This is a genomic window from Acinetobacter sp. BWR-L5 (assembly GCF_039655985.1).
GTDB lineage: Bacteria > Pseudomonadota > Gammaproteobacteria > Pseudomonadales > Moraxellaceae > Acinetobacter > Acinetobacter johnsonii.
The window spans coordinates 112,014-169,519 of record NZ_JAGFEV010000001.1 but is presented as its reverse complement, the minus strand read 5'-3'; the positions used below and the strand labels follow the sequence as shown (position 1 = coordinate 169,519).

Annotated in this window: 59 protein-coding genes (1 of these 59 only partly in view); 24 read left to right on the top strand and 35 right to left on the bottom strand. The window is 41.4% G+C overall.

What is annotated here, in order from left to right; all coding sequences use genetic code 11:
- Positions 1-1,148 carry the 3' portion of a DNA internalization-related competence protein ComEC/Rec2 gene (locus JZ787_RS00920; RefSeq protein ID WP_346311432.1) on the top strand. 1,138 nt of this gene lie to the left of the window's left edge, so 1,148 of the gene's 2,286 nt are visible here — the last part of the coding sequence; its start codon lies beyond the left edge, outside the window; the stop codon is at positions 1,146-1,148.
- Here JZ787_RS00920 and JZ787_RS00915 read toward each other — a convergent pair.
- A complete protein-coding gene (locus JZ787_RS00915; protein WP_218287932.1) occupies positions 1,048-2,037 on the bottom strand; it encodes a lysophospholipid acyltransferase family protein in 990 nt (329 codons plus the stop codon). The genes JZ787_RS00920 and JZ787_RS00915 overlap by 101 nt on opposite strands.
- A 127-nt stretch (positions 2,038-2,164) precedes the next feature.
- Here JZ787_RS00915 and sppA point away from each other — a divergent pair, with 127 nt between their 5' ends.
- Entirely contained in the window at positions 2,165-3,184 is a 1,020-nt protein-coding gene (gene sppA / locus JZ787_RS00910; protein WP_346311431.1) for a signal peptide peptidase SppA, read from the top strand.
- Positions 3,181-3,981, top strand: a complete 801-nt coding sequence (locus JZ787_RS00905) for an alpha/beta hydrolase (RefSeq protein WP_346311430.1) — start codon at positions 3,181-3,183, stop codon at positions 3,979-3,981. Before sppA ends, JZ787_RS00905 begins: the two co-directional genes overlap by 4 nt.
- A 53-nt stretch (positions 3,982-4,034) precedes the next feature.
- On the opposite strand, the gene purN is transcribed toward JZ787_RS00905, so the two are convergent.
- Positions 4,035-4,664 carry a phosphoribosylglycinamide formyltransferase gene (gene purN / locus JZ787_RS00900; RefSeq protein ID WP_346311429.1) on the bottom strand — a complete coding sequence of 210 codons (630 nt, stop codon included), beginning with the start codon at positions 4,662-4,664 and terminating at the stop codon, positions 4,035-4,037.
- Positions 4,665-4,669: 5 nt separating this feature from the next.
- Positions 4,670-5,740 carry a phosphoribosylformylglycinamidine cyclo-ligase gene (gene purM / locus JZ787_RS00895; RefSeq protein ID WP_058869323.1) on the bottom strand — a complete coding sequence of 357 codons (1,071 nt, stop codon included), beginning with the start codon at positions 5,738-5,740 and terminating at the stop codon, positions 4,670-4,672.
- A 132-nt stretch (positions 5,741-5,872) separates the two neighbouring features.
- On the opposite strand from purM, the gene cxpE reads away from it, so the two are divergent.
- The 4 genes from cxpE to JZ787_RS00875 all read left to right on the top strand — a co-directional run bounded on the left by cxpE (position 5,873) and on the right by JZ787_RS00875 (position 12,178).
- On the top strand, positions 5,873-7,093 hold the full coding sequence (gene cxpE, locus JZ787_RS00890; RefSeq protein WP_218287930.1) for a chloramphenicol efflux transporter CxpE: 1,221 nt from the start codon (positions 5,873-5,875) through the stop codon (positions 7,091-7,093).
- Positions 7,094-7,108: 15 nt separating this feature from the next.
- Complete coding sequence (gene hda, locus JZ787_RS00885) at positions 7,109-7,813, top strand: DnaA regulatory inactivator Hda (RefSeq protein ID WP_346311428.1); 705 nt, start codon at positions 7,109-7,111, stop codon at positions 7,811-7,813.
- 122 nt (positions 7,814-7,935) lie between these two features.
- A complete protein-coding gene (gene rbtA / locus JZ787_RS00880) occupies positions 7,936-9,741 on the top strand; it encodes a rhombotarget A (RefSeq protein ID WP_346311427.1) in 1,806 nt (601 codons plus the stop codon).
- A 16-nt stretch (positions 9,742-9,757) separates the two neighbouring features.
- Positions 9,758-12,178, top strand: a complete 2,421-nt coding sequence (locus JZ787_RS00875; RefSeq protein ID WP_346311426.1) for a CSLREA domain-containing protein — start codon at positions 9,758-9,760, stop codon at positions 12,176-12,178.
- 77 nt (positions 12,179-12,255) lie between these two features.
- On the opposite strand, the gene JZ787_RS00870 is transcribed toward JZ787_RS00875, so the two are convergent.
- From JZ787_RS00870 to JZ787_RS00850, 5 genes are all read right to left on the bottom strand, one after another.
- Complete coding sequence (locus JZ787_RS00870) at positions 12,256-12,660, bottom strand: DUF3106 domain-containing protein (RefSeq protein ID WP_058869328.1); 405 nt, start codon at positions 12,658-12,660, stop codon at positions 12,256-12,258.
- Positions 12,650-12,967, bottom strand: coding sequence for a hypothetical protein (locus JZ787_RS00865; RefSeq protein WP_010326405.1), 318 nt, complete (start codon positions 12,965-12,967; stop codon positions 12,650-12,652). Before JZ787_RS00865 ends, JZ787_RS00870 begins: the two co-directional genes overlap by 11 nt.
- The gene (locus tag JZ787_RS00860) at positions 12,964-13,578 is read right to left on the bottom strand and encodes an RNA polymerase sigma factor (RefSeq protein WP_346311679.1); all 615 of its coding nucleotides are present in this window, start codon (positions 13,576-13,578) and stop codon (positions 12,964-12,966) included. The genes JZ787_RS00865 and JZ787_RS00860 overlap by 4 nt, the downstream gene beginning before the upstream one ends.
- Before the next feature lie 161 nt (positions 13,579-13,739).
- Complete coding sequence (locus JZ787_RS00855; RefSeq protein ID WP_004693884.1) at positions 13,740-14,516, bottom strand: RNA methyltransferase; 777 nt, start codon at positions 14,514-14,516, stop codon at positions 13,740-13,742.
- Positions 14,517-14,567: 51 nt separating this feature from the next.
- Positions 14,568-15,542, bottom strand: coding sequence for a class 1 fructose-bisphosphatase (locus tag JZ787_RS00850; RefSeq protein ID WP_004980616.1), 975 nt, complete (start codon positions 15,540-15,542; stop codon positions 14,568-14,570).
- A gap of 181 nt (positions 15,543-15,723) precedes the next feature.
- On the opposite strand from JZ787_RS00850, the gene JZ787_RS00845 reads away from it, so the two are divergent.
- Positions 15,724-15,924 carry an NF038105 family protein gene (locus JZ787_RS00845; protein WP_004980614.1) on the top strand — a complete coding sequence of 67 codons (201 nt, stop codon included), beginning with the start codon at positions 15,724-15,726 and terminating at the stop codon, positions 15,922-15,924.
- 59 nt (positions 15,925-15,983) lie between these two features.
- On the opposite strand, the gene pal is transcribed toward JZ787_RS00845, so the two are convergent.
- The 6 genes from pal to ybgC form a co-directional block, all read right to left on the bottom strand.
- A complete protein-coding gene (pal, locus tag JZ787_RS00840) occupies positions 15,984-16,553 on the bottom strand; it encodes a peptidoglycan-associated lipoprotein Pal (protein ID WP_346311425.1) in 570 nt (189 codons plus the stop codon).
- A gap of 52 nt (positions 16,554-16,605) precedes the next feature.
- Entirely contained in the window at positions 16,606-17,889 is a 1,284-nt protein-coding gene (gene tolB, locus JZ787_RS00835; protein ID WP_171522876.1) for a Tol-Pal system beta propeller repeat protein TolB, read from the bottom strand.
- A gap of 360 nt (positions 17,890-18,249) precedes the next feature.
- Entirely contained in the window at positions 18,250-19,506 is a 1,257-nt protein-coding gene (tolA, locus tag JZ787_RS00830; RefSeq protein WP_346311424.1) for a cell envelope integrity protein TolA, read from the bottom strand.
- Between the two features lie 3 nt (positions 19,507-19,509).
- A complete protein-coding gene (gene tolR, locus JZ787_RS00825; protein WP_004693872.1) occupies positions 19,510-19,962 on the bottom strand; it encodes a protein TolR in 453 nt (150 codons plus the stop codon).
- Positions 19,962-20,660, bottom strand: coding sequence for a protein TolQ (gene tolQ, locus JZ787_RS00820; protein ID WP_004693871.1), 699 nt, complete (start codon positions 20,658-20,660; stop codon positions 19,962-19,964). Before tolQ ends, tolR begins: the two co-directional genes overlap by 1 nt.
- Before the next feature lie 26 nt (positions 20,661-20,686).
- Positions 20,687-21,094: a tol-pal system-associated acyl-CoA thioesterase gene (ybgC, locus tag JZ787_RS00815; protein WP_004693869.1), complete on the bottom strand. Its 408-nt coding sequence runs from the start codon at positions 21,092-21,094 to the stop codon at positions 20,687-20,689.
- A 221-nt stretch (positions 21,095-21,315) separates the two neighbouring features.
- On the opposite strand from ybgC, the gene JZ787_RS00810 reads away from it, so the two are divergent.
- Positions 21,316-21,897: a hypothetical protein gene (locus JZ787_RS00810; RefSeq protein ID WP_279735607.1), complete on the top strand. Its 582-nt coding sequence runs from the start codon at positions 21,316-21,318 to the stop codon at positions 21,895-21,897.
- A gap of 217 nt (positions 21,898-22,114) precedes the next feature.
- Positions 22,115-23,347, top strand: a complete 1,233-nt coding sequence (locus JZ787_RS00805) for an acetamidase/formamidase family protein (protein WP_346311423.1) — start codon at positions 22,115-22,117, stop codon at positions 23,345-23,347.
- A 54-nt stretch (positions 23,348-23,401) separates the two neighbouring features.
- On the opposite strand, the gene ruvB is transcribed toward JZ787_RS00805, so the two are convergent.
- The 3 genes from ruvB to JZ787_RS00790 form a co-directional block, all read right to left on the bottom strand.
- A complete protein-coding gene (gene ruvB, locus JZ787_RS00800; protein ID WP_005399718.1) occupies positions 23,402-24,412 on the bottom strand; it encodes a Holliday junction branch migration DNA helicase RuvB in 1,011 nt (336 codons plus the stop codon).
- A 285-nt stretch (positions 24,413-24,697) separates the two neighbouring features.
- Positions 24,698-25,300, bottom strand: a complete 603-nt coding sequence (gene ruvA / locus JZ787_RS00795; RefSeq protein ID WP_010326413.1) for a Holliday junction branch migration protein RuvA — start codon at positions 25,298-25,300, stop codon at positions 24,698-24,700.
- Positions 25,301-25,426: 126 nt separating this feature from the next.
- The gene (locus JZ787_RS00790) at positions 25,427-26,767 is read right to left on the bottom strand and encodes a deoxyguanosinetriphosphate triphosphohydrolase (protein ID WP_058869335.1); all 1,341 of its coding nucleotides are present in this window, start codon (positions 26,765-26,767) and stop codon (positions 25,427-25,429) included.
- A 533-nt stretch (positions 26,768-27,300) separates the two neighbouring features.
- Between JZ787_RS00790 and JZ787_RS00785 the strand changes: the two genes are divergently transcribed.
- The 3 genes from JZ787_RS00785 to JZ787_RS00775 all read left to right on the top strand — a co-directional run bounded on the left by JZ787_RS00785 (position 27,301) and on the right by JZ787_RS00775 (position 32,399).
- Entirely contained in the window at positions 27,301-28,026 is a 726-nt protein-coding gene (locus tag JZ787_RS00785; protein ID WP_183175303.1) for a hypothetical protein, read from the top strand.
- Between the two features lie 185 nt (positions 28,027-28,211).
- Positions 28,212-32,048, top strand: a complete 3,837-nt coding sequence (purL, locus tag JZ787_RS00780; RefSeq protein WP_346311422.1) for a phosphoribosylformylglycinamidine synthase — start codon at positions 28,212-28,214, stop codon at positions 32,046-32,048.
- Positions 32,049-32,270: 222 nt separating this feature from the next.
- Positions 32,271-32,399, top strand: coding sequence for a KGW motif small protein (locus tag JZ787_RS00775; RefSeq protein ID WP_004693854.1), 129 nt, complete (start codon positions 32,271-32,273; stop codon positions 32,397-32,399).
- A gap of 163 nt (positions 32,400-32,562) precedes the next feature.
- On the opposite strand, the gene JZ787_RS00770 is transcribed toward JZ787_RS00775, so the two are convergent.
- Positions 32,563-33,195 (bottom strand): hypothetical protein, encoded by a 633-nt coding sequence (locus tag JZ787_RS00770; RefSeq protein ID WP_087010812.1) that lies wholly within the window; start codon positions 33,193-33,195, stop codon positions 32,563-32,565.
- A gap of 57 nt (positions 33,196-33,252) precedes the next feature.
- Here JZ787_RS00770 and JZ787_RS00765 point away from each other — a divergent pair, with 57 nt between their 5' ends.
- Positions 33,253-33,567, top strand: coding sequence for an NGG1p interacting factor NIF3 (locus JZ787_RS00765; RefSeq protein WP_346311421.1), 315 nt, complete (start codon positions 33,253-33,255; stop codon positions 33,565-33,567).
- 231 nt (positions 33,568-33,798) lie between these two features.
- Here JZ787_RS00765 and JZ787_RS00760 read toward each other — a convergent pair whose 3' ends face one another.
- Both JZ787_RS00760 and JZ787_RS00755 read right to left on the bottom strand, forming a co-directional pair.
- The gene (locus JZ787_RS00760; RefSeq protein WP_279735612.1) at positions 33,799-34,554 is read right to left on the bottom strand and encodes a nitroreductase family protein; all 756 of its coding nucleotides are present in this window, start codon (positions 34,552-34,554) and stop codon (positions 33,799-33,801) included.
- A 104-nt stretch (positions 34,555-34,658) separates the two neighbouring features.
- Positions 34,659-35,459, bottom strand: a complete 801-nt coding sequence (locus tag JZ787_RS00755) for an enoyl-CoA hydratase-related protein (RefSeq protein WP_004693847.1) — start codon at positions 35,457-35,459, stop codon at positions 34,659-34,661.
- A 104-nt stretch (positions 35,460-35,563) separates the two neighbouring features.
- Between JZ787_RS00755 and JZ787_RS00750 the strand changes: the two genes are divergently transcribed.
- Entirely contained in the window at positions 35,564-36,133 is a 570-nt protein-coding gene (locus JZ787_RS00750; RefSeq protein ID WP_346311420.1) for a nicotinate-nicotinamide nucleotide adenylyltransferase, read from the top strand.
- A gap of 43 nt (positions 36,134-36,176) precedes the next feature.
- The gene (locus JZ787_RS00745; protein ID WP_346311419.1) at positions 36,177-36,773 is read left to right on the top strand and encodes a YceI family protein; all 597 of its coding nucleotides are present in this window, start codon (positions 36,177-36,179) and stop codon (positions 36,771-36,773) included.
- A gap of 38 nt (positions 36,774-36,811) precedes the next feature.
- Here JZ787_RS00745 and JZ787_RS00740 read toward each other — a convergent pair whose 3' ends face one another.
- Positions 36,812-37,702 (bottom strand): LysR family transcriptional regulator ArgP, encoded by an 891-nt coding sequence (locus JZ787_RS00740; protein WP_346311418.1) that lies wholly within the window; start codon positions 37,700-37,702, stop codon positions 36,812-36,814.
- 118 nt (positions 37,703-37,820) lie between these two features.
- On the opposite strand from JZ787_RS00740, the gene JZ787_RS00735 reads away from it, so the two are divergent.
- Positions 37,821-38,420: a LysE/ArgO family amino acid transporter gene (locus JZ787_RS00735; RefSeq protein WP_010326424.1), complete on the top strand. Its 600-nt coding sequence runs from the start codon at positions 37,821-37,823 to the stop codon at positions 38,418-38,420.
- A gap of 74 nt (positions 38,421-38,494) precedes the next feature.
- Here the strand turns inward: JZ787_RS00735 and JZ787_RS00730 are convergent, their stop codons facing one another.
- From JZ787_RS00730 to dapD, 6 genes are all read right to left on the bottom strand, one after another.
- Complete coding sequence (locus JZ787_RS00730) at positions 38,495-38,953, bottom strand: peroxiredoxin (RefSeq protein ID WP_058869344.1); 459 nt, start codon at positions 38,951-38,953, stop codon at positions 38,495-38,497.
- 9 nt (positions 38,954-38,962) lie between these two features.
- Positions 38,963-39,655: a diphthine--ammonia ligase gene (locus JZ787_RS00725; RefSeq protein WP_346311417.1), complete on the bottom strand. Its 693-nt coding sequence runs from the start codon at positions 39,653-39,655 to the stop codon at positions 38,963-38,965.
- 72 nt (positions 39,656-39,727) lie between these two features.
- Positions 39,728-40,135, bottom strand: a complete 408-nt coding sequence (locus tag JZ787_RS00720; protein ID WP_004980581.1) for a hypothetical protein — start codon at positions 40,133-40,135, stop codon at positions 39,728-39,730.
- 16 nt (positions 40,136-40,151) lie between these two features.
- Positions 40,152-40,820, bottom strand: a complete 669-nt coding sequence (gene queC / locus JZ787_RS00715; RefSeq protein WP_005399706.1) for a 7-cyano-7-deazaguanine synthase QueC — start codon at positions 40,818-40,820, stop codon at positions 40,152-40,154.
- Between the two features lie 43 nt (positions 40,821-40,863).
- On the bottom strand, positions 40,864-41,574 hold the full coding sequence (gene queE, locus JZ787_RS00710; protein WP_005399705.1) for a 7-carboxy-7-deazaguanine synthase QueE: 711 nt from the start codon (positions 41,572-41,574) through the stop codon (positions 40,864-40,866).
- Positions 41,575-41,669: 95 nt separating this feature from the next.
- A complete protein-coding gene (gene dapD, locus JZ787_RS00705) occupies positions 41,670-42,491 on the bottom strand; it encodes a 2,3,4,5-tetrahydropyridine-2,6-dicarboxylate N-succinyltransferase (protein ID WP_004693827.1) in 822 nt (273 codons plus the stop codon).
- 301 nt (positions 42,492-42,792) lie between these two features.
- Between dapD and carO the strand changes: the two genes are divergently transcribed.
- Entirely contained in the window at positions 42,793-43,542 is a 750-nt protein-coding gene (carO, locus tag JZ787_RS00700; RefSeq protein ID WP_168159051.1) for an ornithine uptake porin CarO, read from the top strand.
- Positions 43,543-43,601: 59 nt separating this feature from the next.
- On the opposite strand, the gene JZ787_RS00695 is transcribed toward carO, so the two are convergent.
- The 7 genes from JZ787_RS00695 to JZ787_RS00665 all read right to left on the bottom strand — a co-directional run bounded on the left by JZ787_RS00695 (position 43,602) and on the right by JZ787_RS00665 (position 50,436).
- Positions 43,602-44,810, bottom strand: a complete 1,209-nt coding sequence (locus JZ787_RS00695) for an outer membrane protein transport protein (RefSeq protein WP_346311416.1) — start codon at positions 44,808-44,810, stop codon at positions 43,602-43,604.
- 120 nt (positions 44,811-44,930) lie between these two features.
- Complete coding sequence (locus JZ787_RS00690; protein ID WP_087010831.1) at positions 44,931-45,854, bottom strand: CysB family HTH-type transcriptional regulator; 924 nt, start codon at positions 45,852-45,854, stop codon at positions 44,931-44,933.
- Positions 45,855-45,911: 57 nt separating this feature from the next.
- Positions 45,912-46,973 (bottom strand): sulfate ABC transporter ATP-binding protein, encoded by a 1,062-nt coding sequence (locus tag JZ787_RS00685; protein WP_004693820.1) that lies wholly within the window; start codon positions 46,971-46,973, stop codon positions 45,912-45,914.
- 12 nt (positions 46,974-46,985) lie between these two features.
- Positions 46,986-47,867, bottom strand: coding sequence for a sulfate ABC transporter permease subunit CysW (gene cysW / locus JZ787_RS00680; RefSeq protein WP_004693818.1), 882 nt, complete (start codon positions 47,865-47,867; stop codon positions 46,986-46,988).
- Positions 47,864-48,697, bottom strand: a complete 834-nt coding sequence (cysT, locus tag JZ787_RS00675) for a sulfate ABC transporter permease subunit CysT (protein WP_004693816.1) — start codon at positions 48,695-48,697, stop codon at positions 47,864-47,866. The genes cysW and cysT overlap by 4 nt, the downstream gene beginning before the upstream one ends.
- An 85-nt stretch (positions 48,698-48,782) precedes the next feature.
- Positions 48,783-49,388 carry an alpha/beta hydrolase gene (locus JZ787_RS00670; protein WP_346311415.1) on the bottom strand — a complete coding sequence of 202 codons (606 nt, stop codon included), beginning with the start codon at positions 49,386-49,388 and terminating at the stop codon, positions 48,783-48,785.
- 37 nt (positions 49,389-49,425) lie between these two features.
- Positions 49,426-50,436, bottom strand: a complete 1,011-nt coding sequence (locus JZ787_RS00665) for a sulfate ABC transporter substrate-binding protein (protein ID WP_114837094.1) — start codon at positions 50,434-50,436, stop codon at positions 49,426-49,428.
- 164 nt (positions 50,437-50,600) lie between these two features.
- On the opposite strand from JZ787_RS00665, the gene pabC reads away from it, so the two are divergent.
- From pabC to JZ787_RS00645, 4 genes are all read left to right on the top strand, one after another.
- Positions 50,601-51,413 carry an aminodeoxychorismate lyase gene (gene pabC / locus JZ787_RS00660; protein WP_346311414.1) on the top strand — a complete coding sequence of 271 codons (813 nt, stop codon included), beginning with the start codon at positions 50,601-50,603 and terminating at the stop codon, positions 51,411-51,413.
- Between the two features lies 1 nt (position 51,414).
- Positions 51,415-52,470 carry an endolytic transglycosylase MltG gene (gene mltG, locus JZ787_RS00655; RefSeq protein WP_346311413.1) on the top strand — a complete coding sequence of 352 codons (1,056 nt, stop codon included), beginning with the start codon at positions 51,415-51,417 and terminating at the stop codon, positions 52,468-52,470.
- Positions 52,471-53,070 (top strand): dTMP kinase, encoded by a 600-nt coding sequence (tmk, locus tag JZ787_RS00650; RefSeq protein WP_346311412.1) that lies wholly within the window; start codon positions 52,471-52,473, stop codon positions 53,068-53,070. It abuts the gene before it with no gap.
- Positions 53,071-53,157: 87 nt separating this feature from the next.
- Entirely contained in the window at positions 53,158-53,574 is a 417-nt protein-coding gene (locus JZ787_RS00645) for a PaaI family thioesterase (protein ID WP_336955152.1), read from the top strand.
- A gap of 46 nt (positions 53,575-53,620) precedes the next feature.
- On the opposite strand, the gene nadB is transcribed toward JZ787_RS00645, so the two are convergent.
- Positions 53,621-55,255: an L-aspartate oxidase gene (nadB, locus tag JZ787_RS00640; protein WP_346311411.1), complete on the bottom strand. Its 1,635-nt coding sequence runs from the start codon at positions 55,253-55,255 to the stop codon at positions 53,621-53,623.
- A 229-nt stretch (positions 55,256-55,484) separates the two neighbouring features.
- On the opposite strand from nadB, the gene JZ787_RS00635 reads away from it, so the two are divergent.
- On the top strand, positions 55,485-56,864 hold the full coding sequence (locus JZ787_RS00635) for a Do family serine endopeptidase (protein WP_279746613.1): 1,380 nt from the start codon (positions 55,485-55,487) through the stop codon (positions 56,862-56,864).
- Between the two features lie 111 nt (positions 56,865-56,975).
- Positions 56,976-57,452, top strand: coding sequence for a thioesterase family protein (locus tag JZ787_RS00630; RefSeq protein ID WP_346311410.1), 477 nt, complete (start codon positions 56,976-56,978; stop codon positions 57,450-57,452).
- Positions 57,453-57,506: the final 54 nt, after the last annotated feature.

Sequence of the window (57,506 nt, the reverse complement as noted above, 5' to 3'; positions counted from 1 at the left end):
TTCCATTGATCAGTTTGTTGGTTGTGCCACTGGAGGTTTTGGCAGCATTTACTTTTTATTTTTTTGAACCGCTAAGCAGCTTTTTGTTTCAGATGGCGGACTGGGTGCTGGTATTTTTATTGGGCATACTCAATGTACTGGATGCGCTACTACCGATTAAGTTATACCCGATTGCTCTCAATACTTGGCAAGTCATTTTACTGATTGTGCTTTTAATCATTGTTTTTATGCCCAAACCGAGCCTACCAAAATCATGGCTGGTACTAGGTTTGATTCCTTTGTTGGGGTTTAGCAGCCAAAACCATCCTTTTGAGTTGGTCGTACTGGATGTCGGTCAGGGACAAGCGGTGTATATGCAACATGGGCAACAGCATGCCATGATTGATGTTGGGGGCTCCTATGATGAATCGAAGTTTAGCGTTGCTAAGCAGATTATTCAGCCATTTTTATCGAAGCAAGGCGTGAGCCAATTAGATCAGCTGATACTTACACATTTGGATCAAGATCATAGTGGAAGCTATGCCACATTAAAAAATGAGTTGTCGATCAATCAAGTTTACTCTAATCAGCAATTGGATGTGGCAACGATGTCAAACTTTAACTATTGCCAACAAGGTCAGATCTGGCGCTGGTCTGAACAAGTAGAAATCAAAATTTTGTCGCCGAAAGCCAATCAATTGGCACAAGTGCCGTATCAGCAAAATGAGTTATCTTGTGTGGTCTATATACAGGTGAAGCATGTACAGCCTTATCAATATTTTCTGCTTATGGGAGATGCAGGCTGGCAAACCGAGTTTCAATTATTACAGGATTATCCAAACTTAAAAGTTGATGTATTGATCTTGGGTCATCATGGCAGTCGACATAGTTCAGCCTATGCGTTTTTAAAACATTATCAACCGAAATTAGCAATTGCCTCAGCAGGGTTCAATAACCGTTATGGACATCCAAGTACAGTAACGCAAACTCGTTTGAAAGCTTTAAATATCCCACTCTTAACAACAGTAGAGCAAGGTAGTATCGGTTTTATTGTGCAGCCTACAGGGATTATTGAACTGACGACACAACGTCAGACTCGACAGTGGTTGCAGTCGACTGAATCTGTTGTTCCATACGCAGTTGCTCTAAACGCGTCACAGCCTCATTAAAGGGAAGGTTATACAGTGCTCGAAGTTTGGGATTGGCTTTAAAGCGCTTATAGGTCCAATGATAATGCTCTGGGTGACGACGAATCAGGTCTTCAATGGCTTGGTGAATGACGAAGGTGCCATCATTGGCTGTACCTTGATAAATACTTTCACTGATTTCTTCAATGTACATATCAAAGCCATCGTCATTACGAATAGCATAGAGCAGTAAAGCCTTGGCTTTGGTTTTTTGAATCAGTTTGGCGCTCAGGTTACTTGAAGCCAAAGGAAAGCCAAAATAAGGAATCATTTCCCCGCCTTGTTTTGGGGTATGATCGGGTAGAATTACAGTCGTCCCCCCTTGTTTGAGTGCCTTAAAAATTTGGCGCACCCCTGATTCATCGGTCGGGACAAGATGAGCGCCTTCACGGCTGCGTGCCTCACGAACAAATAAGTCAGCGCCAGGATCCTTAACTGGCTTGTACATAATGGTCATTTCAGTAAATTGGGCGACATAACTATTCATAATTTCCCAAGTCCCAAAATGAGGTACGATTAAGACTAAACCTTTTTTAGCAGCAAGCGCCTCATGTAGTAAATGTTCGCCATGTATTTTTTGGACGCGTTCAATATTTTTCTGATTGCTTGAACCCCAAATACTAAAAAACTCAAAATAGGTGGTCAGTTCATTACGTACTGCTTGCTTCGCAATCACTTCGCGTCGCTCATCACTCAGCTCAGGCAGCGCAATTTTTAAGTTGAGTCTGAGAGCATCATTGTTTTTACTGATTTTTAAAAGATTGACTAAGCCTGCTAAACCTTTAGCAAAAAAACGTGCAAATTTAATAGGTTGTTTGCTTACAAAACGCAGTAAACGATAAGTCGAGTTTTGCTCTTGTGCTTTAGTCATTCTTTAGAGTCAATGGTACATGTGGATAAAAACATAAAATATTATAGGCTAAAATAAACGGTTTCGACAGTTTTCTACAAATCAGTGTATATAATGAGGGCAATTTTATTCAAGTTTGGATTGTTATATGTCCGATTGGCCACCAAAACCAGAAAATGAAACGCCGAAACAACTGCCTGTACATGAACAGCCGACAGGAAACGAATGGAAACTTTTAGAGAAAGCAGTTTTAGCTTCAGTTGAAGAACAACGTCGTGCACGTCGCTGGGGTATCTTTTTCAAATGTCTAACTTTTGCCTACCTTTTGTTTATTCTGATAGCCATGACCAAGAGCTGTTCGACCAGTGGTACGGATGCAACTGCATCTAAACATATTGCTGTAGTTGATATTGTTGGTACCATTGCCGCTGATGAGCAAAGCGTAAACAGTGATGACACGATTAAGTCATTAAAGAAAGCTTTTGAAAATAAACAAAGCCAAGCGGTGGTGCTCAATATTAATTCACCGGGCGGTTCTCCGGTTCAGTCGGATGAAATCTGGCAAGAAATTCAATATTTGAAAAAAGCGCATAGCGATAAAAAATTGTATGCGGTGATTGGTGATACAGGTGCATCAGGTGCTTATTATATCGCATCTGCTGCGGACGAAATCTTGGTAAATCCTTCGAGTTTAGTGGGTTCAATCGGTGTGATTATGCCGAACTATGGGGTGAATGGTCTCATGCAAAAACTGGGTGTTGAAGACCGCACCATGACCTCTGGTCAAAACAAAGCTTTATTATCAATGACACAACCCGTTAACCCTGCGCAGCGTGCACATGTTCAAGGTGTACTTGATAATGTACATGAGCATTTTATTAATGCTGTGAAACAAGGTCGTGGCAAGAAGTTAAAGTCGAACGATCCTGCACTCTTCTCAGGTCTTTTCTGGACAGGGGATCAGGCGGTAAAACTGGGTATTGCTGATCGTATTGGTAATTTACATACTTTAAAACGTGAACTAAATACCGATAAAGCGATGGATTATACGGTGGTAAATAGCCCACTAGATGCTGTATTAGGCCGTTTAGGTGCATCTATGGGAGCTGGTTTTGCATCTTCACTTTCAAATCAAATGCAATCTGAACAGACCACGAAACTCCAATGAAACCTTTAATTCATTTTGCGCACGCCAATGGAGTGCCTTCTAAGGTCTATCAGAAACTATTTGATTTACTGTCAGATCAGTATGATGTGATCTATGTCCCTTTATTAGGGCCAGATAAAAACTACCCGATTGATAACCATTGGAAAAGCTTAACTCAGCAAGTGATTGACAGTATTGTTCGTCAGGCGCAGGGTCGTAAAGTGATTGGTTTAGGACATTCATTAGGATCAGTGCTGACGTTTCAAGCAGCGTTACAGCGTCCTGAGCTATTTCAACAAGTCATCATGATAGACCCGCCTTTGATCATGGGCAAAGCCTCGTTTGCATTACACTTTGCGAAGATGTTGAAGTTAAAAATGGTCGATACTATGTCTCCAGCAGCGCTATCTTTACGGCGTCGTGACCATTGGGAGAGCCGTGAGCAAGCAGCTGAACTTCTACGTCCAAAAGGCTTTTATAAAGACTTTGATCCAGACTGTTTTCAAGCTTATATTGACTATGCTTTAACGGAAGATCGTGTCCGTGGCGGTGTTGAACTTACGATTGCAAAAATGGATGAAGTTCATATCTTCAGAACCAATCCTTCTTTATGGTGGCTACCTCAGGGCAAACCACAAGTGCCGATGCATTTAATGATTGCTGAAAAAGGTCCTTTTATTGGTCCAGGTTTTCCACAAATAGTGAAAAAGAAATTTGGCATTCCTTATCAAATCGTTGAGGGAAGCCATATGTTTCCTTTAGAGCGACCAGAAGAAACGGTTGCTTTGATTAAGATGCTGATTCAAGAAAATGTTTAAGAGTACTTTTTAGCAACCATCAAAAAACGCCTCCTTGGAGGCGTTTTCTATTTTCAAAATTTGCAAAACTGAATTGGCTCGTGCATCAAGGTGTCGCGGTACAGAACACCTTGGTCTGTATGCTGAATCGTTTGTGTACAAATCCACTCTACCACTTGCGGGTAGATGATATGCTCAAGCATATGTACACGCTGAGCCAAACTGTTCACACAATCATGTGAACTGACTTTTAGTACACCTTGTGCTAAAGCTTGACCTGCATCGAGTTCAGCCGTCACATAGTGCACGGTACAGCCATGCAGTTGATCGCCAGTATTTAGTACGCGCTGATGGGTATGCATACCTTTGTAATGCGGTAGAAGAGAAGGGTGAATGTTGATCATTTTCCCTTCCCAAGCACTGACAAATTTCTCACTTAAAATACGCATAAAGCCAGCAAGAACCACCAAGTCCACATTCCAATCAAGCAATTGTTGATGCATGACATCATCAAAGGCTTCACGATGAGGATACTGTTTGTGCTCAATGACTGCTGTTGCAATACCTACATTTTCAGCACGCTGTAGCGCATAGGCTTCAGGTTTGTTGGAAATCACACCCACAATTTGCCCTGACAGATTGGCATCAATCAAGGCTTGAAGGTTTGATCCACTTCCTGAAACCAGAACAGCAATTTTAATCATATGGCTTAAGCGAATATCACGCGGATTTTTTCGTCTGCGCCTTCAACTGACTCAGCATTGTCAGCGATATGTCCCATAGTGAACGCTTTTTCACCAAGGCTATTGAGTCGTTCAACTGTTTTGTCCGCATCAGCAGCATCAACAACTAAGACCATGCCTACGCCACAGTTGAATGTGCGATACATTTCAAACTGTTCAACACCACCTTCACGTTGAAGAAGTTTAAACAATTCTGGCCATTCCCAAGATGCTTCATTCACAACAGCTTGAGCACCATTCGGCAATACGCGTGGTAAGTTACCTGGTAAACCACCACCAGTAATGTGCGCCATTGCGTGTACATCAACTTCTTTTAAAAGTTGAAGAATAGGCTTCACGTAAATACGTGTTGGTTCCATTGCAACATCAGCAAGTGGACGACCATCAACGATTTGCGTCAAGTCAACGTTTTTCACGTCTAAAATTTTACGAAGTAGAGAGTAACCGTTTGAGTGAGCACCACTTGATGCAACACCAATTAAAACGTCACCCGCTTTGACTTTAGAGCCATCAATAATTTTGCTTTGCTCAACTACGCCTACACAGAAACCTGCCAAGTCGTAATCTTCGCCTTCATACATGCCCGGCATTTCGGCAGTTTCACCACCAACCAATGCGCAACCAGCAAGTTCACAGCCTGTACCAATACCAGTAACTACGTTTGCAGCTACATCTACATTAAGATGGCCAGTTGCATAGTAGTCAAGGAAGAATAATGGCTCAGCGCCACATACAAGAAGATCGTTTACACACATTGCAACCAAGTCTTGACCAATCGTGTCATGACGGTTCAAATTCAATGCTAAACGTAATTTTGTACCAACACCGTCTGTGCCAGATACGAGAACAGGTTCTTCATAACCTTTAGGGATTTTACAAAGTGCACCGAAGCCACCTAATCCGCCCATTACTTCAGGACGAGTAGTACGCTTCGCGACAGATTTGATACGATCGACTAACGCGTCGCCCGCTTCAATGTCGACACCTGCATCTTTGTAGCTTAAACCAGTGTTTGGGGTAGAAGTTGAGTTGCTCATAATGAAGTCTCCGCATTCGCGGGGCGATTATACCTGAATATACGAAACACATATGTTATTTCTGCGCTAAAATGTTATCTTTACTAAAATATTTTTCTCAATAACGATTAAATCTGACAAAGGCGAGATTGCATGCAAGATCGTACACTTAAACGTATTTTTATTTTGGCAGGAATCGCGCTCATACTCTGGGTGCTGTATCTACTTAAGCCTGTTGTTTTACCTTTTATTGGTGCATTTTTAGTCGCATATCTATTTAGTCCACTGGTCGATAGACTGCATAAAATTGGCTTACCACGTTGGTTATCTATTAGTGCTGTTTTTATCGGTATTGGCGTTGTCATTACATTGGCATTTTGGTATTTGGTTCCACTAGTGTGGGAACAGTTGATGTATGCAAAGAACAGCATTCCTTCAGGTATACATTGGGCAAATTATAAATTCCTGCCTTGGTTATCTGACAGTTTTAATCTGGTCCCAATGGAATTGGATGTTGATCAGATTTCAGCTGCGATTATGGAATATGTACAGACCAACTATAGTGCTGACAGTATTCAGGCTATGATTGCCAAATTGGCTCAGTCTGGACTGAACTTCATTCAGATTGGTGGTACTGTTGTGCTGATCCCAATTATTGCATTCTATTTCTTATTGGACTGGGATCGCATGCTGGACAGTTTCCGTCGTCTTATTCCACGGCGATATGAAGAACAGACCTTAGTGATTGTTAAAGAGTGCCATAGCGTACTTGGTGCTTTTGTCAAAGGTCAGTTTTTGGTCATGGTGCTCTTGGGTGTGGTCTATGCAATGGGCTTACAGTTGATTGGACTTGAAGTGGGCTTGATTATTGGAATGGTGGCTGGGCTGTGCAGTATCATTCCTTACTTAGGTTTTGCTGTTGGGATTATTGCTGCAGTGATTGCAAGTTTATTCCAGTTTGGTATTGATTGGATGCAATTACTCTTGGTTGGCGTAGTCTTTATGATTGGTCAGGCGGTAGAAGGCTATATTCTACAGCCGTTCTTGTTAGGTGATAAAATTGGTTTGTCTCCAGTTGCTGTAGTATTTGCAGTACTGGCTGGTGCTCAATTGGGTGGTATTTTAGGAATGTTAATTGCATTGCCTGTCGCTGCTGTGATTGTGGTCTTATTAAGACATGCACGTGAGTTTTATGAAAACAGCCCAATGTATAGTACATCTACTTATGTTGTGCAAGATTCATCAGCGGGTTCAATTACGATTGAAACCGATCAAGTCGATGTTGATATTGAACTAAAAAATCAAACGGTAAAAGCTCAGCAAGCATCTGAAAATTCAAGTAAGATTGATCAGATAGACCATAAAGAAATTTAGGATACACAAACCAGCATGCGTCAATTGCAACTAGATATTGAACCCCAACTCGATGCCCGAATTAGTGATTTTTCTGGGCCGGGATGGGGGCCTGTTATCGATGCGATTCGTCAGTTACATGCAGGTTTAATGAATCGTTTTTATGTGTATGGCGGTGCAGGTTCTGGAAAAAGCCATTTACTTTCAGCAATTTGTGATTCTTATTTAGATGTAGGTAAAACAGCGATTCAGGTTTCACTACTTGAGTTGCTGGATGCGCCAACAGAAGCAATCACCTCTTTAGAGCGTTTTGACCTTGTCGCTTTAGATGACATTGAAGCCATAAGCGGTGTGCCGCATTGGCAGAAAGCGGTTTTTCACCTGATCAACTACAATAATGAAGAAGGCGGGCAGTTGGTGTTCTCTTCTCGTGTTGCGCCGATTGAATTAAAACTTGAACTACCCGATTTACAATCTCGCCTGACGCAAGCTGTAAGTGTGAAAGTACCAAATGGAAGTTTGTATGCCGATCGTTTTACATTGGTGATGTCGGTTTTATCGCGTCGTGGGATTCATATCGATCAACAGATTATTGATTATTTACTCGCACATGGGCCACATCAAACCTCGGTATTATTACAAAGTTTAGAACAACTGATTCAACTGCTAAAAGGTGAGAAAACCAAACTGAGTAATGCAAATCTCAGACAAATTTATGCGCTAATTGACGAATATCGGTAAATCATAATATTACTTGAGAAATTGTCCGAGCTGTGACAGAGTACGAAAAATTGTTAGATATTGCAGGGATTTTGCAATCTAAGAATAAAAAGAAAAGATAAAATAAAAGCAAGGAGATCGTTATGCTCAAGAAGAGCATAGGTGTAGCTACGCTATTGGTGGCGAGTCATGCCTATTCGGACAATATTAAGGTGACCATCACTGACGATATTGTCAAAAATGACACGGAATGTTCACTTCGCGAAGCTATCGACTATATTAATCAGGGTATGCCTGAGGCGGGTTATTATGGCTGCGGGGGCAAAGATGCGATTTCCACCGTCATGCTTGAGAAAAATAAAACCTATTTGCTAAATACCCATCTTGCGATCAAAAAAGATTTAACACTCAGAACAAGTTATGACAGTTCTGTGGGGGAAGAAACTGTTCAGGGTTTAAGTAATGCCATCTTAAAAATGAATGGTTCTGACAACTTATTAAGGGTTGATAATGCTGAGAATGCTTTAATTCGTGTGTTAGTAAAAGAGGTTACTCTACAGGGCTGTGCGAAAGACTGCGGTGTGAATCAAGGTGGTTTAATTTATAACAATGAATATTTAGGTCTTGAATACGTCAAATTAACAGGTGGTTTTGCAGGGCAAGGGGGTGCGATTTACAATGTCGCAACCTTGCTCGAAGATGGTACCAGTCGTAGTCTAGTTGAAATTCGCTCTACTCTGGTTGAGCAAAACCAAGCGGCACAAGGTGCTATTTTGTATGGGGACGCGCCTTCTTTTCGGATTTATAATTCAGTTTTCAAAGAAAATAAAACAACAGATGCAAGCAGTGCCAATATTTACTCTGTCAATAATGCAGCTGTTAAAGAAGATACAACCTTATCCAGTTTAGCATCACGTCTGGTCAGTAGTACCTTTGTGAAAAATACAGGTTATGTCGTTAATGTTCGAGATGGCATGGCTTTGAATAACTTAACGGTGGTGGGAAACAGTAAAGGGATTTATTTCAATCCATCTACAAACTTGGCTTATCTGGCCAATAGTATTGTTTTAGGGAATGCCGAAAATACCATCACACAAAACTGTGCTGGGGATTTAAGTAAAGCAGTTCTTCAGAACAACTTAGTCACAGAAAGTGACTGTGGCAGTGGTGCGAGCTATTATCCGAATGAGTTTTGGTCTGGCGCTTTGATTGCAGGCAGTGATGTGGTGGGTGAGTGTAAAACCATGTCTGCAGATGCTGACAGTTTATTGTGTCCTTATATTGTTCCCAACCAAAAATTTTTAGGCTATATCCGTCCACGCATTTTAATGAGTCAGACACATTGGTTAGATTCTCCAATTGTGAACAAGGGTAAAGTCGTTGTAAACACAACGGATTCTTTAATTGGCTGTGAAAATTCAGATCAACGTGGTGTGAATCGAAATACGAATAATACCTTTTGTGACCGTGGTTCAATCGAGATTGAGGTCCCAACGACCATTAGCTTAATTGGTGAAGATCTGATTGCGGGGCAAGTAGCTAAACTTTCAGTTGCAGATCTGCTTGGCGATAGTGATTTACTGTCCAAAACCGAATGTGCAAGCTTGTTCAAATCGGCTAAAGCGCCAAACGGTGAAGAATGGCAGCCGGGTTGTATGCGGGTGCAGCAGACGCAAACGGTATCCAAAGGCAAAGTGGTGATTGATGAACTAGGAAATATTACTTACACGCCAAATGGAGCATGGCATGGTGCTGATATATTCAGGTTACAGCTGGTCACAACCACGACACGTTTTGATGAACATATTCCGTTCGTCGAAGTGAATGTACAAATTGTACAAGAACCGCAAAATCATATGGAAAGTGACAAAATTAAAACCTCTGGGGGAAGCGCGGGTATTCTGAGCTTACTGGGGTTATTTGCTTTAATTTTGCTGCGTCGAAAATAAAAAGAAAAGGGCAAACATGAAACACTTTAAAAAAGGATTATTGAGTGTCATGGTGGTAGCTGCTATGACATTAATGGCTGCAGAAGATAGAACAATTCATGTCAACACATTTGAAGATGAAGATAATGTAAACATGAATCAATGTTCACTCCGTGAGGCAATCAAAACAGCCAGCTTAAACAAGGCTTATGGTGGCTGTAGTGCTGGGAATACGGGTTCAGGTCAAACCGATTATATTCAGTTAGAAGCTGGGACGTATAAACTGAATAAGGAAATTGTTCCCGAGTCTAAAGTGGTGGTTTTTGGGAAAAGCCCATATTTAGATCGTGAAAAAAATCCCATCACTTTTAAGTATCCTGCCCTAGGTGAGTTGACTTCACGGATTGATGCGGGTGGAAAGTCACGTTTATTTAATACCATTACTAAGACCAGTTTGACGCTAGAGAATGTCATTCTAGAAAATGGTTATTCGGCAGATGAAGGCGGTGCTTTACTGGTCGGTGGAGCATTAACCTTAAATAATGTACAAATTCTAAACTCAAAGTCCGATAAAAAAGGTGGAGCACTCTATCTCGTTGGTCCTGGTGAGCATCAGGTGACTGTAAATAATAGTGTATTGCAAGACAACCAAGCGACTGTGGGTAGTGTTCTTGCAATGCAATGCTATGCAGGGCTGTTGGATGTAAAAACGAATATAGAGTTTAGAGCGAATAGTATTATTTCAAATGGTCAGGTATCGAATCTGAATACATTTGATTTTTGTGGTAATCCAAAAGTTGCTATGGCGAATAATACGATTGCAAAAAATACAGCAAATTCGACAAATGGAAGCATTATTTATGCCGTCAATACCCGAGAACATAATCTGAGTCTTGAAAGTAGTTTCTTATTTTCAAATAACACCATTGTAGAAAACAGTGCAGCGAGCGTTTTGGATTATGATGATTTTGGTATGAAGTCGTTGTATTACAATGTGCTTGCATATAATGGAAATACATCATGCCGCTATGTCGGTTCTCAGACACTATCCGACAAATATGATGCCGGTGTGACAGCAGGTTACAATGCGTTTGATACGGTGACCAGTCAGTGTGAACTGGCAGCAAGTGCACGAATACTCGATGGTACGACAGATACTAATATTGATGTGAAAAATGTGGCTATAGGAAGTCTACTCAGTTCCTTAACTTCGCCATCAAAATATAATTTATTCCGCCCGATGTATTTCCCGAAAGTGAATAGTGGAGGAGTTGATTTACTCGATACCAACAGTAAATTAAGCTGTAATGATAGTGACCAGCGTGGTCTAGACCGTATTGTCGACGGAACATTGATGTTAGCACCTGCGGAAGCTAATAGTTGTGATATTGGATCGGTTGAGTTGCGTCGTTTAGCAGCAGCGGATATTGCTGATTTGAAAAATACCTCACAGGCAGAACGTCTGCAGGCGTATGAGAATAATATTAAGGAATTAGAAGAATTAATCGCCAATAAAAACACCAATCCAGACTTTTTGGTCGAGTTTAATGAAGAGTTAAAGCGTTATAAGGAACTTCTAACTGCGACAAAGTTACATCAAAAATATCGCGCGATTTATGTCGATCCCTTCCAGTTTGTTTTGCAAGATGAGGCTGTGGTCAACACTGCTGATGGAACGTCGGCTTTAAAAGAAATGAACACTGAGAATTATACCATTACTGAAACTCAGGTATTAGGTGTAGGTGTTCTCAGCGCCAAAGATGGCGTGCTTGATACATCAAAACTCAGAGCGGACCCAACTTTACGCTGTGAGTGGAAGGATGATTTAAAACAAATCATGATTTACCGCACCGATGGTAAGCCTACAACCAGCACAGAATATGTCTATTGCCAATATAGTGTGAAGAGTAAGGCTACGCAGGCAACATCTTCGGGTATTTTAAAAGCGGAGTTTAGCAATATACAACCGATTGCCAAAACGGATGAATACACCCTGAATTATGGTGGAACTTTAAAACTCAATGTAAATCCACTGGCAAATGATAGTGATGATGGTGATGGGCCAATTAGTACAGTCGCGGCAGAACATCAGCGTCCAGCATTTCACCGTGATGCGAATGGAAAGGACCTTGCTATTCGTATAGTACGTCAGGATGCAGGCATTAATATTAAGCCAGAACGTACAGGTTCTTGTCCGGGGGAATATGAAAAATATGTATGTTATGGTGGGAATATTGAAGTTGAAGTCCGCAATAATTTCAGTCCATTCCCTTATGAAATTGAATATGTGATCTATGATGCAGAGGCTGAAGAGTCTAAATCTGCGATGATGTATTTTACGAACACTGCTAAAAATACCAATACGGAAGCGAGTGGCGGTGGTGGTGGCTCAATGGGTGGTCTTGGGGTGCTTGGATTGTTGTCATTTGCGTGGTTTAGACAACGACGAAAAATATAAATGTAAGCATAAAAAAATGCCTCACATGAGGCATTTTTTATTAGCGTTTCTATAGTATTTATATTCGGCTAGGCATCTTAATGTGTAGCAGTGTTGTTATGGATATATTTATTGATATATTCATTACGAATATTCACGCGTTCATCTGCATCTGCTTTTTGCATGCGTACACGTAAATCACGTCGTTCTTGGGTGCTCATCTGTTGCCAAGTGTCACGCATTTTTTGCTTTTCTTGCTCAGGTAACTGAGTAAACCAGTCCATACGTTGTTGCAGGGCTGCACTTTGCGCATCGGGCAGTTCTTTTAGTGACTGGTAACGTTGAATCAACGCACGCTGTTCTTCTTCAGACAACGATTCCCATGTTTCAGACACTTGGGTATCTGCATCTTTAGAAAAAATCCAAAAACGATCAAAACCTGCAAAACTGGTTTGTAAAAAACCTAGCGTGCAAAGTGCGAAAGCGACACGTTTAGCTGCCATGTGGAACAGTGTCCTCACCTAAAACCAATAACATTTCTAAATCTTCAACCATTTGAGGTGAAAGTTTAGGAGTTGAAACCACTTGGTTATGTGGCTTTTCATCAAGGGTTATAGAGTTCGGAAGTACGACAAAGCCAGCAATAGCCGCAGCTAAAGCAAAACCAGACATTTTCCAAAGGCCATAACGTGAGGACTTTTGATCTTGAATGTCATCAAGAACATGTTGCATCACCACGGGTTTGTTTTTGTGGTGTTGCGCGAGCCCATCAAGTTTGGAGGTTACTTGCTTTAAGAAATCATCTTTCATTCGGATGATCCTCCTAGATGTGGATTCAAATGTGCGAGAGCGTTGCGTAAGCCTTGAATCGCACGGTAGTAATGAGTTTTAACGCTGCCTTCAGAGCAATTCATGATTTGCGCAGTGGTTGCAGTATCAAAACCTTCCCATGCACGTAACATAAATGCTTGCTGCTGACGAACAGGAAGATCAGCAATAGCTTCTTGAATTTCATCCGCAGTGACAGCTTGACTTAAAAAGTCTGAAGGATTCAGCGCTCTTTCATCGACCACCTCATTGACTTCAAAATCGTCATCATCAAGACTGACTTTTTTAAAGAAAGAAAACGGTTGTGCTCGACGTGCTTCTTTACGACGCCAATCCTGTAATTTATTGGTTAAAATGGTATAGAACAGGGGATACCATTCTTCTGTAGATCGATCGGAATAAGATTTGTGTAATGAAATAAAAGCTTCTTGCACCAAATCCATGGCGATACCTTGCTGGTTTTGGGTGGCACTTTCCATCATTACTAACGCACGACCAGTCACTTCCTGCATGAAGTTTTTTAGGCGAGACTCGGCGGTACTCTTAAGAGTACTAGAATCTTGCGTTTTAGACTGTTTGGGTGCTAAATCCATAGAGATGGAAAATCCTGTCATCGGATACCCACCATTATTTCCTCGATCATGTGCCTATAACGTTGGAAATAATGGTTTGGTTGACAACACAAGTAATTATTTTTTCTAGTGTAATCTATTTTTTCTGCTGAGCCGACTTTAGTTAATATAACTTAACGATTTTAAAGTCGTTGTCGTACCATTTCAAAAAAGCAGATAGAACCCGCAATAGCGACATTGAGAGATTCTTGGCCACCGGGCTGCGGTATGCTCAGTGCTTGAGCATGTGCCAAAGCAAAGTCAGAAACGCCTTGGCCTTCATTGCCTAAGATCCAGACACAAGCTTGTGTTAAATCTTTTTGATATAAACTTTCAGCCTGATGTGAGCTGGTCACATACACTGGAATTTCAAAGCGTTCGAGTACATCTTCGATGGCAACGTTTTCATAGGTGTTGAGTGAGAAGTGTGCACCCATGCCTGCGCGTAATACACGTGGTGACCAGAGTGCAGCAGAACCTTTGGTACAAATAACTTGCTTAATACCCGCTGCAGCAGCAGAGCGCAGTAGTGTACCTACATTGCCTGGATCTTGAATGTTTTCCAAAATCAAGGTATCCAAGCTAAAGTCTACACTTTGGCTTGAACTTGGTAAGTCTACAACTGCCAAGAAGGGCAAAGTGGTTCCTAGTGTGCTTAGGTCACGATATAGGCTTTCAGCAATGACAAAAACAGCACCCTCATATTCATCTAGAATATCGCAAATATCAGGGTGTTCGAGTGCATTTTCAGTGGTGAAAATAGAATTGAGTTTCTTCTTTTTTTCAACCCAAGCTAAGCCTAAGTGTGTCCCTTCAAGCACAGTTTGACCTTGCTTTTTACGGTAGCTACTTTGCTCTATTAAACCGCGGAGATGTTTAATCTTTGGGTTGTCTTTTGATTCAAGGAAAATAATCGACATGGAGGAGACTCATGCGCATAACGCGTCAGATGGCTATGCGCATTTAAAAAATTAGTTGTGGTAGCCAGTCACTAAATCGACTTCGTTTTTAGAACCAATAATCACAGGGACACGTTGGTGTAGGTCAGTTGGTTGGATGTCTAAAATACGAACGCGACCCGTTGTAGATGCACCGCCAGCTTGTTCAATTAGCATACTCATAGGGTTTGCTTCATACATTAAACGTAGGCGACCTGCTTTTTTCGGATCTTTGAGGTCGTATGGATACATGAAAATCCCGCTACGGCAAAGAATGCGGTGAATGTCGCCCACCATACATGCAACCCAACGCATATTGAAGTCTTTCTCACGCGGACCTGTTTTACCTGCGAGAAGTTCTTCAATATAACGTTTTACAGGGTTTTCCCAGTGGCGTTGGTTTGAAGAGTTAATAGCATATTCTTTGGTATCTGCTGCCACTTGAATATTTTCAGAGGTGAGCAAGAATTGTTGAGTTTCTGGGTCAAAGGTAAAGAATACTGTGCCAGCGCCGACTGTTAATGCCAACATGGTTGATGGGCCATAAAGTACATAACCCGCAGCAACTTGCTGGTTGCCTGCTTGCATAAAGTCTTCAGCTTGTGTCACTGCATTTTTTGCAGGCAAGATTGAGAAAATAGTACCCACACACATATTGATGTCGATGTTGCTTGAACCATCAAGTGGGTCAAATAAAACTAAATATTTGCCATTTTCTTGAGCTGGCGTGAATTCATCCAATTCTTCAGACGCTAAGCCACCAACTTGTGGGTGGACTTTTAGAGCATCAATCAAATAATCATTTGAAATCACATCCAGTTTTTTCTGTTCTTCGCCTTGCACGTTTTCATGCTGCGCGCTACCTAAGACACCAGCTAAAGCACCTTTTTGTAAAGCTTGATCGATGGTTTGGCAAGTAGCAGCAATGGTGCTAATCACTTGTGCCAATTCAGGCGTAAGATTTCCCGTTTGTTGTTCTAAAAATTGGGACAGATTGAGATATGACATAAGGGGGAGGACTCCACTAAAACTTGAATACGTAACAAAATCAACATTGCGCTATATTTTAGTCGAGAACGAGACAAAAGAACAATTAAACTCGACTATTTGCTGCGATTTTACCCTTGCAAGTCTTGTGGAAAGTGCTATGTTGATGGAAGGAATATCAGGTAAAAATAGGAGCACAACAATGACAACGCAAAAATTTGATGCGACTCCAACGCCGAGCGAAGGGATTAACTTAGATGATATTTCAGACGATAGTGTGAAAAAAGCGTGGCAAGACTACGAAGCAAAGGCTGAGTATAAAAAGTTCAATAAACATGACATGATTGAATCTATGCAACATGCTGAAGAATCTGATGAAAATCCTAAGCCTGAACAAGTTTAAGTCATAAAAAAGCGCTCATTGAAAGGAGCGCTTTTTTTATTTCAGTTGTGATACCAGCATTATTTTAAAAGTGGTGGAACTGCTTCGTAGTTAATTTCTACGCGGCGGTTTTCTTTCCATGCATTATCGTCATGGCCTGCATTGATTGGCATTTCTTTACCGTAACTAACTGCTTCAAGTTGGTTTGGACTCACACCTGTGGTGATTAAGAAACTTTCAACCGCTTTGGCACGGCGTTCACCCAATGCCATATTGTATTCACGTGTACCGCGCTCATCAGTATGACCTGTTAACGCCACACGCGAATTTGCATTTGCCATTAAGAACTGCGCATGAGCTTGTAGCGTTTGGTAATCATCATTGCTGAGGTCGCTACTGTCGTAGTCAAAATGCACAACGCGTTTTGCTAAAAATGCTTTGTTTGCTTCAGTCACGCCTTTTGCTGATGCACCTGCAAGATTTTGCGCATTTAAAGCAGCATCTTCACTTAGACCTTGAGTATTGACTGTGGTTGAACCATTTGGGTTTTGGCCTGCTTCAATTGTTGCAGCAGGTTTACGGCTCGCACAACCTGTAACTACAAGAGCAGTCGCTAAGATTGGAAGGGCTAAAAGTTTGATCGATTTCATTCTTCATCTCCATGAAAATTGATGATTATTAAATGACTAGTCATTAAAAAAGTTATTTGGGTGCCCAAGCAGGTTCACGGACTTCACCTTGTTCACTTGGTAAATTCATACGGAAACGGCCATCCAGTGACATGATCGACAACAAACCACGTGAACCTTCACGCGTTGCATAGACCACCATCTGCCCATTTGGCGAAAAACTTGGTGACTCATCCAAACTGGTTGGCGTTAAAATATTGGTGACACTTGAGTTTAAATCTTGAATAGCGACTTTATAGTTACTGCCGCTTGGACGGTGGACCAGTGCTAGTTTTTTGCCATCGGCACTGAGCGTACCACGTGCATTGAACGCGCCACGGAAGGTCAGGCGGTTATAGCTGCTATTTGCCAAGTCATAACGGTAGATTTGTGCAGAACCGCCACGGTCAGAAGTAAAGATAAATGACTTACCATCTGGTGCATAACGCGCTTCAGTATCAATGGCACTGTCATTGGTCATACGTTGCAGTTGACGGGTTTCCAAGTTCATTTGGTAAATTTCTGGGTTGCCATGCATAGAAGCGGTGAACAACATACTTTTCCCATCTGGTGAGAAGCTTGGCGCACCATTTAGACCACGGAAGCTAGCAAGCTTTTCACGCGCACCTGTGGAAAGGTCTTGGACATAAATTGCAGGGCGTTTGGTTTCAAATGAAACATAAGCAATTTTCTTGGCATCTGGTGTCCAAGCAGGCGATAGAATGGGGTCGCGTGAGGTTAAAATTGTACGTGGTTGCTCACCATCAGTATCCGCGATTTGTAGTGTATAGCGTTGTTCCGGTGTAGCTGGATTGCGTAGCACATAAGCAATACGACCGCTAAAGTCCCCAGGAATACCAGTTAATGCTTGATAAATAGCATCACTAATCATGTGTGCAGCAGAACGAACGCGTGATGCTGGAACAGTTAATAATTCATTTAAAAGATATTGTTGTTTTTGGACATCATACAGTTGGTAATGAACCTCGTAGCTACCATTTTCAGTGGTTTTTACTGTTCCTGTAACGACATATGGAACACCAGCTGCTTGCCAGTTGGCTGCGTTCGGATTATTCATGCTGGCTGTTGCAGGTAAATTTTTTGAAGCGCTGGTAAATTTCCCTGAGCGGTTTAAATCTGTTTCAATAATAGGATAGAGGCTACTGTCATTGCTAAAAGGTACGATTGCAATTTTAGGCGCTTCTTCAGGTGCTTTTGCAATTTCTAAATGAAGCTGAGCATGCACTTGAGTCACTAAGACTGGGCTGAAAGCAGTTAAAATGGCTAGGCTAAGAAGGTGTTTACGCGTCATTTCCATCATTCGTTATTTACTCAAACAAACGGCTTTTATTGTGGGTTTAATTGTTCTACATAATGGCATGATTTTCTAATATTAAAAGCATGAAATTATGACTGATCTGTTATAACACTGTGAAAAATGAGTAAGAATTAAGTCGTTGAAGCGTAAATGCAAAAACGCGTAGGTAGATCTGTGTGATAACGGGGGAGTGGCGATTTGCTTGTATTGAGTGAAATATCGACTGAAATTAAAAATGTTGTAATGGTTGTTATTGAAAGCTAAAACAGATTAAACGTATTTAAAATAAGTCATTTGAGTACTTAAAAATACTGTGAATATAGCTGGAAAAATCCCCCTGACTGTTCAGAGGGATTTGAGTTATTTCGCAGTAAAGGATGAGGTAAAGCTTTGTGCTTGCCGGCGTGCTTCTGGATCTGAAGGCATTGGATAGGGTGCCGCAGAACGAACAGCTGCTTCAACGCTGGCTTTCATGTCAGGGTCACTGGAGCTCACGATCACAGAACGTACAGCGCCACTCTCTGAAAGCGTGACACGTGCAGTCGCGGTTTTACCCGTTGAACCTGCTGGGGTATCCCAAGCACGCTTAATTTTATTTTCAAAGTCGCGCTTAGCCGTTGAAGCAATTTGCTTTGTTTCAGCTTTCTTTTGCGCGGCTTCTTCGGCAGCTTGTTTTGCAGATGAAGCACGTGCTTCTTCAGCCGCACGCTCTTTCGCTTCAGCATCGGCTTTACGTTTTGCATCAGCGGCAGCCTTGGCTTTATCTGCATCTGCTTTGGCTTTTGCATCAGCATTTGCCTTAGCTTTATCAGCATCAGCTTTGGTCTTCGCAGCATCTGCTTTAGCTTTAGCATCGGCATTTGCCTTGGCTTTATCGGCATCTGCTTTAGCTTTCGCATCAGCGGCGGCTTTCGCTTTGTCCGCATCGGCTTTACGTTTTGCATCAGCGGCAGCCTTGGCTTTATCGGCATCTGCTTTAGCCTTTGTATCAGCGTCTTGCTTCTGCTTTTTAGCGAGATCCGCTTTCTTTTGTGCCTCTAGCTTCGCTTTTTGTACTGCCTCTGCTTTTTTCAATGCTTCTAAGTTTGCTCGGCGTTTGGCGTCTGCTTCGGCTTTCGCCGCTGCATCTGCTTTGGCTTTCTCAGCATTTTTAGCTTGCTCTGCTGCACGGGCAGCAGTACGTTCTTGCTGAGCTTGTAGTTTTTCAGCTTCAGCCTTTGCGCGTGCCTGAATCTGCTGCTGTAGTTCAGCTTTACGCGCTGCCGCTTCAGCAGCTTTAGCATCCGCTGCTGCTTTTTGAGTGTCGACCTTTGGCACAACGGGTGTTATAGGTGGCGCGGTTGGGATAACAGGTGCAGGCTCTACAGCGGGCGGAGCAGTTTGTGTGATTTCTTTGGCTACATTTTCATGTGCTGTTTCCGTAAACTCTGTTTCTTCAAGCGTAACAGGCTTTAAGTCCTCAGGTTTGATGAGCACAGTTCTAATTTGCTTCGGTGGTTCTGGTGGTTTACTCATACCAAGATAAAGTAAGCCAACAACAGCAATCACATGGACACCAACGGTAAATCCAAGCGCGATGGCTTTTTGTTTAAAAGGTGGCTTTTTAAAATCTTTCATAAATTACTTTAATGGCTCTGTGAGTAATCCAACTTGGCTGAGACCCGCTTCTTGTAGGCTGTTCATGAGTGACATAACTTCGCCATAAGATCGTGACTGTTCACCTTCCACAACAACGGTTAAAGTTTTATTTTCAGCCTGAGCTTGTTGCTGTGCTTCACTTAAAATAGAGGTCAATTCAGATAAAGCCAAAGGTTCAGCTGAACTATGCGTTTTATATTTAAGGAAATAGCGACCTTCTTTATCTAAGCTGACCATTGCAGGTGCATCTTTTGATTCAATGGGGTTGCCATTGGCCTGAGGAAGATCGACATTGATGCCGCTCGTAATCATGGGTGCGGTGACCATAAAAATCACTAATAATACGAGCATGACGTCAATATATGGGACGACGTTCATCTCACTTTTTAGTGGTTTTTTAATGCGCTCGAAGCGCCCTGAACGTTGAATTGCCATTAGTCATGTTCCTTAGTTTCACCCAAAGACTGACGTTGTAATAACGCAACCATTTCTTCTGCAAATAAAGCACGATCGGAGTAAACCGTTTCGCCTTTTCCGGTGTAATGGTTAAATGCCAATACTGCCGGAATCGCTGCAAATAAACCAATCGCTGTAGCAATGAGGGCTTCAGCAATACCGGGTGCAACCGTTGCAAGGGTGACTTGATCTACGTCTGCTAAACCGATGAATGCATTCATGATGCCCCAAACGGTACCAAATAAGCCAACATACGGGGCAACAGAACCAATGCTGGCCAAAGCACCTAAGCCTTGTTCAAGTTGGCTTTGGTCACGACTTAGACCGACGCGTAAAATACGTTCTGTGCCTTCAATGGTTTGAGCTGGAGCAGCATTGCGTTTTTTTAGTTTTAAAAACTCGCCTAAACCTTGATAAAAAATATCCTCAAGGCCGACACGTTTGGAGTTAAGTTGCGCATTGTTATACAGCGTATTCAGTTCAGCACCCGACCAAAAAATTTTTTGGAAATGGTCATCGTCTGCCTGTGCTTTTTTATAACTCATGTGTAACTTGGCAATCAGATACCAGCTAAACAGCGAGGCCAAAAGTAAAGCCAGCATTACCAGTTGTACGACTGGGCTTGCTTGTAATATTAGATCTGAAACTTGAAGAGATGATTCGAGTTGAGTTGCCATAGTTACTACATGTGCCAATAATTTTTTTAGTCTTGTCCTAATTCTTTTAGAATCAGTTCGCGGATTTCATCGGGAAGTCGACGTGGTTTCATTTCTGAACTGATACATGCCAATTCGACCTCACCAGATGCAAGCATGATTTCACCACGATAAATATTTTGTTGCAACACAAATGACGTAGCCTTACACGAAACAACACTTGCTGTAACAGTAATTAAATCATCCATTAAAATTGGACGTGAATATTTCACATTAATTTTGTGTACAACGAAGTTATAGTCTTTTTGATGCCAGTAATGATCTACACCAGAAGCTCGTAACCACTCGGTACGGGTACGCTCCATAAAGCGAATATGATTGGCGTGGTAAACAATGCCACCTGCATCAGTATCTTCAATATAGACACGAATGTTGAATTCAAATTTATTCGCCATGAGAGTATTCCGTTTTTCCAGTTGTACGAGTCGATTTAGATTGACTTGGCGCTTTTATATTTAAGGACAGGGTCTTAAAATTGGTGCACGTCAAAGTACTAATGCGTCGCAGTTTAGCATTATGAGATTTCACTCCAATGGCACAAGATGTCAAATATTGTGATTCATGACTGTTGGGGGAGTTGAACGCTGTATGGCTATAAAAATATAAGGATAAAGGAATGAATGGTTATTTTAAGCTGCTGCTTATTTTGGCTGTGGCATTTGCGCTGTGGACATATTGGCTTAAACCTGAGCAAGGAAGCGGAAGTTTAGAGTTATATTCGCCGACTGAAAATGTACAGCAGGTTGAAGGCTACACGATTACTTCCTTAGAGCCATATGCGGGAGAGTTTCGTGTGTTGGCGCGTGAAAACTATAGGATGGGTCGTGAAGCAGAGTTAAGTCCTGTGGATTTTGCTTTGGGTTGGAACGAGATGGCGAAGCCTGAAGTCTACAAGCAACTATCTATTACACAAAGTAATCGTTGGTATTATTGGCGTTATGAGAACAATCCACCCATTCCAGTAAATGATATTGCCTCGAGTAGTGCCAATACGCATTTGATCCCAGCCAATAAAGTTGTTGCACAAAAACTTGCAGATATTGATGTAGACGACATGGTTTATTTAAAAGGGCAACTGGTTGAAGTTAAATCGGCTGATGGTTGGACGTGGCGCAGTTCACTGAGTCGGACAGACACAGGGAATGGGGCGTGTGAGTTAATGCTGGTCGAAGAGGTGAGAGAAATTTCCTCTTTATAAATTGTCGAGAGGGGATGTATAGCCAAGGCTTGTGATGGATTCTCGTTTAAAAAAAAGATAATGTTATTTAAATATTTTATAAATGCATACCCAGTATTGTATTAAGAAGCTGACTAATAGAGCGACTAGGTATAACTTTATTAAAACGTGAATAATAACTTAAAATGGCATTAAATTTGCTTTTAGCGTTATGTAATTAAATTAGGGAAATTTACATATGTCAACGCGTTTAGCATTATCTATAGCTGTCACATCTGGTCTTTTAGCACTTTCATCTTTCACTTTTGCTGATGACTTTCAGGTTTTAAAACAACTAGAAAATAAGCCAATGTTATTAAAAAAAGGTGAATATCAAGGGAATTATTATGTTCCAAGTACATTAAAAACAATTACATGGGGCTATTTACCAAATAAGAATGCTAAACCTGTATTAACAGTTCCATCGGAAAGTACAGTGACCTTTGATACTGTTTCACATGAAGGATTGCTTGAAGATCAGGGGAGAGATGCTGAAAAGTATTTTTCATCGCATGGGGTTGAATCTGAAAATGTTCTAGATGAAGCAAAATTAATTACGCGCTCCAATTTAAAGCATGATTTTCATAAAGATGGTCCACACATCATCACAGGTCCAATTGCAATTGATGGTGCCATGCCTGGGGATATCTTAAAAGTTGAAATCTTAAAAGTTGAACCACGAGTTCCTTATGGTGTGATTTCAAATAGACATGGAAAGGGTACATTACCTGAGTTTCCAAAGCGTAGAAAGATGGACGGAGCTTCAGCAAATAATCCAGATGCATACGGTAATGTTTCTATCTTTACACCAATTGAAAAAAATAAAAATGGAGTTTGGGAAGGTGTTTTAAAAACTGATACAGGTCCATCAATCCGCTTTCCTTTAAACCCATTTATGGGGACTATGGGGGTGGCTGCAAATACAAGCGAACCTGTGCATTCAGTACCCCCATCATTTTATGGAGGAAACATTGATATTAATGAGTTAAGTGCTGGGGCAACGGTGTACTATCCTGTACAAGTGCCAGGCGCACTGTTCTATACAGGTGATAGTCATTTTGTTCAAGGAGATGGTGAAGTTTCCTTGACTGCTCTTGAGGGATCAGCGCGGGCAACGTTTAAAATTACATTGTTAAAAGCGGGCAAGGATAAAGTACCTGGTAAAACCATTAGACAACCTCTAGCAGAGAATGCGGAGTTTTGGATTACGCCTGGTTTAGACGAAGATTTGGACGAAGCAATGCGTAAATCAACACGTGAAGCGATTCGCTTTTTGGTTGATGAATATGGTATTTCAGAAGAAATTGCATATGCTTATTTAAGTGCCGCTACAGATTTTGAGGTATCCCAAGTAGTTGATCGTACCAAAGGTATTCATGCCATGATCCGTAAAGCAGACTTTAATGAGTTTAAAGAAACAAAGAATAAATAGTGAATCCAAAAGAAGGCGGCATTAAGCCTCCTTCTTTTGCATTAAACAGGTATTTTAGGGTTTATCCTTCGGTTCGGGCGGTGTCATACCAAACTGCAAATATGCCATATTGGTGGCAATACGGCCACGGGCTGTCCGCATGACATAACCTTGTTGAATCAAATATGGTTCAATCACATCTTCTAAAGTACCTGAGTCTTCAGCCATCGCTGCTGCCAGAGCTTCTACACCACCAGGGCCGCCATCAAAACGTTCAAGTAACATACTCAAATAACGACGGTCTAAAGTGTCTAAACCATCTTTATCGACATTGAGCATATCGAGGGCACGCTGAGCCATGTCTTGTGTCACTTCACCAGTACCTTTGACTTGCGCATAGTCACGAACTCGACGTAGTAAGCGGTTTGCAATACGTGGTGTGCCGCGCGAACGACGTGCAATTTCTGCTGAACCTTCACGCGTAATAGGTACATCCATCAAATTGGCAGAACGAGTCACAATATGCGTCAAGTCAGTGACTGAATAGAATTCAAGGCGTTGCACGATGCCAAAACGGTCACGTAAAGGAGAGGTGAGGAGTCCAGCACGTGTGGTTGCGGCAACTAAAGTAAAAGGGGGTAAGTCGAGCTTAATTGAACGAGCCGCAGGACCTTCGCCAATCATAATGTCGAGTTGATAGTCTTCCATGGCTGGGTAAAGAATTTCTTCAATCACGGGGGAAAGACGGTGAATTTCATCGATAAATAGTACATCACCTTCTTCAAGGTTGGTCAGCATGGCTGCCAAATCCCCAGCCCGTTCTAGTACGGGGCCTGAAGTCGACTTTAAGTTCCCACCCATTTCACGCGCAATAATATTGGCAAGTGTGGTTTTACCTAGTCCCGGTGGACCAAAAATTAAGGTGTGATCGAGGGCTTCACCACGACCACGTGCTGCGCCAATAAAGATTTCCATTTGCTCACGAACTACGGGCTGACCGATGTAGTCATCGAGTGAGGTCGGGCGGATAGCGCGGTCGATATGATCTTCGGGTTTTTCGGAACCACCGATGAGACGGTCTTGCATATATTATTTAAACTTTAGGTGAATATGCTTTGTAGCAAAATGTCAGAAAAGAAAGTATATACCTTGGCGGACTCTTTCCATTTTCAAGCGAAACTCAGGAATAACCTGCGGTTCGCCTTACTTTTTATTTGGCAAAAGTAAGCAAAACCACCGTCATTCGCAAAACTCATCGAATGAAAGTTCGTATCGACTATATCGCAGAAACATTGATGTGCAAATGTCTCCTGACTCGAACAGTTGCGAATGACACTTACGTGTATCAAATGTCGTCTTGATTGAGATGCTTTATTTATTCATCGATTTGAGTGCAGCACGGATGATGTCGCTCGCTTCAGTAAAATCACCTTTTGCAGCATTGACCAATTTCTGTGCTTCTAAAGGTTTGTAACCTAAAGATTGTAAGGCCGCTTCAGCTTCTGCCACGGCAGAGTTGCCTGTGAACTGAATTTGTTCAACGGTTGAGTTGCTTGGCACAGTGCCTGAAGACATCGCTTTAAAGCGATCACGTAACTCAATCATCAAACGTTCAGCAGTTTTTTTACCCACGCCCGGTACTTTAACCAGTGTATTTATATCTTCATGTTCGACAGTATGAATCAGCATATCGACGCTGAGCGTGGATAAGATACCTAAAGCCATTTTAGGGCCGACACCGTTGACCTTTAATAGGGTGCGAAAAATGATTTTTTCTTGTTGATGTAGAAAACCATAGAGCAGTTGAGCATCTTCACGCACGGCAAGGTGCGTCCATAAGGTAATGTTCTGGCCTTTTTGTAGTTGGCAGAAGGTCGTCAGTGGTGTATCAATTTCATAACCGACACCATTTACATTTAAAAGTACGGTGGGTGCTTCTAGTGCGAAGACTTCACCAATAAGACATCCGATCATGTTGTGTGATTCACTTTTTTATCAATGGTTGCATAGTAGTGAGCATTGCGCAGAAAGGCAAAAGACTCATGGAAAATTGAGTTCGGATTGATGGCTTTATCATCAAACTGGATGTTGATGACTTATTTAAATCAATCCTGCCTTATTGCCTTGTAACTCTTGAGACAAGTTGTACGCTTGGTGGTCTGAAAATTTAGAAATAATATCTAAGACCTGCATGATATTTTCATAGTGGTTGCTACCAAAGTGCGCACCAGAACGACATAAAATAGCCATTAAGCGTTGTTCTTTAAAGCTCAATGTTTTATGCGGTGTAGTGAGCGGAATAAAGGCATCTAAAATGTTTTGTAAGCTTTGATGGGCAATAATTTCCAAACCCGCTTTTTGTGGGTGTTCAAATATTTTATCGCGAGCTAAATCCTTTGCACGGTTAATGCCTAGCTCAATATCAGCAGCGCAGTATTGCAGTAAGCTGCCAGCCAGTTGTCCGTTTAAAATTTCAAAATGATGCTTAGCAAATGCCGATGTGACTTCTTCAACCAGACGTTTCATCACTCGTCCGCGTAAGGCTGCAATTTTTTGCTGCCATGTGGTATCTGGCATCGACAGTTCAGTTGGTGCGCTATATTCACCCAGCAAGCTTAAAAAAATCGGTTCGACTTCTTCATAAGACAACATGTTTAAAATAATGCCATCTTCAAGGTCAATCAGGGCGTAGCAAATATCATCTGCTGCTTCAAGTAAATAAGTCAGTGGATGACGACAATAATGGTATTCACCCAGTTGAATCAGTCCAAGTTGCTCTGCGATTTGTTGCAGGATTTCTTTTTCTGCCTGATAGCAACCAAATTTGGCACGTTTACTGGCAGGAGTATTGCCTTGTGATTCGATGGTTTTAGACAACCATGGATATTTTAAGTAAGCCCCAAGTGTTGCATAGGTCAGACGCATGCCACCATCATTAGGGTGATAGTCAATTTTAGTCAGTAAGCGTAGACCTTGGGCATTACCTTCAAACTGACGTACATCGGCTTGTTCTTCTGCGGAAAGTTTCTCTAAAAAGTTGCCATGTGACGCATCGTCAAACCATTCACGAATAGCATATTCACCCGCATGACCAAACGGTGGGTTCCCAATATCATGTGCTAAACAAGCCGCTTGAATAATGGCTCCAACATCGGCAGGGGAAATCCACATTGGTAGTTCATCTTTGATTTTTTCCGCTGCCAGCATGCCAAGAGAGCGGCCAATACAGGAGACTTCAAGCGAATGCGTTAAACGGGTGTGAATGCCATCGTGTTGAGTCAGAGGATGGACTTGGGTTTTTCGGTTCAGTTGGCGAAAACTTTGAGAAAAAATAATTCGGTCATAATCTTTGTGAAATGGGCTACGTGCCAATTCGGTATTTTGTTTTTTACTTCCAATACGAACTGTTGAGAGCAGTTCCAACCAACGCATTTGCATCATTTATCGTTATTCAGTAAGTCATTGGCTTCATCATGCCAAAAAAGTGTGACGAGCTCTAGAGGGCTGCGACATAAGTTGTCTTTTAATTTATGACTTTTGGTTTTCCCTATACTTTTCACCATTATTCTGAAAAAAATGGATGATGAAATCATATAAATTCATTTCAATCATCTGCCATTTATTTCGTGCTGAAAGGGGGGAAACAATCATGATTGTTCTAAATTCCACTCTGTTTTGATCAAGTATGACTAATTAGACCTAACTATATTGATTTTTTAAATAAACTAACTACGGGCGGTATGCCAAAACTCCTGTGTAAGTGTAATACGATTATTTCTTTAGGGGAAATACCTTGCCTACACGAATAATCTTATATTTCAGATCAAAACTCTGATCAATATTCAGCACAAATTGATGCGGAAGAATTATATAAAGATTTGAAATCAGTTATTTTATATCTTGAGTGTAAACGACTATTGATTTTCCACAATGGATGGGATCCAGAACCTATTTATTATGAGCCTGAGAAAAATATGAATAAAAGCTTATTATTAGCTATCAGTATCTTATTATCCGCTTGCAGCCAACCTAATCAAAATAAACAGATGACTGCATCTGAAAAAGTTGAATCAAAAGTTTCTCAAGTTAAACCAAACTTATCGGTTGAAAATAAAGTGATCCAAGATTTACCTATCGCTACTTTTGCCTTTCAACAAGAGGGCGATCAGTTCATTGCTAAAAATTGTATTTGGACAGATGCCCCACGCGCAGAGGGGAAAAATTATTGGGCGATTTTGCTCAGTAATGAAATAAATGGTAAATCTAAATTTACCAAAGAAGAGCTTCAATCCGAAAAAGTTAAAATTGGAAAACCAATTAAAAACTGTAATGGTGGCTCAGAGGATGAAAATCAAAAATATTCCTATGAAATTGATAGAGAAGGTGATTTAGTTAATTTTGTATCATTGAAAAATGATCGAATAGTACAAAATTCTGATCACACCTTTAGCATTGACCTGAATAAAAACGGTACACCTGAGCAAATCTATGTTTGTTATAACATGGAAAGTTTAGATGCATTTTTTATCGAACCAGCTTTTGATCATCCTTATTTAAAGCGAGTGAATGTGCAACTTTCTTATGCAATAGATGGTGAAATTGATGAAGAGCTTCAATGTGGGAATATGTTTTATAAAAAGAACGGCATCATTGCTAAAGAAGATCCGAAAACAGGCGAGTACATATATTCAGTCAAGTAAATCAATTGTTACTAATCATGTTTAGCAGCGAAAGTCAAAGAAATTCGGACATTTAAAACCACGATTTCAGCATATTTTAAGTCTGATATGACTAGCTCAAAACTTGCATTCACAGTAGAATATGCGCTCTCTTCAAGTCACATTGAGGTAGGTTGTCTAGACCTGCCCGTGGAGCCAAAAACAGCATGTTTATCGTTGCCGGTGCACCTGCACACTCTTCTTTTAAGCAAACACAACTTTTAACACGTCTATCGTCTATCAGTTCTGTTCAATCAATAGAAAGCCAATGGGTTTACCTTTTCGACCAAGCGCTCGACGAGCAACAACAGCAATCTGCTTTGCAGCTATTAAATGATGGCGCAACCTTCCAAGTTCGCGAAGCGACAAGTGATGAAGTTCAAGTCCTTGTGACGCCACGTGTAGGTACAATCTCGCCGTGGTCATCAAAGGCAACGGATATTTTTGCTAACTGTAATACCCCGATACACCGCTTAGAACGCGGTGTTTTGTTTACTTTAAAAGGTATTTCTGAAGTATCGGATGCAGTAAAACAAGTTTTACATGACCGTATGACTGAAAGTGTGTTCAATCAAATTGAAGACGCTGCTGCATTGTTCTCTGAAACGGCTCCAAAACCTTTAAATGCAATCGACATTTTAGGTCAGGGCAAAGATGCTTTAGTAAAAGCGAACTCTGAGTTTGGTTTTGCACTCTCTGATGAAGAAATTGATTATTTAGTTGCTGCTTTTAACAAGCTCGGTCGTAATCCGCACGATATTGAACTGATGATGTTTGCTCAGGCAAACTCAGAGCACTGTCGTCATAAAATCTTTGGTTCTGAATGGACAATTGATGGTGAAAAACAGCCATTGTCATTGTTCCAAATGATTAAAAACACCTATAAAGAATCACCGACAGATGTATTGTCGGCATATAAAGACAATGCTTCGGTGATTGTTGGTTTTGATACTCAGCGTTTCTATCCGAAGAAAGATGAAGCGACGGGTCACCACGTTTATAAATACAAGAGTCAAGCGGCTCACATCTTGATGAAAGTGGAAACGCATAACCACCCAACAGCGATTGCGCCTTTTGCGGGCGCTGCGACTGGTTCGGGCGGTGAAATTCGTGATGAAGGCGCAACAGGTCGTGGTGGTAAACCAAAAGCAGGTTTAACAGGCTTTACCGTGTCTAACTTGAACATTCCGGGCTTTGAACAGCCTTGGGAAGAAAACTACGGTAAACCATCTCGTATGGCATCTCCGCTTCAAATTATGATTGAAGGCCCATTGGGTGGTGCTGCGTTTAACAACGAATTTGGTCGTCCTGCGTTAAATGGTTACTTCCGTACATTTGAACAAAATGTAAATGGCGATGTAAAAGGCTTCCATAAGCCAATTATGATTGCTGGTGGTTACGGTAACATCCGTCCAGACCACGTGGAAAAAGATGCGATTCAACCGGGTGACTTACTGATTGTTCTTGGTGGTCCTGCAATGCTGATCGGCCTTGGTGGCGGTGCGGCATCTTCTGTAGACAGCGGTAAACTCGGTGAAAACCTAGATTTCGCTTCTGTACAACGTGAAAACCCTGAAATGGAACGTCGTTGCCAAGAAGTGATTGATGCATGCTGGCGTATGGAAGACTTCAACCCAATCGTGTCTGTGCATGACGTGGGTGCAGGTGGTGTTTCGAACGCAATGCCTGAATTGGTGAATGACCACGAACTGGGTGCGATTCTTGATTTGCGTAAGATTCCATCGCTTGAACCGGGCATGTCTCCAATGGAGATCTGGTCAAATGAAGCGCAAGAGCGTTATGTGTTGGCGATTCGTCCAAGTTCTTTAGAATTATTTGAATCATTATGTGCACGTGAACGTTGTCCGTTTGCTGTTTTAGGTGAGGCAACAGAAGCGCGTCAATTGACGGTGAACGATCCATTGTTTGATAACAAAGCCGTGGATATGCCAATGCAAGTCATGCTAGGTGGCACACCTCGTATGAGCCGTTCGTATGAAACGATTGAACGTCAAGGCGACGACTTTGATGCATCTAAAGTTACAGATTTGAAAGATGCAATTTACCGTGTACTTAAAAATCCAACGGTTGCATCGAAATCATTCTTGATCACCATTGGTGACCGTTCAATTACTGGTATGGTTGCACGTGATCAATTTGTAGGTCGTTGGCAAGTTCCTGTTGCAGATGCAGCCGTGACCACAACAAGCTTACAAGGTTATACAGGTGAGGCAATGGCGATGGGTGAACGTCCGCCTGTTGCCTTGTTAAATCCTGCGGCATCTGCGCGTTTATCGGTTGCAGAGTCGATCTCGAATATTATGTCTGCAAAAATCGACCAGATCAGTGACATTAAATTGTCTGCAAACTGGATGGCGGCGGCAGGGCAAAAAGGTGAAGACCAAGCTTTATTCGAAGGTGTAAAAGCCATCGGTATGGAAATGTGTCCTGCTTTGGGTATTGCAATTCCAGTCGGTAAAGACTCATTGTCAATGCGTACGACTTGGAATGATGAAGGCGAAGACAAATCGGTGACTTCACCGATGTCAGGTGTAATCACAGCCTTTGCTCCTGTGACTGATGTACGTAAAACCTTAACGCCTGAATTGAAAAATGAAGAATCAGTACTTGTCCGTATTGATCTTTCTAAAGGTCAGTTCCGCCTAGGTGGTTCGATCCTTGCTCAGGTTTATAAAGCGATTGGTTCAGTGACACCAGATGTAGATAGTTTTGATGACTTCAAAGCATTCTTTGTCTTGGTTCAAGACTGGAACAACCGCGGTTTAATCAAAGCTTATCACGACATTGGTGATGGTGGTTTGCTTGCAACTGTTGCGGAAATGATGTTTGCAGCACGTCTTGGTGTGGCTTTAGAAGATCAATCAACTGAAAGTCTATTTGCAGAAGAAATTGGTGCAGTGCTTCAAATCAGCGCGTCTGATTGGGCAACACTTGCAGAAGAAGTTGCGGCATCTACATTACGCGATGCAATTGCGGTTATTGGTACGGTAAACAACACCGATCAATTGACGGTAAATGGCTTAGTGCTTGAACGTGCAGACTTGCAAGTGGCGTGGACTGAAGTATCACATAAAATCCAACGTCTACGTGACAACGTAGAAACAGCGGATCAAGAATTTGCATTGATCACGGATAAATCACATGCAGGTATTATTGCAAAACCTACATTTGATTTGAATGAGCCAATCGAAGCGCCGTACATCAACGAACGTCGTCCAAACATGGTGATCTTACGTGAACAAGGCGTAAATGGTCATGTTGAAATGGCTGCGGCATTCGACAAAGTTGGTTTCAACACTGTAGATGTGCACATGAGCGACTTACTTGCAGGTCGTATCAGCCTAGATGACTTTGAAGGTCTTGTGGCATGTGGTGGTTTCTCTTACGGTGACGTCATGGGTGCGGGTGGTGGCTGGGCGAAATCAGTTTTATTCAACCCGAAACTTCGTGACCAATTTGAAAAATTCTTCAACCGTGATGAGACTTTCTCTCTTGGTATTTGCAACGGCTGTCAAATGTTGTCGCAATTGGCTCCACTGATTCCGGGTGCTGAAGCTTGGCCGCGTTTCCACCGTAACACTTCTGAGATGTTTGAAGCGCGTGCAGTAAACGTTCGTGTTGAAAAATCGAACTCTGTATTGTTAGAAGGTATGGAAGGTTCAATCCTACCGATCGCAGTTGCACATGGTGAAGGTCGTGTGGTGACAAGCGCGGATAACTTGGCTGCATTAAATGCAGGCAATCAAGTGATCTTGCGTTATGTTGATAGCCAAGGGAACCCAACTCAACACTATCCAATGAATCCGAATGGTTCACCAGAAGCGATTTCAGGTGTCACATCGAAAGATGGTCGTGCAACGATTATGATGCCACACCCTGAACGTAACTTCCGTGCTGTACAGCATTCTTGGAAGCCTGAAGAGTGGACTGAAGACGGTGCATGGTTACGTATGTTCCGTAATGCACGTAAGTTCATTGGTTAATCTGAAGTCTGTGTTTTGAAAGCCACCTTCGGGTGGCTTTTTTATTGAATTGTCTTTTTGTTTTTTTAATTTTTATTTCTCCCGTTGAAGTTGGTTTAGATTTTGCTTTTATATTTATGTGAAAGTGATATTGTGTAATAAATGCACAAATATCATGCAAAATAGAAGAAAGATGGATTACTAAACAATTTCAGTATCAACACTCATGTATGAGGTGATGACATGATTAAAACAGTTACATACGAAGCAGTCGATAAGTCTGCGTTGCGTAAAAAAGGATGGAAGTTGTTTGCTGTGATTTTAAGCTTGCAATTGATCTTTTTGATTTTGGGTTATGCATTACAGATGTGATTTTGAGAATTAAAAAACCGCCGTGAGGCGGTTTTTCTTTATAAGAATTTTATTTTTACTTTTGATTGGGCGAAAAGTAACAAAAGTCCTTTGTTCGTCTGATGGGGCATCCTTGTCCACAGTTTGACGGGCGACATCTATGTCACAAGTCATGTGATTGAATTTAGCCTTTGAAAATGTTTTCATAAAAGTAGTAAAAGTCACTGGTCTTTTTAAATTGAGAAATTTGTGTTGAACCAGGATAAAGTTGTGACGGTACCTCAATTAAAAAACCAAAGTTTACTAATTCCATATTGGGATTTTTAATATCATATTCGAATTCAGGATCATCACGATTGGTTTCTATGGTGTAAATTTCCTCTATTAGGTAAATTAAATGGCTATTTAATCTAGTAATAATATATGTATATTTATCAAAAATTTGCTTTGAAATACTAAGGTTTTTAAACAGTACAGAAGCACGGCCTATCATTTTTGCTTGTTTTTCTAGGTAGGTTTGATCAAGTATTCCTAAAATTTCAATGCCTAATTCTAAATTGTCCTTGTCTTTAAAAAACTTTTCGATAAACCCAACATTTATATTTTCTGCTTCTTCAATAAAAGCTAATAATTGTTTTTGTTCTTTCAAAGTACGAAATTTAGTATAGCTTTCAATTGAACCTGTAATTAAAGATGCAAAAGGGATAGATTTAATTGTGTCTTCTAGCAGAGTATTGGCTGTTTTAAAGATAATTTCATCTGCTAAATTTTCAGTTGTTGTTAAAGCAAGTTCACGGGCAATATTTTTATTAGACATAGGTACAGTCGATCAATATGATTGATGTGATATTAATAAAATCTACATTAAAGCGCTATGCTCAAACTCATCTACTATGTCCCCGAATCTCATCTTGAATCCACCAAACTTGCGATTTTTGAAGCAGGAGCAGGTGGTATAGGGAATTATGAACACTGTGCATGGCAAGTTTTGGGCACAGGCCAGTTTAAACCTGTAAAAGACGCAAATCCGTTTATAGGTGAATTGGACGCTTTGGAGAAAATTCCAGAGTGGCGGGTGGAAACCATTGTTCCAGAGGGAAAGGCTTCTGCTGTGGCAAAGGCTTTAAAATTAAGTCATCCCTATGAAGAACCAGCTTTTGAGTTTATTCAGATGGTCGATGTACTTTAATGATGAATCTAAAATATATTTGATACACGTTAACGGTATTCGCAATTGTTTGAGGCAGGACTTAATTGATCAGATAAAGTTTCTGCGACTAAATTGATAAAAGGCGGAATAGAACGAGTTTTGCGAATGACAATGGTTTTGCCTACTTTTCCCGAAAGAAAAGTAGGCAAAACCGAAGGTTAATCCTGAGATTAAAACTGTAATGGAAGGATTCCATTGAGAAAACTAATATTAAACCTTCTGAATAAATAACTCACGATCAAAACGATATTGCGGGAAAAACACACCGTCTTCTGCACGCTCACCTGCACCAATCACCATCACAGGGTATTGCTGATCATTTAGATTTAACAGTTTACGCACTAAAGGCTCATCAAAACCTTCCATCATACAACTATCGAAACCATAGGCACGCAAAGCTAGCACTAGGTTCTCACAAGCTAAAGCGGTGGTTTTACTTGCCCAAAGCTTAGCATCGGCTTGATTAAATGCAGTTACAGGCAGTTGTTTATCTAAGCTACGTGCAATTTTGAAAGCAACTTTCTTAAAGTTACCCAGTGCATTTAAGTAACCTGTCTTATAGTTATAAGGAATAAATTTATAATATTTCTGTACAGCCGCAGGCGCTTCAGGAAAAGGGAACTCTGTAATGTTGCGTTTCGCCATTTCATCATTACGGTCTGTACGCGCGACACACACGATCAGTTCTGACGCCGTTTTAGCTGCAAGCTGATTTAGGCAAGCTTTGACCAGCTGTTTTTTCTTAGTGGGATTCTGTACCACATAAAAAGTCCAAGGCTGTAGATTTGATGAGTTTGGTGCAAGTAGGGCCAAATCTAAACAGTCATCAAGTACTTCAGTTGGAATTTCTTTCTTGGTAAATTTGCGAACCGAACGGCGGCTTTGGATGACTTTCTTAAAATTTTCAACATCGATACCTTGTGGTGCAGGCTCAAAGTAACGCTTTTTTTCTGTAGTGTTCGACATAAGTAGTTTTTCCGAATGGGTTCTTAAATATGTTGGGACGGAAAATAAAAAAACCACTGTGTAATATGCAACACAGTGGTTTTTAGTCATTCAACGATGAAGGATTAGTTGAACTGGGTGAAATCAGGTTTACGCTTTTGCATAAATGCTGATACGGCTTCCATCATTTCTGGAGAGCCGACACGATCCATGAAAATTTCAGCTTCATGATCAATCCAAGCCACAATTTCATTTACATTGTGCTTCATCAATGCCTTAGACTGCACTAAAGAGGCTAACGGTAAAGCAGATAATTGTGCCGCTTTTTTAGCTGCTGCTGCATAGACATCATCTTCAATACTGTTGACAAGGTTTGCAGCAACTGCAGTTGCACTATCAAACTTCTGAGCGGTCAGCAGTAATTCAGCAGCTTTGTGATAACCCGCTTGTTCTACCAATAATTTGCTTGAAGCACCTTCTGGAGATAAACCAAGGCTTACAAATGGAATTTGGAATAGGGCAGTGTTATCGCTATAAACCAAGTCACAATGTAATAGGATCGTTACCCCAATACCAATCGCCACACCACGTACAGCCGCAATCAACGGTTTAGAAAATTTTGCCGCAGATTTAAGTAAAATAAATGGAGGGCCTTCAGCCGCAGGTGCTTGACCTTTTTGCGCTGCAGATTTCATAAAATCTTGCATGTCGTTGCCTGCGGTAAAGTCCGCGTCTTCACCACGTAGAATGACAGCACGAACGCTATTGTCTAGATCTGCTTCATCTAAAGCTTTTGCGATCCATAAATAAAGTTCGCCATACAACGCATTCTTTGCTTCAGGACGGTGAATGGCTAATGTCAGTACGCCATTGTCTAATTTTGCATTCAAATGTTGATGAGGTTGTTGAATACAGCTCAGTGTCATCGTACTATCCTTGCTAGAAAGTTTGGTTTAATTTTATGGGCTCATTATGTCGCATAATTTTATGATCGACACAACTGACCAGTTCATAAAAAAGTAAAAGATTTATGCCATATACATTTGATTATCTCGTATTCATTGGTCGCTTCCAGCCATTTCACTTGGCGCATATGCAAACCATTAAGATTGCTTTAGAGCAAAGTGAAAATGTCATTTTGGCTTTAGGCTCTGCGCAAAATGAACGAAATACGAAAAATCCATTTTTAGCGTCTGAACGTGAAGAAATGATTTTATCGAACTTTTCAGAAGCACATCAAAAACGGATTCACTTTGTACATGTAATTGATGTTTATAATGATGTTAAATGGGTGCAATTGGTAAAAAAATTAGTGAATCATGTAGTCATACCTGAGGCGAAGGTTGGACTGATTGGCCATTTTAAAGATGATTCCTCATATTATTTACAGCTTTTTCCTGAGTGGCAAATGGTTGAGCTAGATAGCCTACAAGATGCGATGTCTGCAACCCCCGTTCGTGAAGCTTATTATCGTGGGAAAATTTTAGAGCAGGCGTTTCCATTGGGGACCAGTGAGTTTTTACATAAATTCCAACAAAGTGAAATATATAAACAGTTACAACACAAATTTTTAACTCAGGACCCATCCAATTTAGACTAAGGTTCTCAGTCGAATAAAAATATTTCGACGAGGATCGAGTTCAATGGATAGAAAACAACAGACGAAACAGATTGCACGTTATACGGTCATTAAAAATGCTTTGATGATTGCAGGTGTTACATTTGTATTCAGCACTCAAGTACAAGCCCAGTCATGGACATTGACGCCTCAGAGTAATGTAGGCTTTGAAATTAAATCCTTGGGTGTAACTGTTGTAAGAGCTAAGTTTAATCGGGTGCAATCTAGTATGCAGTTTGATGCCAAAGCACCACAGCATGCTTCGACGCATTTTGTCATGGATGTAAATAGCCTAAGCTTGAGCAAGCCTTCACTGAAAAATATGATTTTGGGTGAAGATTTGTTTTATGCATCCAAGTACAAAAGCGCTAACTTTAAAAGTACCAGTTTTAAAGATTTGGGTGGCGGTCAATATAATATTGTCGGAAACTTAACACTTCGCGGCATTACCAAGCCTGTTAGCTTTAGCACGACCTTAAAACCAAGTGCTAATAATGCTAATCTGCTAGATGTTCAGTCCTCAGCCGTGATTAACCGAAGTGACTTTGGCATGAAAAAAGCCATTGGAGGTGTAGGCGAAAAAGTGAATATTCAACTGTCAGGGCAGTGGAAAGTGCAATAGAGGCTCCATGATCTCAAAGACCTATATTCAGGTCTTGTTTAATTCATCGCTGCGTGAGCCTGTTCAATTAAGAGATCTGTCAGCACATTTAACTGCACCGACTGCTGTTTCCAATGATGCCAATACAAAGGTAAATCAATATTGTGTTGAGGATCTAACTCAACCAATGAGCCATCCTGCAAACGCGGTTTGGCTTGGTAATAGGGCAACCAACCGTAGCCGAGTCCCATCGTAACCGCATCAAAAAATGCACTGGAAGACGGAATAAAATGATGTGGATATTGAGTTGGATTGAGTCCAAACTTTTGTTGGATATACGCGGTGTGGAGTTGGTCTTTTGCATTAAAGATCAGTGCAGGGGCTGTACGTAGAGACTCTCGGTTAACGCCTTGTTTAAACCATTGCTGCGCAAAAGTTGGTGTGGCGACAAAACGATAGTTCATATCGCCAATGTATTCCGCTACACAGCCTTTCATGGCTTGTGATTCATCTGTCACGCAGGCATTCACCAAGCCGGCTTCAAGTAAGTGGTGGGTTTGCGATTGGTCATCGACCTGAAAATGCACCACGATCTTTTTTTCAATTAATGTTGACTGTAGCAATGGCAACAGCCATGTCGCTAAGGAGTCGGCATTGGTTGCAATGTTGATTTGATAAAAAGCAGAGGTGTTCATATGACCCGTGAGGTTCTGAATGAAACTTTGCTCTAACAGTCGGCTATGTTGCAAATAATGTAGCAGCGATTGACCTGCTTGTGTCGGGCGGCAAGGTCTTTCCCGCACAATTAATAAATGCCCCAAACTTTTTTCTAGGCTTTGTACGCGTAAAGTGACTGCAGAAGCAGTAATGCATAGCTGTTCAGCAGCAAGGTCAAAACTTCCTGTTTCTGCCACAGCTAAAAATGCGTCGCACTGTTTATGATTCAGCATATCAAGACTCACTTTAAACTAAAAATATTTTAGTTATATTGATATTTTCTAAATAATACTTAATTTGACTAAAAATGAAAGATAATCCTGACATCATCAATTAAGTTGAAAAGTCAAAATGTTAAGTACATATGTACAAGGGCTTGCAGTCGGGATGAGCCTCATTATTGCCATTGGGGCTCAAAATGCATTCGTGCTAAAACAGGGGCTCAAAAAGCAGTTCGTTTTTTGGGTATGTTTTGTCTGTGCACTGTCGGATTCGATTTTAATTGTCTTGGGCGTTTCTGGTTTTTCAAAAGTGCTTCAGCACTATCCTGAAATTATTCAGTTTGCGAAATGGGCAGGGGCGCTTTTCCTGTTTTGTTATGGATTCCAACATGCGCTGCAGGCATTCAAATCACAGCAGGGCTTGGAGGCAAGTTCCATTGAAAAGCATCATCTAGTGAATATTGTTTTGCTGTGTTTGGCGCTGACTTGGCTTAATCCGCATGTGTATTTGGATACGGTTATTTTACTGGGTTCTATTTCAACACAGTTTGAGCAACCTGCGTACTTTGCTCTAGGGGCTGTGTGTGCATCTTGGTTGTTTTTCTTTGCTTTGGGCTATGGTGCTCGTGTGCTTATCCCCATTTTTGCAAATCCGAAAGCGTGGAATGTGCTAGATGCGATTATTGCTTTAGTGATGTGGGGAATCGCCATTTCACTGCTTGTGAAATGAAAAGCGTGTGCAATAAAAAACTATAAATTAAAAAATCACAAAAAACAAAGCCCGCATCTGCGGGCTTATATGCATTAAGCTTGTAATGCTTTTAAGTCTTCTAAAACTTGTTCAGCATGTCCCGCAGCTTTTACCTTACGATACTCTTTAACCAGTTTACCGTTATGGAAAATAAAAGTTGAGCGCTCAATGCCCATCACTTTTTTACCATACATATTTTTTTCTTTAATCACATCAAAGTGTTTACACAGTACTTCTTCTTTGTCGCTAATTAAATTAATGGTTAAGGCCTGCTTTTCTGTAAAATTCTGGTGCGCTTTAACCGAGTCACGTGAAACACCAATGATTGTGGTTTGTAGGGCATCAAACTGATCTTTTAAACATGAAAAACCAACGGCTTGAGTTGTGCAACCTGGCGTTGAATCTTTCGGGTAAAAATACACAATCAGCCACTCAGTCGGCACTTCAGTTAAGTTTATTTCACCTGTTGTGGCTGGAAAGTTCTGATTTGGAAGTTGGATGGTATCAGTCATGTTCTATCCTTAAATGTCACGGTGTTCTAATTCAAGTGGTAAAAAGGCATAATTTTCGTGATACAGAATATCACCTTTAACAACCGAAAGTGGATGTTTGAAAATTGGGCCATCAATCACCGTAGTGTGGAATTCACCCGCTTCGCCGCATGGGTCAATGCCTCTTGCAACCAGTTCATCGACATATTCAAGGCTAAGCACTTGACCTAAGTCTTCAACTGTCATGCCTAAGTTTAAGTTGACCGTAACGATGATGCTTTGAAATCCAAGTTGAATAAACTCATGCACAATGTTTAAACGCGGACGTTGCCACAGTGGCATACATAAACTGAGCTCACTTTTATCACACACAGATTGATTCCATTCGGCATGTGCCATTAAATCAATATCACCTGTAACTAAGCTTTCTGCTCCAAGAGCTTGAGCTTTTCGTAACAGTTGAATGAACTGGTTTTCATAGTCTTGCCACGTCGCAGAGGCACTATAGATGGGAAGCCCAATTGCTTTGGCCTGCGCATGAATAATACCGAGGGACATTCCATGTGAGCGTGATTTCAGACCTTGCTCTTCTAACATGACAATTAATGCAACAGGTTCACCCATTTGCATCGCTTGGTATAAAGCAAGGCTGCTGTCTTTTCCACCACTATATGACGCAACAAATTTGCGATTTTGGGCGCGTGTGTTCCATTCGGTGAGCATATTTTCAGGTTCTATCTATTTTGAACATATAAAAAAGCCTGCATATAGCAGGCTTCATTCACATTCAGTGAATTATTTTTTCGGAGCAGCTTTCATGGCTTCTTCAGTTAAAGATTTTAATTTACCTGTTAACTGTGGACCGAAACATGTTTGTAAGTCGTTATTTTGCTTTTGTACAAAAGCTAAAGTAGACGGGCTTTTCTTTTGGTTGATCGCACTTTGGATTTCCCATTTTTGTGCATTGGTCAACTTACCATCAGCTTCAACTGCACAAGTACAGTATTTGCTTACTTCTGCTGCGCTAAGCTTTTTGCTTTTTGCGGTTTCTTCTTTACAAACATTAATCAATGCCGATTTTACATTGCTGCTTTTATATGCTTCTTGTAATTTGTTCGATTCAGCAGCATTTGAAGCTGTAGCGAACAATGCAGCTGCAGACACCAATGTAGAAAGCAAAATGTTTGATTTTAAATTTTTCATAAACTGTACCTTGTCGTTACGGTATATAACGCGTTGGGTCTGCTACGCCAGCATCTGCAAAACCTTCTTTACGAAGACGGCAGCTGTCGCATTTCCCACAAGCACGTCCTTGGTCATCTGCTTGGTAGCAAGACACCGTTTGACTATAGTCTACGCCATGTTCTATACCTAAGCGAATAATATTTGCTTTGGATAAATGTAACAGAGGTGTTTCAAATTTAAGAGGTTTTCCTTCAACGCCAACCTTGGTGGCAAGGCGAGCCATGTTGGCAAATGCCTCAATAAATTCAGGACGACAGTCAGGATATCCTGAATAATCAACAGCATTAATACCAATCACAATGGCTTCGGCATCTAAAACTTCTGCTGCTGCTAGGGCATAAGATAAGAAAATCGTGTTACGTGCTGGAACATAAGTTACAGGAATACCGACTTGTTCATGATCTGGAACATCAATGCTATGGTCTGTTAACGCAGAACCGCCCAAATTACCTAAGTCGATATTAATGACACGATGTTCTACGCCTGCTTTTTTTGTCAGTTCGCGTGCGGCATCGAGCTCAGTGGTTGAGCGTTGACCATACATAAAGCTGAGCGCTGTACAGTCATACTGTGCTTGCGCCCATGCTAAACAAGTTGTTGAGTCTAAACCGCCAGATAACAAAACTATGGCACGAGGGCGCATACAAATTTCTCCAAATATAAATTAAAGATGAATAGGCAATGTATTAACGACCAGTTTCGTCATTCCAAAGCAACTTGTGGAGTTGGAGTTGGAAGCAAACAGGGAGATGGTCTTCTAATATCCATTGCGCTAAGTCACGCGCAAGTTGAGGTAAACGAGCAGCACCTTTCTCAACGGCAAAAGCAGGAGAGAACCATACTGTGCTGACTTTTTCATTGAGTTTATAGTCTTCAACTTGCTGTTTTGACCATTCATAATCTTCACGGTTACAAATTACAAACTTGATTTGATCGTGTTGGGTTAAATGGTCCAGATTCGAAAGCAAATTTCGTGCAACTTCACCTGAAGTTGGAGTTTTCAAATCTAATACTTTTGAAACACGTGGATCAACCTTAGACACATCTAAAGCACCACTGGTTTCCAAAGAGACTTCACAGCCAAGGTCAGCAAGACGTTGCATTAAAGGCAACGCATTGGGCTGTGCAAGAGGTTCACCACCTGTTACGCAGACATAAGGGGTTTTAAAATCAAGTGTGGTTTGAATAATCTGATCTAAAGATTGGCGTTCGCCACCTTCAAAGGAGTAGGTCGTATCGCAGTAAGTACAACGTAGTGGACAACCCGTTAAACGAATAAAAACTGTTGGCAGCCCTGAGGTGTTGGCTTCCCCTTGCAAAGAATAAAAGATCTCCGTGATACGTAGACCCGCAGAAGGATCAGAAACAGGGATAGCAGAAGATCGAAGCGTATTCATAGCAAAATTAAACCACAGGTTAGAAAAACAAAAATCTCTACGGCTAGTCTTAACCGTAGAGATGAGGAACTTGAGTTCCGCACGACAACGAAAAATTATTCGTCGCGTAGTAAGTCGTTCAAGCTCGTTTTAGAACGTGTTTGTGCATCTACTTTTTTCACGATGATTGCAGCATACAGACTATAAGTACCACATTTAGAAGGTAAGCTACCTGCAACTACAACAGAACCTGCTGGTACACGACCATAGTGAATTTCGCCAGTTGCACGGTCAAAAATCTTAGTCGATTGACCAATGAACACGCCCATAGAAATCACAGAACCTTCTTCTACGATCACGCCTTCTACGATTTCAGAACGTGCACCAATGAAGCAGTTGTCTTCAATAATCGTTGGGTTTGCTTGAAGTGGCTCAAGAACACCACCAATTCCTACACCACCAGATAAGTGAACGTTTTTACCAATTTGAGCACATGAACCAACAGTTGCCCATGTGTCAACCATGGTGCCTTCGTCAACATATGCACCAATGTTCACATAAGAAGGCATTAACACCACGTTTTTCGCTTGGAAAGAACCTTTACGTGCAACCGCAGGAGGAACAACACGTACGCCAGCCGCTTTAAACTGTTCTTCAGTCCAACCTGTAAATTTGGTATCTACTTTGTCGTAGAATTGAAGGTCACATGACTCAATTGGTTTGTTGTCATTTAGTTTGAATGATAAAAGTACAGCTTTTTTCACCCATTGATGAACAACCCACTCACCATCAATTTTTTCAGCAACACGTAATGTCCCGTTATCTAAACCAGCAATGACTTCTTCAACTGCTGCACGAACTTCAGCAGGACAGTCCGCTGCTGTAAAATTCGCACGGTCTTCAAACGCTTGTTCAATAATTGTTGAAAGCTGAGACATGATCTTCCTTCCAGAAAAAAAATTTTCCTGATTTTACACTAAATTGTGCAGAGAATAGATGAAAAAACAGCATAGGATCGGAAATAATAATGAATGATTGGAAATAAGTCTTTTAGAGCTGTTTGAGTAAAAGCGTTAAGTAAAGAATTATCATTTAAAACAACAAGAAAGTATAAAATGTATCAAAAAATAACAAAAACAGCCTAAATCTAGAATAAAAAATAGTCAGGGGGTGTTTTAAGATGGGCTCATCAAAAAATGGTAAATGATGTAAAAAATCTTTAATTGGAGGAGAAAAAACATGAAATCATTACGTTTAGTTGCATTCGCAGCAGCAATGTCAGCAGTCGCAGGTACAGCTTTTGCTGATGATGCAGTCGTAAAAGATGGTTATGCTTTTGACCAAAATAAATTAATTCCTACTGGTGTTCGTGCTGAAGTCGGTACAACAGGTTATGGTGGTGCCTTGTTGTGGACAGCGAATCCATATGTGGGTTTAGCTTTAGGTTACAACGGCGGTGATATTTCATGGTCTGATGATTTATCTATCAATGGCTCAAAGTATGATATGGATATGGACAACAGCGTTGGTTATTTAAATGCTGAAATTCGTCCTTGGGGTGCAAGTACAAATCCATGGGCACAGGGTCTTTATGTTGCAGCTGGTATTGGTTATATTGATAATGAATATGAGCTAGATCGTCGTGTAAAAGCAGGTGAAGGTTTCTCTGTAAACCATACAGATTTTGTTGCTGGAGCGAACGGTGCACATATTAATGGTAAAATGAACTATAAAAATGATTTCGCTCCATACGTGGGTTTAGGTTGGGCTCCAAAGATTAACCAAAACTGGGGAGTGTTTGGTGAAGTGGGTGCATACTATACAGGTAATCCTGATGCTAACTTAACATTAGTTAGCGGTGGTGCAGAACCTAACCCAACGCGTGGTTCACTTGAAGATAACATTGCGGCTGATGAGGAAAAAATCCGTACAGATGATAAACATGAATGGATGCCAGTTGCAAAATTAGGTGTAAGTTATCACTGGTAATCAAAACATAAAAAACGAGCTTCGGCTCGTTTTTTTTTATCTGATTTTAGCTAAAGCCTTTAAAAGTGATGCGCAAATTTGAGTCCAAAGATCCATGCATCATTGTCATTCAGCGCTGAAAGTCCTGTAATGTTTGCCAGCGGATTTGAGTCGGAAGAAGTTTTGGACTTCTTAAAACGCAAATAATAAAGACCAGCCGCGATATCAAAATCAGTATTGTATGTGTACATGCTGCCTAGACCAATGCCTTGATAACCATCACTTGGGTTAAGGGTAGATGCAGGATTATTAATCCCAGAGTCCCAGAGCAGCTCCATAGTACTCAGCCATTTTTTATTCCATACGTGGGCTAAGCCGAGTTTTGCAGACCATTGGTTTTCATTGTACTGAATAAGTTTGACGTCTTTGGCTTCAGGGTAAATTATCGTTGCATAATCGATCACGGCTTGAAATTTGGGTGGTTGAATGACAAAGTCATGCCAATTTACCCAGCGTAGCGTCCCGTACAAGATATTTTGATAAGGAAGTCCTGTCATGAAATCAAGATTTACCGATTGTGGTGTTTTCACCTCCATCACATTGGGGGTATCTACGCCGACTTCGATAGACTCTGTTGTGGTGATTTCATGCTTAATGGCTGAGCGATAAGTCAAAGACGTTCTAAAATAATATTCAGAGATTTGATAACTAATACCTGCTAACCAGCCCAAGCTTTCATCTTGTTTAAACTCGGCATCATAGCCATCAAACACAGAATAGGCCTGACCTTTCGCTTTTAAAGAGCCTGTAAAGCTTTGATAGCTTAAACCGCCATAGATTTCCCATTGTGGGTTGAATTGGTAGCCTAAAAGCGAACTGAGATTATGACTTTCAAAGTCGATATCGGCAGATTCAACCTCATAACTTTCACCGTAAATTTTTGGGCGATAGCGATAATCGATGTCTACAGCAAAAGGCTGGTCATAAATGACAGCAAAGTTGAATTGAGGATTTAGTTGGAGTTTTAACGCAGCTCCCAGCATTACTTGTTCATTGCTTAAATTGCCTGTTGAAAAGTCAGTGATGCCAAACTGTTGCAGTATCTCTGTATGTTGAACTTGGCCAGAAACATCTGGATCAATATAAGCCAGAGAAATTTCTGCATAATTTCCACGTTCAAAAAAGGGTTGTATTGTTTGACCTGACAGTTCAAAAGCAGCAGCAAAACATGATCCCGACGAATAGAAACATAAACAAAGTAATGGAGAGCCCAACAGATTTTTACTCACTGTTATTGCTCACTATTGTTTTTATCAGTTGATTAAATAATACACTATACCCATTTAAAGTATATGGATTTAAAAATAAAAAAAGAGGCTTGGAGGCCTCTTTTTGAAAATAAGAATGGTTTAGTCTTCTGGATAAGCCACTCTTTTGAGTGCTTTAATGTCTGCATCTGGCGAGCAGAGTGAGATAAATTCATAGCCATAGCCACGCAGGAGGTGACCTTTACGCACTGCAATCCATGTAGTATTAAGCCCAAAAATATCGGTTGGAATTTGTTTTAAACGATAGTCACGCTCAACGTCATATGCCACATTGTTGACAATACCAACACCCATATTCAGTTCAACGTAGGTTTTAATCACATCGGCATCTAAAGCAGACATTACGATGTCGACATCCATACCTGCATCTTCAAAAGCTTTGTCAATTTTTGAACGGCCTGTGAAACCGCCGTGATAGGTAATCAGTGGATATTCCGCCAAGTCTGCAATACTAATATTTTGTTTGCTTGCCAGTGGGTGATTTTGCGGGGTAATAATACTGTGCTGCCAATTATAGAACGGCACGCTAGCCAGATTGTCCTCAGTGGTCAGTGACTCAGTTGCAATACCAATATCAGCTTCACCTTGGAGAAGCATTTCGGTAATTTCAACTGGGCTGGCTTGTTGCAAAATAAGATGAACTTTTGGAAACTCTTTTTTGAATTGGTTGACAATCGGCGGTAGTACATAACGCGCTTGCGTATGTGTAGTCGCAATCGTCAAAGTGCCTTCATCGACACGGTTAAAATCATCTGCAAGACGTTTAATATTGTCTGCGTCGACCAACATACGTTCAACAATGCCCAGTAGTGCTTGGCCTGGTTCAGTTAAACCTAGTAAGCGCTTACCTTTACGAATAAAAAGCTGTACGCCTAATTCATCTTCTAGATCTTTGATGTGCTTACTGACGCCTGACTGAGAGGTATACAGTGCAGCAGAGGCTTCGGTGAGGTTGAAGTTTTGTCTCACCGTTTCTCGAATAATTCTGAGTTGTTGAAAGTTCATAGTTTTGGATCTCTTTTATGATGAATGAGGCATTCAACATGCCCCATTCAATTGGTCTTAAGCCGCAGGTTTTGCAAATAAATGCAAGTTTGATGGGCTTAACCATACCGTTTGATTAGGTCTAAATTGGTGTAATTTTGCTTCTTCAGAAGTCAGTGAGATTTCAATCAGTTTGCCTTGGCGATCATGGAGCTCTGCAACCACTTTGCCCGCGATCCATAATTCTCGAACGAACGTTGCTTGGATGGCATTGTCTTGCGGCTGTGCATGGATCCTTAATTCATCTGGACGGGCAAAGGCAATCACGTCGCCAGAAGGTGCATTACGTAAAGAATCTAATTGAATACGGTCTTCACCAATTTGGATCGTCCCTGCGTTATTTTGGCCTTCGAAACGGTTCGCTTGACCTAAGAAGTCAAACACAAACGGCGTTGCAGGCTTTTCATAAACCTCGCGGGGTGATCCAATTTGCTCGACGTTCCCTTTATTCATCACAATGATTTGATCTGCGACTTCTAAAGCTTCTTCTTGGTCATGCGTTACAAAGATTGAGGTGATATGAAGTTCATCATGCAAAGTACGTAACCAACGACGGAGCTCTTTACGTACTTTTGCATCCAAAGCACCAAAAGGTTCATCCAGTAATAGTACGCGTGGTTCAACTGCCAAAGCACGTGCCAGTGCAATACGTTGACGCTGACCGCCTGAGAGTTGTGCTGGGTAACGATCTGCCAAGAACCCCAATTGGACTAAGTCCAGTAAACGCGTGACACGTTTTTTAATTTCAGCTTCAGATGGGCGAGTTGCACGTGGGCGAACGCGGAGACCAAAAGCGATATTGTCAAACACGGTCATATGGCGGAACAAGGCATAGTGCTGAAATACAAAGCCAACTTCGCGTTCACGTACGTGTACATTAGTTGCATCTTCACCTTCTAAGATGACTTGACCGCCATCTGCGGACTCAAGTCCCGCAATAATACGAAGCAGGGTAGTTTTACCACAGCCTGATGGCCCAAGTAATGCAACCAATTGACCATCAGGAAAATCGAGAGAAATGTTATTCAGCGCATGGAATGCACCAAAGTGTTTTTCAATATTTTTAACTTGAATACTCATGAGGTCATTCCTTTAAACTGTTGAATCATTATGTTTGTTTTGCTTTTCTTGGCGAATCTCAACCCATGTTTTTAACACAAGGGTCACAATCGCTAAAAGCGCCAAGAGTGAAGACACAGCAAAAGCCGCACTGAAGGTATATTCGTTATAGAGAATCTCGACATGTAAAGGCAAAGTATTGGTTTCACCACGAATATGACCTGAAACGACCGATACCGCACCAAATTCACCCATTGCACGTGCATTACACAGAATGACGCCGTAAATTAAACCCCATTTGATGTTGGGTAGGGTTACTTTCCAGAAGGTTTGCCAGCCTGATGCACCGAGTACAATCGCAGCTTCTTCTTCTTCAGTTCCTTGGGCTTCCATGAGAGGAATAAGTTCACGTGCAACAAAAGGAACGGTGATAAAGATTGTTGCTAATACAATGGCAGGAACGGCATACAGAATTTTGATGTCGTTATCCATAAGCCAACTACCGAACCAACCTTGTGTACCAAAAATCAGCACCAGCATTAAGCCTGCGATAACAGGGGATACTGAAAATGGCATATCAATAATCGTGGTTAAGATGGATTTACCACGGAAGTTAAATTTGGCCACACACCAAGCGGCTGCAACACCAAATACCACATTTAGTGGAACTGCAATCACCGCGGTTAATAAAGTGAGTTTGACTGCGGATAGCGTGTCTGGATGAACCAAGGCTTGTGCATAGACACCGACCCCTTGTTTAAAGGCCTCAACGAACACCAAAATCAGCGGTAAGATCAAACAGCTCAAAAAGAACAGCAGAGCAATTGTAATCAGGGTATAGCGAACCCAAGTTGGCTCACGTGTTGCATCACGCGATTGTAGCTTTTCAGCAAGCGCATTACTGTTGATATTCATCGTGCTGTTCTCCCTGTACGACGGCTTGCCCATGCTTGTAACAAGTTAATCAGGAATAAAATGGCAAAAGACAGCACCAGCATGACGACTGCAATCGTGGTTGCACCTGCATAGTCATATTCTTCTAAGCGTGAAATAATCATGAGCGGTGCAATTTCTGTTTTAAACGGTTGGTTCCCGGCAATAAAGATCACTGAACCGTATTCACCGACGCCACGTGCAAAGGCAAGTGCAAAACCGGTGATGAGTGCTGGAAATAAAATCGGCAAAATCACTTTGGTCACAATCTGTAAACGGTTAGCACCTAATGCTGATGCTGCTTCTTCTAACTCTGTTTCCAAGTCGCTGAGGACAGGTTGTACAGTCCGCACCACAAACGGAATACCAATAAAAATCAGTGCTAAGGTAATACCAATTGGGGTATAGGCCACTTGAATCCCTAAAGGTTCAAGATACTGACCGATCCAACCTGTAGGCGCATAAAGCGAGGTGAGTGCAATACCTGCAACAGCTGTGGGTAGGGCAAACGGCAAGTCGACCAAGGCATCTACAATGCGTTTGCCCGGAAAACGATAACGAACCAAACACCATGCTAGAAGGAGACCAAAAACCACATTAATAAACGCGGCGATCAGGGCTGTACTAAAACTGAGCTGCAAAGATTTTAAAATACGTTCTGAACTTAAAATTTCCCATAACCCATCCCAACCAATGCCTAAAGATTTAATGAAAACAGCGGACAATGGAATAAGAACGATTAATGACAAATATGCTAGGGTAAAGCCTAGAGAAAGACCAAATCCTGGCAGCACTCGGGATCGCTGCGACATGATTACTCCTCAAAGAGAGAAAGCTGACCTAAAAAGAGTCAGCTCAAATAAAACTGAATTTCGGCACAAGTATCATTTACAGCGTTTAAATTGCAAATTTAAATAAATACTTGCTTTCATTGTAAAAACTAATGTTTTTTAGCACATTTTCTGAAATCAAAAAATCATAAATTTCAGGGAATGGCCCAAAACCTGACGCAACATTAATATGTCCGACTTGCCCCAAGTTCTTAGGCCTAATTTTCCATGCTTTTGCCAGTTGCAGCGCATCTTGAAAATTGAGCCAAGGATCATTTTCACTGATGATCATTTGGGTACGAACTTGTAGCTTGAGTTGGTGGAAATACTGTTGATAGTCGTTTTGGCTATCACGAGCAAAACCAGCATCACCAAAGCGAGCAGGGTTAGCTGGTGCAACCAGAACTAAATTTTTGATTTTTTGATTTAGCTCAGGATGCTGTGCTAAAGCAGCGACTGTCGTTAAACAGCCAAAGCTATGCGCCACAATTTGAATCGGTTCCTGAATGGCTTGAACTGTTTTGACAAATTGTTCAACCCACGCATGGAGTACGGGTTTATTCCAATCCTGCTGCTGTACACGAGAGCACGACTTGAGCTGACGTTGTAACCACGATTGCCAGTGGTCATGTTCACTTCCACCCACGCCCGGTACAATTACAGTATGAATCATGTCGATGCTCCCTTACAGCTATTTACTGGACTCGGTTTTATTTCGTCGTATTGGCTTTCACAATTTGGTCAAATACACCACCATTTTCAAAGTGCTGTTTTTGTACCTTGGTCCAACCGCCAAATTCTTTATCAATGGTCACCAACTTCAACGGTTTGAATGTGGCTGCATATTTTTTCAAGACAGTTGCATTACGTGGGCGATAGAAGTTTTTCGCCGCAATTTCCTGTCCAGCAGGTGAATACAAATAGTTGAGATATGCTTTCGCCAGATTCAGATTGCCGTCTTTTTCCGCATTTTTTTCAACAATGGCAACAGGTGGTTCTGCCAAAATAGATAAGGAAGGCGTCACGATCTCAAACTTACCCGGTTGTTCACGAATTGCTAAGTGTGCTTCGTTTTCCCATGCTAAGAGAACGTCACCGATACCGCGTTCAGCAAAAGTTGTGGTTGCACCGCGTGCACCTGAATCCAGCACTTTGGTATTTTTATAAATTTTACGCACGAATTCTTGTGCTTTTGCATCGTTACCCGCAGGTTGATGTTTCGCCCAAGCCCAAGCTGCTAAGTAGTTCCAGCGTGCACCACCTGAGGTTTTTGGATTTGGTGTAATAATGCCAACACCCGGCTTCACAAGGTCCCCCCAGTCTTTAATGCCTTGTGGGTTGCCTTTACGGACGAGGAACACGATAGTCGAAGTATATGGTGTTGAGTTATTGGGTAATTTCTTTTGCCAGTTGGTCGGTAAAAGTTTTGCTTTTTCAGCAATTACATCGATATCTGCTGCAAGAGCAAGGGTCACCACATCGGCACCTAAACCATCAATCACTGAACGAGCTTGTTTGCCCGAGCCGCCGTGAGACTGTTTGAAGTTAATGTCTTGTCCTGTGCGTTGTTTCCAATAAGCGCCAAACTGTTTGTTGACATCTTCATACAGTTCGCGTGTTGGATCATACGACACGTTAAGGAAATCTTTTGCTGCAACACCAAAAGAAGTGACTGAAACTAGCGCTGCTAGTACCCCAATTTTTAACTTAGATAAGCTCATGTGAGACCTCAAATTTTAAACGTTCTTAAACATGAGGCAAGAATACTGTGAGTCTTATTGCTAAAAAAATAATAAAAAATGGATTTTATATGAATAAAAAAGAAAAAGAGTTCAGCTTAGAATTCATTAAACTAAAGCAGAAAATTGTTTCAGGGTAGATTGGCATGTATTGCTATAAAAATGCACAAGAAATCAAACAAATAGAATTATTAGATCGTGCATTTCACTATGGAGATGGTTGTTTTAGTACAGCGCGTATCCGTGAGGGTGTGATTGAGCTAGAGTCTCTACATATAGCACGCTTGAAATTGGCCTGTGAAAGACTGTTGTTGTCAGCAGATTTAGCCTTTATTCAGCACAGCATCGTGCAATTAAAACAAACCCATGCACACTTAAACGGAACGCTGAAAATTATTATTAGTCGGGGTGAAGGGCAGCGCGGTTATAGTTTGCCAACACATTCTGCTGACATTTGGGTTTTTTTCTATCCGCAAGCATCAGAGGCTTTGACATACAGCGAAATTGATTCAGGGGTACTGCAACATGCGATTGGGCTGAATATGCCGCAAATGGTGGGTGTGAAAAGCTTAAACCGTTTAGAGCAAGTTTTACTTAAGCATGAGGCGGAACAACATGGCTGGTTGGAAGCTTTGGTCACAGATGTGAAAGGTTCTGTCGTTGAAGGTGTGAGCAGTAATTGTTTCATTCTGCTAAATGATCGATGGATTAGTCCCGAACTTCGTTATAATGGCGTGCATGGTGTCATGCGTGCCGAAATATTGGCACGGATGCAGCAACAAGGGATGAGCTGTGAGCTGAGAATGATTGATATGGAAGAAATTCCACGCTTTCAAAGTTTATTCTTCTGTAATGCCTTGAGTCCTATGAAAATAGCCAAAAGTCTGAATCATCAGCACTTAGATGTTCAGCCGTGTATAGATTTGTTCCATCGTCTTCAACTTAATCAGATGCAGTAGTATGTCCGCAGCCAAAACCAAATCGAAAAAGAAAACGCAACCACCCCAACGAAAAATGAAGGGGTTGTTATTGATTGCTGTGAGCATCATTGTTTTATTGATGATTGTATTGTGGTCGAGTTTATTTAAGTCCTATCCTATTGAGGGTAAAAAACAGTTATTAGCAATTAACTCTGGCGATACCTATTCCGGTTTTATTGACCGCTTAGCCAAAGAAGACATGGCTAGTTTTCCCATTATTTTAAAGCTTTATCAAAAAATATTTATTCATGACACCTTGAAAGCCGGCGTTTATGAATTGCGTGAAGGCATGAGTATTCGCCAAGTTTTGGATATGATTTCCAATGTCGATAATGCCGAGATGAATCGTATATTGGTGATTGAGGGGACGACCTTTAAACAGCTGATCGAGGCGTTGAAAAAGGATGCATTGGTTAAAAAGGAAGTCTCCAATTTACCCATGGATCAGCTTTTAAAAGCATTAGATATTCCGTATACGCATGCTGAAGGACTTTTTGCCCCCGATACTTACTTCTTCGCCAAAGGGGAGTCAGACAAAAAAATCTTAACGGATTTATACAAACGCCAAATGAAAGCTTTAGATGAAGCGTGGGCAAACCATGCGGCAAATTTACCATATAAAGACAAATATGAAGCCTTGATCATGGCCTCTATCATTGAAAAAGAAACCAATGTTGACCGTGAACTGGAGCAAGTTTCGGGTGTGTTTGCGCGTCGTCTTCAACTCGGCATGCGTTTGCAAACGGATCCGACCGTGATTTATGGCATGGGTGATAAATACACAGGCAACATTACCCGTCAAGACTTGCGGACCCCAACAGCCTATAATACTTATACCATCAATGGTTTACCTCCTACGCCAATTGCTTTACCAAGTAAAAAAGCCATTGAAGCCACCATGCACCCAGATAACAGTAAAAACATCTACTTTGTTGCAACGGGTAATGGTGGGCACACATTTAGTGAGACTTTGGAGCAGCACAACCAAGCTGTAAAAGAATATCTCAGCGTTTTAAAAACCAAGAAGGATGAATAGATGTTTATTAGTTTTGAGGGCACAGAAGGTGTCGGTAAAACCACACTGATTCGCAAAATTTATGAGCATCTAGAACAACAAGGTCAGCGGGTTGTTTTAACGCGTGAGCCAGGTGGTACACCGATGGCTGAGCAAATTCGCTCACTATTATTATCAGTCAATCATGAAGAGTCGATGTCGAACGATACTGAACTGCTGCTGATGTACGCGGCTCGTGCACAGCACTTACAACAAGTGATCATACCTGCTTTAAGGGAGCATAAAACCGTATTGTGTGACCGTTTTACCGATGCCAGCTTTGCTTACCAATGTGCAGGACGCGGTTTAAGCCAGTCGAAGTTGCAACTACTGAATGAGAACTTTGTCAGCCATATGCCTGATATTACATTTTGGCTCGATGCCCCGATTGAAACAGGCATGTCTCGTGCGCGGGAACGGGGGGCTTTGGACCGTTTTGAACAAGAAAAAGTCACGTTCTTTGAAAAAGTCAGAGCAGGTTATCAGCAGTTATGGGAACAATATCCTGAGAGGGTCAAACGCTTGGATGCGACCCAGTCACCAGAGCAGGTTTTTGTACAAGCGCTGCAATATTTAAACTAAAAATAAGCCTGAAATGTTATTTCAGACTGTAGTGAAATGCATTTTTCTTTTATAGTCAGTGACAAAGGACTGTATGTTGAAGGAAAAATGAAAAGTAACTTAACTGAGATTGTGGCTTTTTTGGAAAAGGAATTTCCGCAAAGTTTAGAAAAATGTCGTATCGAGTCTGTCACTGAGCGCGCAGCAACAGTTGTATATCAGATAGATGAGCGCGATTTGCGACCGGGTGGAACGGTATCAGGCCCAACCATGATGACTCTTGCAGACTATGCATTGTATATCGCCATTTTAGGAGAAATTGGGCTGGTCGGTTTAACCGTGACCACTAATTTATCGGTCAACTTTCTAAGTAAACCCGCAGCTTCTACAAATATCCGCGGTGAATGTAAGTTAATGAAAGTTGGCAAAGCATTGGTGGTTGGGGATGTGTGGTTGTATTCAGTGGGTAAAGATGAACCCATTGCACACGTGGTGGGAACTTATTCTATTCCACCCAAATCTTAAAATAATGATCGCATAAAAAAGCCTGACGAATCAGGCTTTTTTTAAATTAGTTATTCACTAAAGGGGTTTCAACTTTAAAATTTAAAGGGGTGAGTACAGTTTTACGCAGTTCATTCGATAGTTCAGGGTAATCTAAAGTGTAGTGTAGACCGCGCGATTCTTTACGCTCCATAGCACAGCGCACGATCATTTCAGAGACTAAAACTAAATTGCGCAGTTCAATCAGATTTTTGCTGACTTGGTAATCTTGGTAATACTCGGTAATTTCCCGCTTTAACATTTCAATGCGGTGTAGCGCACGTTCAAGACGTTTCGTAGTACGCACAATGCCGACGTAGTTCCACATGGTTTGACGGAGTTCATCCCAGTTCTGCAAAATCACCACATCTTCGTCAGGATTCATCACTTGTGAGTCATCCCAAGATGGGGCAGTAGGAGATTGGTAAGTTATATCAAAACTTTTTTCGATGTGTTCTGCTGCACTCATGCCATACACAAAACATTCTAATAGTGAGTTACTGGCCATACGGTTGGCGCCATGCAAACCTGTGTACGAGGTTTCCCCAATCGCATAGAGACCTGCAATGTCAGTTTGACTATGTTCATCAACCACCACACCGCCACAGGTATAGTGCGCAGCAGGAACAACAGGAATCATTTCCTTGGTAATGTCGATGCCGAGTTCAAGTAAGCGTGCGTACAAGGTTGGGAAATGTTCTTTAATGAAACTTTCGGGCTTATGGCTAATGTCGAGCCAAACGTGACGAATACCTAAACGTTTAATTTCATAGTCAATCGCTCGCGCCACAATGTCACGTGGAGCAAGTTCTGCACGTTCATCAAAGCGCAACATAAAGCGTTCGCCATCGGGTAAGCGTAAATAAGCACCTTCACCACGCATTGCTTCAGTAATGAGGAAAGAGCGTGCTTGCGGATGGTATAAACAGGTTGGGTGGAATTGGTTAAACTCCATATTCGCCACGCGGCAACCCGCACGAAACGCCATGGCAATACCATCGCCCGTTGCAATGTCGGGGTTCGAGGTATACAGATAGGCTTTCATGGCGCCGCCGCAAGCCAGAGCGGTGAAAGGGGCTAAAAAGGTATGTACTTTTTCAGTCTTTTCATCGAGTGCATAGAGGCCTAATGCACGATTTTGTTCTTCCAAGCCCAGTTTTTGAGAGGTAATTAAATCGATGGCGATGTAATTCTCAAAAATGGTGATGTTATCCTTTTCAATCGCACGTTCCACTAAGGTAGTTGAAATGGCACGACCTGTAGCATCTGCGGCATGAATAATACGGCGTTGAGAATGTCCACCTTCACGTGTTAGATGTAATTGCTCTTGATCATCAAGGGTAAACTGCACGCCGTGTTTCAGTAGAAAATCAACAGAAGGTTTACCGCCTTCAACGGTTTGCTTTACGGCTTCGGTCTCACACAAGTGAGCGCCCGCAATCATGGTGTCATCAATGTGCTGTTCGATGGAATCCGTTTCATCTAAAACAGCGGCAACGCCACCTTGTGCGTAGAAGGTACTTGCATCGGTCAGGTTTGATTTTGCAAGAACAGCAATATTGAAATGTTGAGGCAACGATAAGGCTAAGCTCAGGCCTGCACCGCCACTTCCCACAATAATCACATCAAAATGATGTGTTGTGTTTAAATTAGACATGTCCATCAGCTAATTTGGAAAAAGTTCGCTAATGACAGCGCTTTTTTCACGAAAAGGCAAGGGTAAAATCTCTACAATTGATGGGAAATATAAATAAAGAACGTATTTTTTAAGCAAATTTTAAGCTCTTGTTTATACAAACATAATAGAACATATTATTACCCAAGATAGACAAAGATTATGCTAAAAACGCTAATACATAAATTGATAACAAACATATAGGTCAATACTTGATATGAAAAGTCGCGCGATACAAACTGGTTTTTTTGCTGTTGCATGCACAATGGCTACGGTGCAAACACAAGCAGCACCTGTTGATTTCTCAAACTTGGTTGAGCAAGTCAGCCCTGCTGTAGTGAGTGTCAATGTGGTTAAAAAGATGACTCAAGAAGAGTTACTGCAGCAGCAAATACCTGAGATTTTGAAGCGTTTTTTTGGTAATCAAGTCATTATCCCACAGCAGCAAGCGCCGCAAGAAAAAACGGCTTATGGCAGCGCATTTTTTATTAGTAAAGATGGTTATTTACTGACAAACCACCACGTCGTAGAAGATGCATCGAAAGTCACGATTATGTTTAATGACCGTCGTGAACTGGATGCGACTGTAGTAGGTAGTGATGAACGAACCGATGTGGCATTGCTTAAGGTGAATGGTACGAATTTTCCATCACTCCGTGCAGGCAATGTTGATCAACTGCGCGTAGGCGAACCTGTGCTTGCGATCGGTTCACCGTTTGGTTTCGACTACTCTGCTTCAGCGGGAATCGTGAGTGCGAAAATGCGTAATATGATGGGAGAGACATCGGTACCTTTCATTCAAACCGATGTGGCTCTCAATCCAGGAAACTCAGGCGGTCCGTTATTCAACCAACAGGGTGAAGTGGTTGGTGTGAACTCGCGTATCTTCAGTGGTACGGGCGGTTATATGGGGCTATCTTTCTCGATTCCCATTGATGTCGCAATGGATATTGCTGACCAACTTAAGAAAACAGGCAAAGTTACGCGTTCTTATTTAGGCTTTAATCTACAAGATCTAGACCGCAATTTGGCAGAGTCTTATAATTTGCCGAAACCTGAAGGTTCACTGATTACCAATGTTCAGCCGAATTCACCTGCGCAGAAAGCGGGACTAAAAGCAGGCGATATTATTTTAAAATTCAATGGAACGCCGATTTCACGTACCTCTGAGTTATTGAACTACTTAAATCGTACCATGCCAAATCAAACGGTACAGCTTGAAGTACTGCGTGATGATAAAAAGCGGAATATATCGGCAACATTAACCACCGCGCCGGATGATACACCAGCAAAATCCGATGCAGCTACACAAAGTAAAGGGCCTGTATTAGGCATTGCTATCCGAAATTTAGCACCTGCTGAATTGTCACAGCTCAATGTGAAAGGTGGTGTGTTAATTCAAGAAGTGAAACGCGGCGGCGCAGCAGCACAGTCAGGCATGGCGGCTGGTGATGTGGTCACTCACATTAATAATAAAGTAGTAAAGGACACCAATGATTTTGTCCAAGCGGCATCTGAATTGAAAAAAGGTCAGGTTGCCCGCGTTGGAATCATCCGACAAGGCACACCAGCCATTTTAGGGATGCGCATCCAATAAGCGAAAAAAACCACTCTTTGGAGTGGTTTTTTATTTTTTGCAATTTGATGATGCCTGTTATTTGCGTACACTGCCATCTTCATAAGGATATTTAGATTCAATAGAGTGTTTATGAGTAGTATTTTTGACTTAAGACTTCAGGTACAAGCAGAACATATCGACCAGTTAGGCCATGTGAATAACGTGGTTTATATGCATTGGATGCAGGATGTCGCAACAGCACATATTGATGCACTGGGTTTAGGCTTAAAAGAATATATCGAGTTAAAACATGCCATGGTTGCGGTTGAGCATCATGTGCAGTACCGAAAAGCTGCATTTAAAGAGGATGAAATAATCTTACGCACATGGTTTGACGATATAAACGCATTATATTCATCACGCCAATATGTATTTTATAGACCCAAAGACAATAGCATTTTATTTGTTGCTCAAACCAAGTGGGCTTGTGTAGAGATTGAAACAGGACGCGCGAAACGTATGTCACCCAGTTTTACCCAAGCTTACCAACCGCTTGCAAAAGATGTGAATGCCCTAGATTTTTCAATGGATTATTCAAAAAACTCAGTGAAAAGCGAAAACACGTAAAAAAGCGTCAGAGTTGTGAAAAGGAAGCGTATTAATATGGATACTTTAAAAAAA

Coding starts and splice junctions, on each gene's coding strand:
- JZ787_RS00915 (WP_218287932.1), bottom strand. CDS start 2,037: ATGACTAAAGCACAAGAGCAAAACTCGACTTATCGTTTACTGCGTTTT.
- sppA (WP_346311431.1), top strand. CDS start 2,165: ATGTCCGATTGGCCACCAAAACCAGAAAATGAAACGCCGAAACAACTG.
- JZ787_RS00905 (WP_346311430.1), top strand. CDS start 3,181: ATGAAACCTTTAATTCATTTTGCGCACGCCAATGGAGTGCCTTCTAAG.
- purN (WP_346311429.1), bottom strand. CDS start 4,664: ATGATTAAAATTGCTGTTCTGGTTTCAGGAAGTGGATCAAACCTTCAA.
- purM (WP_058869323.1), bottom strand. CDS start 5,740: ATGAGCAACTCAACTTCTACCCCAAACACTGGTTTAAGCTACAAAGAT.
- cxpE (WP_218287930.1), top strand. CDS start 5,873: ATGCAAGATCGTACACTTAAACGTATTTTTATTTTGGCAGGAATCGCG.
- hda (WP_346311428.1), top strand. CDS start 7,109: ATGCGTCAATTGCAACTAGATATTGAACCCCAACTCGATGCCCGAATT.
- rbtA (WP_346311427.1), top strand. CDS start 7,936: ATGCTCAAGAAGAGCATAGGTGTAGCTACGCTATTGGTGGCGAGTCAT.
- JZ787_RS00875 (WP_346311426.1), top strand. CDS start 9,758: ATGAAACACTTTAAAAAAGGATTATTGAGTGTCATGGTGGTAGCTGCT.
- JZ787_RS00870 (WP_058869328.1), bottom strand. CDS start 12,660: ATGGCAGCTAAACGTGTCGCTTTCGCACTTTGCACGCTAGGTTTTTTA.
- JZ787_RS00865 (WP_010326405.1), bottom strand. CDS start 12,967: ATGAAAGATGATTTCTTAAAGCAAGTAACCTCCAAACTTGATGGGCTC.
- JZ787_RS00860 (WP_346311679.1), bottom strand. CDS start 13,578: ATGGATTTAGCACCCAAACAGTCTAAAACGCAAGATTCTAGTACTCTT.
- JZ787_RS00855 (WP_004693884.1), bottom strand. CDS start 14,516: ATGTCGATTATTTTCCTTGAATCAAAAGACAACCCAAAGATTAAACAT.
- JZ787_RS00850 (WP_004980616.1), bottom strand. CDS start 15,542: ATGTCATATCTCAATCTGTCCCAATTTTTAGAACAACAAACGGGAAAT.
- JZ787_RS00845 (WP_004980614.1), top strand. CDS start 15,724: ATGACAACGCAAAAATTTGATGCGACTCCAACGCCGAGCGAAGGGATT.
- pal (WP_346311425.1), bottom strand. CDS start 16,553: ATGAAATCGATCAAACTTTTAGCCCTTCCAATCTTAGCGACTGCTCTT.
- tolB (WP_171522876.1), bottom strand. CDS start 17,889: ATGGAAATGACGCGTAAACACCTTCTTAGCCTAGCCATTTTAACTGCT.
- tolA (WP_346311424.1), bottom strand. CDS start 19,506: ATGAAAGATTTTAAAAAGCCACCTTTTAAACAAAAAGCCATCGCGCTT.
- tolR (WP_004693872.1), bottom strand. CDS start 19,962: ATGGCAATTCAACGTTCAGGGCGCTTCGAGCGCATTAAAAAACCACTA.
- tolQ (WP_004693871.1), bottom strand. CDS start 20,660: ATGGCAACTCAACTCGAATCATCTCTTCAAGTTTCAGATCTAATATTA.
- ybgC (WP_004693869.1), bottom strand. CDS start 21,094: ATGGCGAATAAATTTGAATTCAACATTCGTGTCTATATTGAAGATACT.
- JZ787_RS00810 (WP_279735607.1), top strand. CDS start 21,316: ATGAATGGTTATTTTAAGCTGCTGCTTATTTTGGCTGTGGCATTTGCG.
- JZ787_RS00805 (WP_346311423.1), top strand. CDS start 22,115: ATGTCAACGCGTTTAGCATTATCTATAGCTGTCACATCTGGTCTTTTA.
- ruvB (WP_005399718.1), bottom strand. CDS start 24,412: ATGCAAGACCGTCTCATCGGTGGTTCCGAAAAACCCGAAGATCATATC.
- ruvA (WP_010326413.1), bottom strand. CDS start 25,300: ATGATCGGATGTCTTATTGGTGAAGTCTTCGCACTAGAAGCACCCACC.
- JZ787_RS00790 (WP_058869335.1), bottom strand. CDS start 26,767: ATGATGCAAATGCGTTGGTTGGAACTGCTCTCAACAGTTCGTATTGGA.
- JZ787_RS00785 (WP_183175303.1), top strand. CDS start 27,301: ATGAATAAAAGCTTATTATTAGCTATCAGTATCTTATTATCCGCTTGC.
- purL (WP_346311422.1), top strand. CDS start 28,212: ATGTTTATCGTTGCCGGTGCACCTGCACACTCTTCTTTTAAGCAAACA.
- JZ787_RS00775 (WP_004693854.1), top strand. CDS start 32,271: ATGATTAAAACAGTTACATACGAAGCAGTCGATAAGTCTGCGTTGCGT.
- JZ787_RS00770 (WP_087010812.1), bottom strand. CDS start 33,195: ATGTCTAATAAAAATATTGCCCGTGAACTTGCTTTAACAACAACTGAA.
- JZ787_RS00765 (WP_346311421.1), top strand. CDS start 33,253: ATGCTCAAACTCATCTACTATGTCCCCGAATCTCATCTTGAATCCACC.
- JZ787_RS00760 (WP_279735612.1), bottom strand. CDS start 34,554: ATGTCGAACACTACAGAAAAAAAGCGTTACTTTGAGCCTGCACCACAA.
- JZ787_RS00755 (WP_004693847.1), bottom strand. CDS start 35,459: ATGACACTGAGCTGTATTCAACAACCTCATCAACATTTGAATGCAAAA.
- JZ787_RS00750 (WP_346311420.1), top strand. CDS start 35,564: ATGCCATATACATTTGATTATCTCGTATTCATTGGTCGCTTCCAGCCA.
- JZ787_RS00745 (WP_346311419.1), top strand. CDS start 36,177: ATGGATAGAAAACAACAGACGAAACAGATTGCACGTTATACGGTCATT.
- JZ787_RS00740 (WP_346311418.1), bottom strand. CDS start 37,702: ATGCTGAATCATAAACAGTGCGACGCATTTTTAGCTGTGGCAGAAACA.
- JZ787_RS00735 (WP_010326424.1), top strand. CDS start 37,821: ATGTTAAGTACATATGTACAAGGGCTTGCAGTCGGGATGAGCCTCATT.
- JZ787_RS00730 (WP_058869344.1), bottom strand. CDS start 38,953: ATGACTGATACCATCCAACTTCCAAATCAGAACTTTCCAGCCACAACA.
- JZ787_RS00725 (WP_346311417.1), bottom strand. CDS start 39,655: ATGCTCACCGAATGGAACACACGCGCCCAAAATCGCAAATTTGTTGCG.
- JZ787_RS00720 (WP_004980581.1), bottom strand. CDS start 40,135: ATGAAAAATTTAAAATCAAACATTTTGCTTTCTACATTGGTGTCTGCA.
- queC (WP_005399706.1), bottom strand. CDS start 40,820: ATGCGCCCTCGTGCCATAGTTTTGTTATCTGGCGGTTTAGACTCAACA.
- queE (WP_005399705.1), bottom strand. CDS start 41,574: ATGAATACGCTTCGATCTTCTGCTATCCCTGTTTCTGATCCTTCTGCG.
- dapD (WP_004693827.1), bottom strand. CDS start 42,491: ATGTCTCAGCTTTCAACAATTATTGAACAAGCGTTTGAAGACCGTGCG.
- carO (WP_168159051.1), top strand. CDS start 42,793: ATGAAATCATTACGTTTAGTTGCATTCGCAGCAGCAATGTCAGCAGTC.
- JZ787_RS00690 (WP_087010831.1), bottom strand. CDS start 45,854: ATGAACTTTCAACAACTCAGAATTATTCGAGAAACGGTGAGACAAAAC.
- JZ787_RS00685 (WP_004693820.1), bottom strand. CDS start 46,973: ATGAGTATTCAAGTTAAAAATATTGAAAAACACTTTGGTGCATTCCAT.
- cysW (WP_004693818.1), bottom strand. CDS start 47,867: ATGAATATCAACAGTAATGCGCTTGCTGAAAAGCTACAATCGCGTGAT.
- cysT (WP_004693816.1), bottom strand. CDS start 48,697: ATGTCGCAGCGATCCCGAGTGCTGCCAGGATTTGGTCTTTCTCTAGGC.
- JZ787_RS00670 (WP_346311415.1), bottom strand. CDS start 49,388: ATGATTCATACTGTAATTGTACCGGGCGTGGGTGGAAGTGAACATGAC.
- JZ787_RS00665 (WP_114837094.1), bottom strand. CDS start 50,436: ATGAGCTTATCTAAGTTAAAAATTGGGGTACTAGCAGCGCTAGTTTCA.
- pabC (WP_346311414.1), top strand. CDS start 50,601: ATGTATTGCTATAAAAATGCACAAGAAATCAAACAAATAGAATTATTA.
- mltG (WP_346311413.1), top strand. CDS start 51,415: ATGTCCGCAGCCAAAACCAAATCGAAAAAGAAAACGCAACCACCCCAA.
- tmk (WP_346311412.1), top strand. CDS start 52,471: ATGTTTATTAGTTTTGAGGGCACAGAAGGTGTCGGTAAAACCACACTG.
- JZ787_RS00645 (WP_336955152.1), top strand. CDS start 53,158: ATGAAAAGTAACTTAACTGAGATTGTGGCTTTTTTGGAAAAGGAATTT.
- nadB (WP_346311411.1), bottom strand. CDS start 55,255: ATGGACATGTCTAATTTAAACACAACACATCATTTTGATGTGATTATT.
- JZ787_RS00635 (WP_279746613.1), top strand. CDS start 55,485: ATGAAAAGTCGCGCGATACAAACTGGTTTTTTTGCTGTTGCATGCACA.
- JZ787_RS00630 (WP_346311410.1), top strand. CDS start 56,976: ATGAGTAGTATTTTTGACTTAAGACTTCAGGTACAAGCAGAACATATC.